The organism is Calderihabitans maritimus, from assembly GCF_002207765.1.
Taxonomy (GTDB): Bacteria; Bacillota; KKC1; order Calderihabitantales; family Calderihabitantaceae; genus Calderihabitans; species Calderihabitans maritimus.
On the sequence record NZ_BDGJ01000142.1, the window covers coordinates 1 to 50,822 of the forward strand.

Annotated in this window: 49 protein-coding genes and 1 other annotated feature; of the genes, 1 reads left to right on the plus strand and 48 read right to left on the minus strand. The window is 46.4% G+C overall.

From position 1 onward, the window contains the following. Positions 1-432: 432 nt before the first annotated feature. From KKC1_RS11330 to KKC1_RS11535, 40 genes are all read right to left on the minus strand, one after another. Positions 433-1,239 carry a hypothetical protein gene (locus tag KKC1_RS11330; protein WP_088554561.1) on the minus strand — a complete coding sequence of 269 codons (807 nt, stop codon included), beginning with the start codon at positions 1,237-1,239 and terminating at the stop codon, positions 433-435. Between the two features lie 547 nt (positions 1,240-1,786). Further along, positions 1,787-2,353, minus strand: a complete 567-nt coding sequence (locus KKC1_RS11335) for a hypothetical protein (protein WP_088554562.1) — start codon at positions 2,351-2,353, stop codon at positions 1,787-1,789. A 512-nt stretch (positions 2,354-2,865) separates the two neighbouring features. After that, entirely contained in the window at positions 2,866-3,522 is a 657-nt protein-coding gene (locus tag KKC1_RS11350; protein WP_192868215.1) for a DUF4367 domain-containing protein, read from the minus strand. Between the two features lie 285 nt (positions 3,523-3,807). Beyond that, on the minus strand, positions 3,808-6,456 hold the full coding sequence (ppdK, locus tag KKC1_RS11355; protein ID WP_088554566.1) for a pyruvate, phosphate dikinase: 2,649 nt from the start codon (positions 6,454-6,456) through the stop codon (positions 3,808-3,810). Next, complete coding sequence (locus KKC1_RS11360; protein ID WP_088554567.1) at positions 6,446-7,279, minus strand: pyruvate, water dikinase regulatory protein; 834 nt, start codon at positions 7,277-7,279, stop codon at positions 6,446-6,448. The genes ppdK and KKC1_RS11360 overlap by 11 nt, the downstream gene beginning before the upstream one ends. A gap of 15 nt (positions 7,280-7,294) precedes the next feature. After that, a complete protein-coding gene (gene ccpN / locus KKC1_RS11365) occupies positions 7,295-7,942 on the minus strand; it encodes a transcriptional regulator CcpN (protein ID WP_153802859.1) in 648 nt (215 codons plus the stop codon). Between the two features lie 242 nt (positions 7,943-8,184). Beyond that, a complete protein-coding gene (gene glyS, locus KKC1_RS11370) occupies positions 8,185-10,263 on the minus strand; it encodes a glycine--tRNA ligase subunit beta (RefSeq protein ID WP_088554568.1) in 2,079 nt (692 codons plus the stop codon). Between the two features lie 3 nt (positions 10,264-10,266). Then, entirely contained in the window at positions 10,267-11,265 is a 999-nt protein-coding gene (gene glyQ / locus KKC1_RS11375) for a glycine--tRNA ligase subunit alpha (protein WP_088554569.1), read from the minus strand. A 56-nt stretch (positions 11,266-11,321) separates the two neighbouring features. Next, positions 11,322-11,546, minus strand: a binding site (T-box leader). Between the two features lie 53 nt (positions 11,547-11,599). After that, positions 11,600-12,013 (minus strand): DUF4342 domain-containing protein, encoded by a 414-nt coding sequence (locus KKC1_RS11380; protein WP_088554570.1) that lies wholly within the window; start codon positions 12,011-12,013, stop codon positions 11,600-11,602. Positions 12,014-12,048: 35 nt separating this feature from the next. After that, a complete protein-coding gene (recO, locus tag KKC1_RS11385; protein WP_088554571.1) occupies positions 12,049-12,828 on the minus strand; it encodes a DNA repair protein RecO in 780 nt (259 codons plus the stop codon). A 3-nt stretch (positions 12,829-12,831) separates the two neighbouring features. Further along, positions 12,832-12,987: a YqzL family protein gene (locus KKC1_RS15805; protein WP_202820053.1), complete on the minus strand. Its 156-nt coding sequence runs from the start codon at positions 12,985-12,987 to the stop codon at positions 12,832-12,834. 116 nt (positions 12,988-13,103) lie between these two features. After that, a complete protein-coding gene (gene mgtE, locus KKC1_RS11395; protein WP_088554573.1) occupies positions 13,104-14,465 on the minus strand; it encodes a magnesium transporter in 1,362 nt (453 codons plus the stop codon). A gap of 226 nt (positions 14,466-14,691) precedes the next feature. After that, on the minus strand, positions 14,692-15,603 hold the full coding sequence (gene era / locus KKC1_RS11400) for a GTPase Era (RefSeq protein WP_088554574.1): 912 nt from the start codon (positions 15,601-15,603) through the stop codon (positions 14,692-14,694). Continuing rightward, positions 15,593-16,012, minus strand: a complete 420-nt coding sequence (gene cdd / locus KKC1_RS11405) for a cytidine deaminase (protein WP_088554575.1) — start codon at positions 16,010-16,012, stop codon at positions 15,593-15,595. Before cdd ends, era begins: the two co-directional genes overlap by 11 nt. A 13-nt stretch (positions 16,013-16,025) precedes the next feature. Continuing rightward, positions 16,026-17,135, minus strand: coding sequence for a DUF3048 domain-containing protein (locus tag KKC1_RS11410; RefSeq protein WP_088554576.1), 1,110 nt, complete (start codon positions 17,133-17,135; stop codon positions 16,026-16,028). 118 nt (positions 17,136-17,253) lie between these two features. Next, positions 17,254-18,303, minus strand: coding sequence for a DUF881 domain-containing protein (locus KKC1_RS11415; RefSeq protein WP_088554577.1), 1,050 nt, complete (start codon positions 18,301-18,303; stop codon positions 17,254-17,256). A gap of 110 nt (positions 18,304-18,413) precedes the next feature. Next, on the minus strand, positions 18,414-18,980 hold the full coding sequence (locus KKC1_RS11420) for a DUF502 domain-containing protein (RefSeq protein WP_202820054.1): 567 nt from the start codon (positions 18,978-18,980) through the stop codon (positions 18,414-18,416). 51 nt (positions 18,981-19,031) lie between these two features. Continuing rightward, entirely contained in the window at positions 19,032-19,397 is a 366-nt protein-coding gene (locus KKC1_RS11425; protein ID WP_088554579.1) for a diacylglycerol kinase family protein, read from the minus strand. A 10-nt stretch (positions 19,398-19,407) separates the two neighbouring features. Continuing rightward, positions 19,408-19,878, minus strand: coding sequence for an rRNA maturation RNase YbeY (gene ybeY / locus KKC1_RS11430; RefSeq protein ID WP_088554580.1), 471 nt, complete (start codon positions 19,876-19,878; stop codon positions 19,408-19,410). Beyond that, a complete protein-coding gene (locus KKC1_RS11435) occupies positions 19,844-21,904 on the minus strand; it encodes an HD family phosphohydrolase (RefSeq protein WP_238134296.1) in 2,061 nt (686 codons plus the stop codon). The genes ybeY and KKC1_RS11435 overlap by 35 nt, the downstream gene beginning before the upstream one ends. 141 nt (positions 21,905-22,045) lie before the next feature. Beyond that, positions 22,046-23,011, minus strand: a complete 966-nt coding sequence (locus KKC1_RS11440) for a PhoH family protein (RefSeq protein WP_088554581.1) — start codon at positions 23,009-23,011, stop codon at positions 22,046-22,048. A gap of 118 nt (positions 23,012-23,129) precedes the next feature. After that, positions 23,130-24,344 carry a sporulation protein YqfD gene (gene yqfD / locus KKC1_RS11445; RefSeq protein WP_088554582.1) on the minus strand — a complete coding sequence of 405 codons (1,215 nt, stop codon included), beginning with the start codon at positions 24,342-24,344 and terminating at the stop codon, positions 23,130-23,132. A gap of 14 nt (positions 24,345-24,358) precedes the next feature. Continuing rightward, positions 24,359-24,664, minus strand: coding sequence for a sporulation protein YqfC (yqfC, locus tag KKC1_RS11450; protein WP_192868216.1), 306 nt, complete (start codon positions 24,662-24,664; stop codon positions 24,359-24,361). Positions 24,665-24,833: 169 nt separating this feature from the next. Continuing rightward, entirely contained in the window at positions 24,834-25,283 is a 450-nt protein-coding gene (locus KKC1_RS11455; RefSeq protein ID WP_088554584.1) for a GatB/YqeY domain-containing protein, read from the minus strand. 13 nt (positions 25,284-25,296) lie between these two features. Beyond that, complete coding sequence (gene rpsU / locus KKC1_RS11460; RefSeq protein ID WP_088554585.1) at positions 25,297-25,473, minus strand: 30S ribosomal protein S21; 177 nt, start codon at positions 25,471-25,473, stop codon at positions 25,297-25,299. A 275-nt stretch (positions 25,474-25,748) separates the two neighbouring features. Beyond that, positions 25,749-26,087: a histidine triad nucleotide-binding protein gene (locus KKC1_RS11465; protein ID WP_088554611.1), complete on the minus strand. Its 339-nt coding sequence runs from the start codon at positions 26,085-26,087 to the stop codon at positions 25,749-25,751. A 4-nt stretch (positions 26,088-26,091) separates the two neighbouring features. After that, a complete protein-coding gene (gene mtaB / locus KKC1_RS11470) occupies positions 26,092-27,405 on the minus strand; it encodes a tRNA (N(6)-L-threonylcarbamoyladenosine(37)-C(2))-methylthiotransferase MtaB (protein WP_088554586.1) in 1,314 nt (437 codons plus the stop codon). Continuing rightward, on the minus strand, positions 27,398-28,168 hold the full coding sequence (locus tag KKC1_RS11475; protein ID WP_088554587.1) for a 16S rRNA (uracil(1498)-N(3))-methyltransferase: 771 nt from the start codon (positions 28,166-28,168) through the stop codon (positions 27,398-27,400). The genes mtaB and KKC1_RS11475 overlap by 8 nt, the downstream gene beginning before the upstream one ends. A gap of 4 nt (positions 28,169-28,172) precedes the next feature. Then, entirely contained in the window at positions 28,173-29,105 is a 933-nt protein-coding gene (gene prmA / locus KKC1_RS11480) for a 50S ribosomal protein L11 methyltransferase (protein WP_088554588.1), read from the minus strand. Positions 29,106-29,135: 30 nt separating this feature from the next. Continuing rightward, positions 29,136-30,287 (minus strand): molecular chaperone DnaJ, encoded by a 1,152-nt coding sequence (gene dnaJ / locus KKC1_RS11485; protein ID WP_088554589.1) that lies wholly within the window; start codon positions 30,285-30,287, stop codon positions 29,136-29,138. Between the two features lie 138 nt (positions 30,288-30,425). Next, positions 30,426-32,252 (minus strand): molecular chaperone DnaK, encoded by a 1,827-nt coding sequence (gene dnaK / locus KKC1_RS11490; protein ID WP_088554590.1) that lies wholly within the window; start codon positions 32,250-32,252, stop codon positions 30,426-30,428. A gap of 28 nt (positions 32,253-32,280) precedes the next feature. Beyond that, positions 32,281-32,991 carry a nucleotide exchange factor GrpE gene (gene grpE / locus KKC1_RS11495; RefSeq protein WP_202820056.1) on the minus strand — a complete coding sequence of 237 codons (711 nt, stop codon included), beginning with the start codon at positions 32,989-32,991 and terminating at the stop codon, positions 32,281-32,283. A gap of 21 nt (positions 32,992-33,012) precedes the next feature. Continuing rightward, positions 33,013-34,575, minus strand: a complete 1,563-nt coding sequence (locus tag KKC1_RS11500) for a TCP-1/cpn60 chaperonin family protein (protein ID WP_088554591.1) — start codon at positions 34,573-34,575, stop codon at positions 33,013-33,015. Between the two features lie 27 nt (positions 34,576-34,602). Next, the gene (hrcA, locus tag KKC1_RS11505) at positions 34,603-35,637 is read right to left on the minus strand and encodes a heat-inducible transcriptional repressor HrcA (RefSeq protein WP_088554592.1); all 1,035 of its coding nucleotides are present in this window, start codon (positions 35,635-35,637) and stop codon (positions 34,603-34,605) included. A 142-nt stretch (positions 35,638-35,779) separates the two neighbouring features. Continuing rightward, positions 35,780-36,919: a radical SAM family heme chaperone HemW gene (gene hemW, locus KKC1_RS11510; RefSeq protein ID WP_088554593.1), complete on the minus strand. Its 1,140-nt coding sequence runs from the start codon at positions 36,917-36,919 to the stop codon at positions 35,780-35,782. A gap of 22 nt (positions 36,920-36,941) precedes the next feature. Beyond that, complete coding sequence (gene lepA / locus KKC1_RS11515) at positions 36,942-38,750, minus strand: translation elongation factor 4 (RefSeq protein WP_088554594.1); 1,809 nt, start codon at positions 38,748-38,750, stop codon at positions 36,942-36,944. A 101-nt stretch (positions 38,751-38,851) separates the two neighbouring features. Continuing rightward, positions 38,852-40,411, minus strand: a complete 1,560-nt coding sequence (gene murJ, locus KKC1_RS11520; RefSeq protein WP_238134295.1) for a murein biosynthesis integral membrane protein MurJ — start codon at positions 40,409-40,411, stop codon at positions 38,852-38,854. 87 nt (positions 40,412-40,498) lie between these two features. After that, positions 40,499-40,708 (minus strand): hypothetical protein, encoded by a 210-nt coding sequence (locus tag KKC1_RS11525; RefSeq protein WP_088554595.1) that lies wholly within the window; start codon positions 40,706-40,708, stop codon positions 40,499-40,501. 49 nt (positions 40,709-40,757) lie between these two features. Beyond that, on the minus strand, positions 40,758-41,822 hold the full coding sequence (spoIIP, locus tag KKC1_RS11530; protein ID WP_192868217.1) for a stage II sporulation protein P: 1,065 nt from the start codon (positions 41,820-41,822) through the stop codon (positions 40,758-40,760). 134 nt (positions 41,823-41,956) lie between these two features. Further along, positions 41,957-42,286 carry a phage holin family protein gene (locus KKC1_RS11535; RefSeq protein WP_088554597.1) on the minus strand — a complete coding sequence of 110 codons (330 nt, stop codon included), beginning with the start codon at positions 42,284-42,286 and terminating at the stop codon, positions 41,957-41,959. A 189-nt stretch (positions 42,287-42,475) separates the two neighbouring features. Between KKC1_RS11535 and rpsT the strand changes: the two genes are divergently transcribed. Further along, positions 42,476-42,742: a 30S ribosomal protein S20 gene (gene rpsT / locus KKC1_RS11540; RefSeq protein ID WP_088554598.1), complete on the plus strand. Its 267-nt coding sequence runs from the start codon at positions 42,476-42,478 to the stop codon at positions 42,740-42,742. A gap of 62 nt (positions 42,743-42,804) precedes the next feature. Here the strand turns inward: rpsT and KKC1_RS11545 are convergent, their stop codons facing one another. The 8 genes from KKC1_RS11545 to KKC1_RS16350 form a co-directional block, all read right to left on the minus strand. Next, entirely contained in the window at positions 42,805-43,710 is a 906-nt protein-coding gene (locus tag KKC1_RS11545; protein ID WP_088554599.1) for a DNA-methyltransferase, read from the minus strand. Between the two features lie 18 nt (positions 43,711-43,728). After that, the gene (gene holA, locus KKC1_RS11550) at positions 43,729-44,775 is read right to left on the minus strand and encodes a DNA polymerase III subunit delta (RefSeq protein WP_088554600.1); all 1,047 of its coding nucleotides are present in this window, start codon (positions 44,773-44,775) and stop codon (positions 43,729-43,731) included. A gap of 14 nt (positions 44,776-44,789) precedes the next feature. Continuing rightward, positions 44,790-47,195, minus strand: coding sequence for a DNA internalization-related competence protein ComEC/Rec2 (locus KKC1_RS11555; protein ID WP_088554601.1), 2,406 nt, complete (start codon positions 47,193-47,195; stop codon positions 44,790-44,792). A gap of 193 nt (positions 47,196-47,388) precedes the next feature. After that, positions 47,389-48,093, minus strand: a complete 705-nt coding sequence (locus KKC1_RS11560) for a 4Fe-4S dicluster domain-containing protein (protein WP_088554602.1) — start codon at positions 48,091-48,093, stop codon at positions 47,389-47,391. A gap of 92 nt (positions 48,094-48,185) precedes the next feature. Further along, positions 48,186-48,809, minus strand: coding sequence for a DUF1638 domain-containing protein (locus tag KKC1_RS11565; protein ID WP_088554603.1), 624 nt, complete (start codon positions 48,807-48,809; stop codon positions 48,186-48,188). 144 nt (positions 48,810-48,953) lie between these two features. After that, complete coding sequence (locus KKC1_RS11570; protein ID WP_088554604.1) at positions 48,954-49,787, minus strand: energy-coupling factor ABC transporter ATP-binding protein; 834 nt, start codon at positions 49,785-49,787, stop codon at positions 48,954-48,956. Next, the gene (gene cbiQ / locus KKC1_RS11575; protein ID WP_088554605.1) at positions 49,784-50,563 is read right to left on the minus strand and encodes a cobalt ECF transporter T component CbiQ; all 780 of its coding nucleotides are present in this window, start codon (positions 50,561-50,563) and stop codon (positions 49,784-49,786) included. The genes KKC1_RS11570 and cbiQ overlap by 4 nt, the downstream gene beginning before the upstream one ends. Further along, on the minus strand, positions 50,550-50,822 hold a 273-nt coding region (locus KKC1_RS16350), incomplete at its 5' end, for an energy-coupling factor ABC transporter substrate-binding protein (protein ID WP_088554606.1). The genes KKC1_RS16350 and cbiQ, both read right to left, overlap by 14 nt.

Genomic DNA, 50,822 nt, shown 5'->3' on the forward strand with positions numbered 1-50,822 from the left:
TTTTGGGTATATTTACTCTTATGGAGCAGGGCCTCATTTTCCTTCTTGGCCCCCGATATTTATTGACTCATACTCTGGAGTTCAGGGTTAGAAGATTAGACTTATTAGAAACACAACTATCCCAACGGTCAAAATTGAAATAAATCGTAGCAAATTTCCTTTCAACTTATGCTTTCTATTAAATATCTGTACAGTCCAAAAAGCGTCAGGTACGGCCAAATTAACGTAAGAATTGCTCGTGAGGGTTAAAGACCCAAATGCCAACACAATTATTAATGCACCTACCATCCTTGCCAAATTATGGAAACCCAAAAGTAATCCTATAATTTTGGCTATAACCCCAATTAAGACCCCTATTAAACTATTTCTAACCAGTAGAATTATTAATTTGAACATTATAAGACCCTCCCAGGACGTTTAGACTTTGAATTCTCATCCTATCCTGCTACTTGTTCTTATTAAACTGTATATGTCCTTGACGATACCGTATAAAAACATCAGTAGGGCGGCTACCAAAAGCGGAATTTGAACCAGTCCATTAAACGGAGCCGGAAGAAGACCCCGGGTGAGCGTATCCCAGGCAAACCAAGCTGCCAAAATTCTTAACATTATACCCAGCCCGAACCCAAACGTTCCAGATATGCGAGCAGCTAAAAACCTCTTGTAAAATACAGGCAGGAAAATGACTATTACCAGTAAAAGCCAGATAGTAAATTTTGTGGTATAAGGCCCCAACCACATTCCTGAAGTGGATATGACCGACAGGTGAAGGTCTTTTTCTGGAAGTTTAGAAAAATTCGCCGTCCAGGTTCTGGCTCCTGTCCTTTTCAGGGGTAAGGAACCAGCCAGTCGGTAGTTGCTATGAGGGAGGGTAATGGAAATCTGTAAATTCTTGAAATAGGCCCAGTATTTCGCAGGTTGAAGAAGATAGGTAAGGTGAAATACCGGGTTAAGGTAACGGTCCTGATCAAGTCCAAGTGTATTTTCAAAAACAACCTTTAATTCGTGGTGACCGGGTGACAGTTTTAAAGTAAAAGGAACAGCATCAAACTTATCTCTTCGCATGTTTTCCGGGAGAGGATAAGTTTTGCCTGTCCAAGGATCGTACCAGATAAACTTGGAACTTTTTTCTAAGGCGGGATAAAGAGATGATACTGAAACTTTCTCCGAGGAGACGGGAATCGCCTCGCCATCCAGGGTAACTTGCCCACCTTTAACGAAATCACTGATAAAAAGCACCGATACGACCACCGTATCCTGGCTGGATTGTTGATCAGGTAAGTTGCAGAAACGTTAGCCCGCATAAACAATGGTAACAAAAAGGAATCACTCTCCGTAAAATTGATGGCCAGGCTTTCCGTTTCAATCCCTACTGGTGTATCTGCAACAGGAATGACCGGCCCCAAAAATTCTCCCGATGAGGAGACAGGCAGACCGTTGTCAAACGCAACGAAAGGTAAAAGTACTTCTGAAATAATAAGTATAGTCAGTATTGTTAAGGGTCTAATAAAAATCTTAAGGATCAAAACATTTCCTTCCTTTTCCAAAACATTTAAACTCTAATTGTTATATATCACCGACTGGCCAGTAACAAAATACGAAGCACCGGCATGAAAACGTGCTTCGCAAAGCACAGGTTCGCAACAGTAAACGTCTCCCTGCCTCTCCAAATTTGTTTAGGACGAAACAACTTGTACTGAAATTAGATCCCCTAGTCAATAAATAATCTTGGCTCTCGAATGTCCGTCCGCCTCTATTAATGTTAGCTTGTCGCTTGTTGCCCGGCTTATTTTAAGTGGGCTTGTATTTGTTTTACAAAAACTTGTAATTCAGTAGGTGGAAGATCAACACCTACTAGCTGTACTTTTGGAGACACATAATTCATAGAAGAGACTTTCCCATTGATAATTGGAAATCTACCTTGCGCACCGTTTAATACAAAATATTTGGTTCCGTAACCTAGAAATAACAATGCTTTTTCTCCAATTTTGAATAAAGGATCATCTCTATCTTGTACCACCTGTCCATTGATATTCCCGGCCAACTGATGTATAACAATGTTACTGTTGTCTTCTATTGAACCTTTAATAACTTTTTCGACTTTAAAGGAAAAATCTGTATAGGGAATGTTAGTTCTATCTATTATACCTTCAGTGATAACATCCTTAAACGTTCCTATTACGATGGCATCTGCACGATCGGTAAGTTTGGCTAATGAATCATATGACTCAAGGTAACTGCTACCTGTAATTATTTGTATCTCAGTTACCGGCGATAATTCTTGGATTGAGACGAAGGCCGCACTAAAAATTACTAAAACACTTGCAATTATAATTAACAACCGAACTTTCATCTTTTGACCCCCGTGGCCAAATTTTCATCTCTTTCCCAGAAAGTTTGATTAATGAACAACTGATAAATCATTAATTCGCCATATGATTGCACATTCCAGAACTTGCATTTTAGAGTGTTCTGATATTTAATTATTGTACAGGTACTCAACCAGATCAATATCTGTTTGCGTTGGTTCATATATTCCATACTCGTCGTAACGTATGTCGGTATGCGGGTTCATTAACACTTTCTCCCAAAATTCGAACAGGGTAATAATAACCCCCTCTACATAATCGGTATTATTGTCCTCAAAGGGGTAGGAGGTAACATTTACCCAATTTGAACCATTCCAACTTCTGTAAATAAATTCTCACGGCAACATAGTCCACGGCGGACTGGGTACTGGTGTAACCGTCGAGATACACTTTGGCTTCGCTTCCTACTTGGGCAATGGTGGTTTCAATCCCCCTTGAATTTTTTTGGTATATATACCTATTCTTTAGATGGTAAGCAGGCCTTTTAGGTTCCCAATTAGGGGGAAAGATTTTTGGCAATCTTGATAATTTCTTCTGCCAAGTTAAAACCTTCTATCCGATATCTGACTCCTTGGTCATACCACACTAATGAAGTCCTTCCGCTCTTGTTGTAAAACAGGGTTGCTGATACTCCGTTTATGTCAGGCCTCTCCACTACGGTGTCATCTTTGTCATAGCCCATACCAATCCCCGCATTTTGGAGAATCCCACTCTCTTTGATGATCAAAGGCCCAAGCTTTGTACTGTAACGAAGGGTAACTGTCATCAGCGGTTTCTCTCCCGAAATCTTGACCGCCACCAATTTGCTACCTTCCGGCTCTACCATTTCTTCCATCGGCCCGGAGTTCCTGTCTCTTATTTTCGATAGTTGCTCGGGGTCGATGGGAATTAACTTTTTTTGTTCATGGTAGAAAGTTCTGGCCGTATTTAAGGCTATAGCCGTCAGCCAGGCCCGGATTTTGGCTGGTTCCTTTAAAGTGTGGTATTTTTCAAAGGCTGTCTTAAACGTTTCCTGGGCCACTTCTTCGGCGACTGCCGGGTCGCGGGTTACTGCGAGGGCGATTTTGTATATGCGTTCAAAATAAATTTCATAAATGAGTTGTCTGGTTTCAAGGGAACATTGAGGTCTGTCCTTATTCTTGTGAAACGGCATTTTTTCGCCCTCCTTCCCCCTGCTATATTTTGACATTAGAAGCAGAAATCCCTTTAAATAGAAAATGTTCGTCGATTCTTAGCAGCAAAAAAGACGTCACCCGCCTCCCGGTAACCGTCCCGAATAATTCTGGTCGGCAGCAAAATGCGAAGCAGCGACGTTAAGCCCATAAAATAATGGGAAGGCCGGGCTTTGCGTATAACCGTTAAAAGTTAAAAAAAAGGAGCAACAGGTTGAACCCGTGCTCCATTAGTATCACCGAGCTAGTCTCCTACTAAACTCCTATTACCGGGGATGTTTCAAAGCCGCCTGGGCCGCCGCCAGGCGGGCAATGGGAACCCTATAAGGCGAGCAGCTGACGAAATCGAGACCAATCTGGTGGCAGAACTCTATCGAGCTGGGTTCTCCCCCGTGTTCACCGCATATTCCAATCAGCAGATTCTCCCTCGTCTGCCGACCCTGTTTGACTGCCATCTCCATCAGTCTGCCTACGCCATCCCGGTCCAGGACGATGAACGGGTTATCCTGAATTATCTTCTGCTGCACATAATGGTGCAGAAACTTTCCTTCAGCGTCATCCCGGCTGAAACCAAAGGTGGTCTGCGTCAGGTCGTTCGTTCCGAAGGAGAAGAACTCAGCCTCCCGGGCAATCTCGCCTGCCGTAGCACAGGCCCGCGGTACTTCAATCATGGTTCCTATGGTGTAGTGGAAATCCACATTTTGTTCCCGCTTAACTTCTTCGGCAATTTTAACTATTTGCTCCCGGAGGAAGGCCAGTTCGTTAACGTGCATGACCAGAGGAATCTCTACCTCCGGAAATACTTCATAACCCTCCTTGACCAATTGGGCTACTGCCTGGAAAATAGCCCGGGCCTGCATGGCATAAATTTCCGGAAAGGTAATACCCAGCCGGCAGCCCCGGTGTCCCAGCATGGGGTTGAATTCAGACAGAGCCCGTACCTGGCGGAGAAGCTCTTCTTTCGCGGCAATTTCCTGCGGGTCTCCCCCGGTAGCTTTTAACCGCGTTACCTCCACCACCAGCTCCTCCAGGTTGGGGAGAAATTCATGGAGTGGGGGATCCAACAAACGAATGGTAACCGGGTAACCGGCCATAGCTTTTAGAATCTCGTAGAAATCTCCCTGCTGCATGGGAAGCAGTTTGGCCAGAGCAGCTTCCCGTTTTTCTTTCGTATCGGCCAGTATCATCTCCTGTACAATCGGCAACCGGTCCTGGGCCATAAACATATGTTCCGTCCGGCATAATCCAATACCGGCAGCCCCAAACTCGCGAGCCTTCCGGGCATCTTCCGGGGTATCTGCATTGGCCCGTACTCCAAGGGTTCGGATTTCATCGGCCCAACTGAGCAAGGTCTGGAATTCTTCGCTAAGCTGGGGCTCAATCATGGGAACTTCTCCCAACATCACCTGCCCGGTGGAACCGTCGATGGAAATGATGTCGCCCTTCTTAACTACCGTTCCATCCACCTGGAATAACTCGGCTTCGTAGTTAATTTTAATACTTTCGCAGCCGCTTACACAGGGCTTACCCATACCCCGAGCGACTACCGCCGCATGGCTGGTCATCCCGCCCCGGCTGGTAAGAACCCCCTGGGCCGCTACAATTCCGTGAATGTCATCAGGAGTGGTTTCGGTACGCACCAGTATGATTTTGTGCCCTTCTTGTCCCAGCTTCTCGGCTTCATCCGCATCAAAAACAACCGCTCCGCAGGCCGCTCCGGGAGAAGCGGGAAGTCCCTTGGCAATAACGTTAAGTTCGGCCTCAGGGTCAATACGCCGGTGCAACAACTGATCCAATTGGCCCGGCTCAACCCGGGAAATTGCTTCCTCTTTGCTGATAAGTCCCTCTCGAACCATATCCACCGCAATCCGTATTGCCGCCGCAGCCGTTCGTTTACCCGTACGGGTTTGCAACAAATAAAGTTTTCCACGTTCAATGGTAAACTCGATGTCCTGCATATCACGGTAGTGTTTCTCTAAGAGTTCACATATTTCAACAAACTGACGGTAAACTTGTGGAAGTTCTTCTTCAAGTTTATTGATGGGCTGCGGAGTACGAATTCCAGCAACCACATCCTCTCCCTGGGCGTTAATTAGGTATTCACCATATATAGTCTTTTCGCCGGTAGAGGGATTTCGGGTGAAGGCCACACCCGTTCCGGAATCGTTGCCCATGTTGCCGAAAACCATGGATTGTACATTAACGGCCGTGCCCAGATCATCAGGAATTTTATTTATTTTCCGGTAAACGATGGCTCTTTGATTATTCCAGGAATCAAATACGGCTCTAACGGCCATATACAGTTGCTCAAAGGGCTCCTGGGGAAATTCTTCTCCCGTCTTATGTAAAACTAAGTCTTTATACTCCTTAATTATATCTCTCAAAGCTTCCGGTGTTAGTTGATAGTCAAATTTGACTCCTTCCCGTTCTTTGACCTTCTCCAGAATGCTTTCAAATTCATAATGCTCTATTCCCTGTACTACATCACCAAACATCTGAATGAAACGACGGTAACAGTCCAAAGCAAAACGCTCATCATTTGTAGCTTTAATCAGTCCCTGCAGCGTCTGGTCATTAAGCCCCAAGTTGAGTATGGTATCCATCATTCCCGGCATGGAAATAACGGCCCCGGAACGCACAGATACCAGCAACGGGTTTTCGGGATCGCCGAATTTTTTTCCGGTAGCCTCTTCCACCTTGGAAAGCTTCTCCCGAAGTTCTTCCACTAGACCTTCCGGAAAATTCCTGTCCAAACGATAATACTCGTTACAGGCTTCGGTGGTAATAGTAAGCCCCGGGGGTACCGGCAATCCAATGTTGGTCATTTCAGCCAGGTTGGCTCCTTTTCCCCCCAGCAAAGACTTCATATCCGCTCTTCCTTCTTGAAACAGATAGACGTATTTCTTACTTACCATCTCGCTCCCCCTTAAAATAGATTTCTAAGACTTTACTAGCGGTCTCCTCAACCGCCCGATTGGTTACGTCAATAATGGGACATCCAATACGTTTCATGATCTTTTCCGCATACTCCAATTCCTGCAGGATTCGTTCCATGTTGGCGTAATCGGCCCGGGAAGTCAACCCCAGAGTTTTGAGCCGCTCTTGGCGAATTTCGTTTAAGAGTTGAGGACTTATGGTAAGCCCTATAATCTTGCGGGGCGGCAGTTTGAAGAGTTCCTCCGGAGGGGCTACCTCCGGTACTAAAGGTACATTAGCCGCCTTTATTCGTTTATGAGCCAGGTACATGCACACAGGGGTCTTGGAAGTACGCGAAACTCCGATAAGAACTACATCAGCATAAATAAGCCCTCGCGGATCTTTCCCGTCGTCGTATTTTACGGCAAATTCAATGGCTTCCACTTTGCGAAAATATGCTTCATCCAGACGACGAAGCAACCCGGGCTCAAGACGGGGCTGACTGTTGCTCACCTTGGCAATAGCTTCAATCATTGGTCCCAAAATATCTACTGCCACCACACCATGCTTTTCTGTTAACTCAATTAAATACTCCTTTAACTCAGGAATAACTATGGTGTAGGCAATAACAGCGTTGAATTCTTTCGCTTCTTCCACTATTTCTTCCAGAAGTTCCTTATCGCTCACATAAGGAACCCTTCGGAATTCAACTTGTCCTGAATCAAACTGGCTGGCGGCAGCCCGGCCGACAAACTCAGCCGTTTCCCCCAAAGAGTCAGAAACCACATAAATTACGGGCCTTTCATCGGCTGTTCCTTTAATCTTCTCTCCCCCCTTTTATTCAGCTTCCCCTAATTCGACAAACAGTCGGGTAATATGAGTTTTGGTGATACGTCCTACTACCTCCAGCTTTTCTTTTCCCTCGCTGTCAACAAGTGTCCTAACTACCGGAAGAGCGTCAACTTCATGTTCTATCAGTTTTTTTGCCGCCATGTAAACCGTTTCTTCCGGAAAAGTAGTGATGATGTTGGGCATCCGGGTCATCATAACACTTACCGGTACCTTGTGAATATCCGTCTGTCCTAAAGTCACTTTGAGCAGATCCTTCCGTGAAATAACCCCTTCCAAGAACCCCTCTTCGTTAACCACTATTAGCGTTCCCACATCTTCCAGGAACATGGTGACTACTGCATCATATACGGAAGTTCCTTCTCTCACCACTACCGGGACTGCTTTTACATCTTTTACTCTCAGCTTGCGAAGTTCTTCCGCTATCAGGGCACGGGGAGACTTTCCACTATAAAAATACCCCACGCGGGGCCTCGCTTCCAGGATACCGGCCATAGTAAGAATAGTTAAATCAGGGCGCAACGTGGCTCGAGTAAGATTCAACTTCTTGGCGATTTGCTCGCTGGTAATAGGTCCAGAATTCTTAACAATCTCTACGATTTTTTCCTGCCGTTTCGTAAGCTGGATACTGCTCACCACCTTCCCTGCCGTTCCGCTGTTATTATGACATACTAATTCCTAAAAACGCATTATTTATATATACTATATAACACATAAATATCCTTCTGTTTGGGGCAAAATGATATTAATATAACAAAATGCCGTTAATATCTCCCCATCCGTAAGTTTATGGCCTTAAAATAAATTTTATGGCCCAAATTTTCTCGCCTGATTCAAGTAAAAACTAAGCAGTCCGAAGGAGGGACTGCTGTTTCCATTCAGGCTACAATTTGAGACAGGTCGGCAATTCGCAGTATATAGTCGGTAATCTGCTTTAACAGAGCCAGCCGGTTATTACGCAACCGGGCATCTTCGACCATCACCATGACGCCGTTGAAGAAATTATCTATAGGTTCCCGTAAAGAAGCAATTTCTTTAAGCGCTGCCGCATACGATCTCCCATTTAGAAGAGGCTCGCCCCGCTCCTTGACCCGGGCAAAAGCATCATATAACTCCATCTCCACTTTTTCTTCGAAAAGTTCCGGATTTACGGAACCGACCTCCGCTTTTCCAGCCAGGTTACCGGCTCGGTTGAAGGCCGTGAGGAGTTCCTCAAATCCGGGATCCTGCCTGAATTCTTGAACGGCAACTGCCCGCAGGTAGGCGTCGTACAAATCATCCCATTGAGCAGAAACCACTGCTTTAACTACGTCATAGCGTATTCCTTTTTCTTCTAAAATGTTTTCCAGTCGCTGGCGGAAGAAACTGCCGACCTGCTCAACCACTTCTGCTTCTGAAAATTCCAGCTCAGTTTTATCCCGGTACAGACCGTAAGCTTGTCTGATAAGCTGGTGCAGGGAAAACTCCAGTCCCCGTTCGAGAATTATATTGCAGATCCCCAAGGCCTGGCGTCGCAAGGCATAAGGATCCTGCGAACCGGTGGGCTGGATGCCTACGGCAAAGCACCCGACTATGGAATCTATCCGGTCGGCTATACTGAGCACCATACCCAGAGGACTTTGGGGCAAAACGTCTCCGGCAAAGCGAGGCAGGTAATGTTCCCGGATGGCCATGCTCACTCTATCCTCTTCTCCATCGTGGCGGGCGTAATAATAGCCCATGATTCCCTGTAGCTCGGGAAATTCGTAAACCATGTTTGTCACCAGGTCGGCCTTGCATAAATAGGCGGCCCTTTCAGCCGCCGGGATTAAACCAGCATCCATACCCAAAACGGTAATCAGGTAGCGAGTCAGGGGCTTAAGCCTTTCCACTTTGTCCCAAACGGTTCCCAATCGTTCCTGAAACACTATTTCCTTGAGTTTTTCCACTTTGTCGGCGAGGCGGTACTTCAGGTCTTCCTGGTAGAAAAACTTGGCATCAGCCAGACGGGCCCGCAATACTTTTTCATTACCTTCTCTTACAATTTCCAGGTGGTCGGAAGTGCCGTTACGAACCGTTATGAAGCGATTCAAAAGGCGGCCCTCCCGGTCCCGCACCGGAAAGTAGCGTTGGTGCTCACGCATCGGAGTAATTAAAACTTCTTCCGGTAGCTGGAGATATTCCTCGGCAAAGCTCCCTACCAATGCCGTAGGATATTCTACCAGGTAGGTGACTTCTTCCAGCAATTCCTCATCTGGTTCAACCCTGCCCCCTATCTCTTCCGCCAGATTTTGTACCTGTTCCCATATCATTTGTCGCCTGCGGTTCTGATCGACTATCACAAAGCCTTTCTCCAGTTCGCTAAAGTAGTCCGCTGGTTGCTTTAGTACAATTGGTTCCGGACATAGAAAGCGGTGACCTCGGGTTAAGCGGTCTGCGACAAGACCCGCTAAGGAAAATCCCACCACTTCTTCCCCGTATAAAGCTACCAACCAGCGGATCGGACGGGCAAACCGCATTTCTCCGTTACCCCACCGCATAGGCTTGGGGAAAGACAGACCACGTATTAACTGAGGGAGAAGGGAAGGGAGCACCTGAATGGTTGGAATTCCCTCTTTTTTCTTAATTGCGTAGACATAGGCTCCTCCCCTAGTCTCTTTTACTACCAGTTCCTCTACGGCCACGCCCTGTGAACGGGCAAATCCTTTTGCCGCCTTGGTGGGACGTCCTTCTTCATCGAAAGCTACCCGCTGCGAGGGACCTTTGACCTCCTCTACCAGATCTTCCTGTTTCTCTTCGAGGCCGGTAACATACAGGGCCAATCTCCGCGGTGTACCGTAGGTACTGACCTCTTTGAAGACCAAACGCTCTTCGGCCAGTTTTTCCTCAGTTATTTTTTTTAGCTGCGACAGAGTTGCTTCCATAAACCGTGCCGGGATCTCTTCCGTACCGACTTCCAGCAAAAGATCTCTAGCCAACTTTCAGCCCTCCTTCACATCGAAAGAATCCTTGTCCTGCTCCCCTGTTCCGTAATGCAGCCGTCCTGCTTCTCCCACCTTTGTCCCGCTCTGTTCAACGTCAGGTGGCAAACCCAGCCTTTTTCTTTCCTGAGGATCTTTCAACAGGGGATAACCTAATTTCTTTCTCTGTTCCAGGTAGGCCTGTGCACAAAGCCGCGCCAAATTTCGGACGCGGGAAATATACCCGGTTCGTTCCGTGACGCTGATGGCCCCGCGGGCATCCAGCAGATTGAAAGTATGCGAGCACTTTAAAACGTAATCGTAAGCCGGTTGGACCAAACCCAATTCTACAATTCTCTCAGCTTCTTTCTCGTACAGGTTAAAAAGAGTGAAGAGCATTTCCGTATCGGCAGCCTCGAAATTGTAACAGGAATAGTCCACTTCTGCCTGGTGATGGACATCACCGTAAGTAATACCTTCCACCCATTCTATGTCAAAAACACTATCTTTCTTCTGAATATACATGGCTAAGCGCTCCAAGCCGTAAGTTATCTCCGCGGAAACAGGACGACAGTCAATCCCACCGCACTGCTGGAAATAAGTAAATTGGGTTATTTCCATACCGTCCAGCCATACTTCCCAGCCGAGCCCCCATGCGCCTAAAGTTGGTGATTCCCAGTTATCCTCGACAAAACGAATGTCGTGTTTGTCCGGATCTATGCCTATATGTCTTAAACTGTCCAGGTAGATCTCCTGGACATTTTCAGGAGACGGCTTGAGAATTACTTGATACTGATAATAGTGCTGCAGGCGATTTGGGTTTTCCCCGTAGCGCCCATCGGTAGGCCGGCGAGAAGGTTCTACATAAGCTACATTCCATGGTTCAGGCCCCAGAACGCGCAAAAAGGTGGCCGGGTGCATAGTGCCAGCACCCTTTTCCATATCATAAGGTTGCTGAATAATGCATTTTTGTGTACCCCAAAATTGGTTCAAAGCTTGAATAAGGTCCTGAAAATTCATAACAAACCCCCTTTACTTCCGGTATAACAAAAACCTCCCATTCCTATAGCAAAAGCTACAGGGACGGGAGGTTCTCCCGCGGTTCCACCCTGTTTGGCTGCACAACAGCCCCCTCTTTTCGGTCGCAAGCTTTACTCACGCTTCCCTAAACAGCAGCAGGGCAGCGCTTTCCTCTTGCGGCTCCGGAGCGCCTTCACCTCCACCGTTTGACCGGAATTCCACCTTCCTCCGGCTCTCTGAGCAAACGCTTGGAGGTTACTCCTCTCCTTCTTAGCCTGACTTTTTTGCTTTATAATTTAGCAAATTCATCCTTTGTTGTCAACGAAAGACCTGTTTATAATTCCACGTCTTTTTCTTCTTTCTGACCGTCCGGCCGTTCAATTTCCAGCGTATATTTATTGGCCCAGGCAGCTACCGTGCCGAGGCCGGCTATAACCGCCAGCTCTGTGCTGGCCAGGGCAGCTAGAACTCCTAACGCACCCAAAGTAGCAGGTATTTCCAAAACCGTTTCGTCACCTTTCTTTAACTTAATCCGGGTAATATTCCCTTTCTGAATCAACTGCTTGATTTGGGCTAACAGCTGGTTACCGCGCTCTTGCAGTTTCTCCGTCAAATTATTTTCTTTTTCTTCCAGGATAACTAAAGCTTGAACTAAATCCCCTTTGGCCATGTCCAGTGCCTCTTTAGCTTCTTTGTAGGTGACGTTCAAGCGCTGTCTAATAATATCTATTTTTTCCAGTTCATTCAATTTCATCACACTCCTTTTAAGCATATTTGTAACCACTAGTTTATCTCTTTATGCGTTTCTTTCTCAGTAACAAGGCGGCGTAAATTGAAAATGAAATCTAATGATTTTAACTGTCTTTCCGCCCGGTACAGGATATATTCGCAAAGCATTCGCTCCAGCTCTTGACGCATCGGTACCGAGATTTTCAAACGGCCAATCCTCCGGGGATCTATTTTAGTCAATTGGTCCAGTACCGTTAACGCACCTTTGGATATAGAGAAAGCAGATTTGTCCTCCGGGGAACAGTCCCGGCATAGAACTCCTCCCAGGCGAACGCTAAACTTGATGCTTTTGTCCGGTACAAATTTCCCGCATTGAACACAGTTTTGCAATTGGGGACGGTAACCGAGAAGGCTTAACAAGCGGATTTCAAAAAAACGCACAGATACTTCCGGATCTTCCCGGGTTAGGAGATGCAGAGAGGCAAGCAGCAAAAAAAACAGTTTCTCATTGGCATCTCGTTCAGGAACTAGAGAGTTAACCAGTTCGACTAAATAACTGGCATAGGCAAACCTGGTCAGGTCTTCCCGCAAAAGGGTAAAGGGTTCTATTATCTCACATTGGGTTACCGTATCTAAAGTCCTTCCCGGGTAGAGGAGAAAGCTGGAAAAAGTAAAAAGCTGAACCCCACCGCGCATTCTACTTTTGGGCTTTCTTACTCCCTTGGCTATAGCATCGACTTTACCATGCTGACGGGAATACAAAGTTATTATCCTATCTGCTTCACCATAATCCCGACCTCTAATTACTACGCCCTCCGCCTTATATAAACGCAAGTTTTACTCTTCCCCTTCCTCCGGTACAATTTCTCTTCCAGGACAGATTTCCGCCGCTTCCTCTTCCCTTGTCAATTCTTTGTAAATTAAATAAGCACCGATATAACCGGTGGCTTGAAATAGTTTCCACATAGTTTCGCTAGCTTTCACATTGCCCACCCTTTCTCCTCTTGTTTCACCAAGACTTAGGCTATCCATAACCTCGCCGGTTATACAAGCCTTCTTCTTCCAAGGAAAAAAGCAGGAACTCCGGAAAGTGAAGGTTCCTGCTGTAATCATACCAGGTATGAAAGCAACAAACTTGCCAAGGTAGAATATATGAGCAGTCCGGTAATGTCAATAGCCGTAGAGATGAAGGGAGCAGAAGCAACTGCCGGGTCTACTCCCAGCTTTCTGAAAATTAATGGCACCAGAGTTCCCATAGTTGCTGCCGTAAGCATGTTACCTACCAAGGCCAAACCTACCACTACGCCGAACATTACTTTTCCCTGCCACCAAGCAGCTACTAAACCCACTATAGTGCCGATAAGAACCCCCATTACCAGCCCAGCGGCAGCCTGCCGGATAATAGTTTGAAAAAAGGCGCCTTCATCGACATGCCCGGTGGCAAGACCCCGAACCGTAAGACTGGAGGATTGAGTACCGATGTTTCCACCCATTCCGGTAAGGATAGGAATGAAAAAAGCCAGAGCGACCACTGTACTGAGCTGGCTCTCAATTCCTTTCAAAATCCTGCCTGCCAGCAGTCCACCGAGCATGGTAATTATGAGCCACGGAAGGCGGGACCTGACGTTGACCAGCACACTGTGATATATATCTCCATCATCAGCCGGTAATTCAGAAGTACCGCTCAGGCGGAAAATATCTTCCGTTGCTTCATCATGGATAACATCAATAATATCATCTACCGTTACAATACCTACTAAAGATCCTTCATCATCTACGACCGGCACAGCCAGAAAGTCATAGCGGGCAACTACCCTGGCCACTTCTTCCTGGTCATCATTGACGTTAACCCGGATGACATTCCGGTGCATAATATCGGCAATTAGAGTATTGGGGTCGGCTACAATCAATTCCCGCAGCGAAATAACTCCTACCAATTGATTTTTGGTATTAACTACGTAGACATAATATACTGTTTCCGCATCAGGAGCCGTTTCCCGCAAAACTTGAATTGCTCTTTCGGCGGTGATATCCTCCCGTATGGCTACATACTCGGTGGTCATGATACCACCGGCTGTATCTTTCTTATACTCCATCAATTCCTGGACGTCCTGAGCGTCTTCCAGCTCCATCAGGCCCAGCAGGCGCTGCTTAAGCAAGTCCGACATTTCTCCTAAAAGGTCGGCAGCGTCATCAGTAGGCATTACGTCCAGGATTTCCGCTATACGCTCGGCTCCCAAAGTATCCAACAGGGAGGATATGGTGGAGGCATCCAACTCGTTTAGTACCAGAGCAGCTTTTTCTCTATCCAGTAAACTGAAGACAATTCCCTGTTTCTCCGAATCCAACTCCTGCAGGAATTCCGCTATATCAGCCGGATGCTGCTCCGTAAGGAGTTGGGTCAATTTTTCCAAATTGTTCTCGGCTAGAAATCTGTTAGCTTTGGTGCTGAAATCTTTTCGGTCCAACATGGGAGATACTCCTTTCTCCCAGGAGCATCCCACCATGTATCTTTAGGACTGCCCCTGGGGTATCTATTTATGCAATTTTTTCTGCCTGGGGACAGTTTCCAACTTGTACACCTCCGCCGAAAAAAATTCCTGAACCCCCTGACAAAATAAAAGCCTTTCACTCGGCTTGTGAAGGCTATTCATCTGTTTTAAATCTAACAATTTTCAGCTTACCTGTCAATAAGGTTCATATCCTCCTTTTGTCATAACCGAAATTCCTTAAAGCTATCTCATCTCTACGCCAGTCCTTCTTGACTTTTACCCATAAATCTAAAAAAACTTTGCTTCCCAGCAAATTTTCCACCTCTTCCCGGGCAGCCTGACCGATTTCCTTGAGCATCCTTCCTCCCTTGCCGATAAGGATTCCTTTCTGGGATTCTCTTTCTGTATAGATAACTGCCCCTATGTATACCAGTCCTTCCTTCCTTTCTTCCAACTGTTCAATCTCTACCGCCACGGAATGAGGCACTTCTTCCCGGGTTAAATGAAGAACTTTTTCTCGAATTATTTCCGCTACTACAAACCTTTCAGGCTGGTCGGTCACCATTTCCGGAGGATAATACTGCGGCCCCTCCGGTAAATATTCAGCAACTAATTCCAGCAACCGGGGTACGTTATCTCCATACAAAGCCGAGATAGGTACAACTTCAGCAAAATCATAATACCGGCAGTACTCTGCAGCAATCTGATCAATCCGACTTGCTTCCACCTGATCGCTTTTATTAATTACCAAAAAGACGGGTGTCTCTATTTCCTTCAACGTTCGCAATATATATTGCTCTCCGCCTCCTAATTCTTCTGTAGCGTCTACAACATGAAGCACCACTTCTACTTCTCGCAGAGCTCGTAACGCTACTTCTACCATGTATTCACCCAACCTGTGCTTCGGTTTATGTATGCCCGGCGTGTCGATAAATATTATCTGAAACCGGTCGGTAGTATATACTCCCCGAATTTTGTTCCGTGTAGTCTGCGGTTTATCCGACATTATGGCAACCTTTTGCCCAATTATCTGATTCAGTAATGTGGACTTACCTACGTTGGGACGTCCAATAATACTTACAAATCCAGATCGATAGCCGGAACCGTTATCTCTCACTTTCTTTACCACTCCCCAGCCGGAAATTCATTGGAAGTAATTCCGCAACAGTTTTTACTTCATATTCTCCTTTGGGGTTACCCATAACTACCTGAATATCCGTTCCAAACTCGGCTAAAAATTGAAGGCAGGCACCGCAGGGACGGCAATATACCCCAGCATCCGCAATCACAGCGATAGCGTGAAAGTAGCGCTCTCCTTCCGATATAGCTTTAACCACAGCCACCCTTTCAGCACAAATAGTGAGGCCGTAGGAGGCGTTTTCCACGTTGCACCCGGAAAAAATTTTTCCAGACCGGGTGAGGAGAGCCGCACCTACGGAAAACCGGGAATATGGTGCGTATGCTTTACTCTTCGCCTTATCTGCTTCCTCTAAAAGTCGCTTAAAAGTAATTTTCTCTTCGACCATTTTTCTTCACCTATCAGTAGTCAATTCTAATATCTCTCGGAACTACCTCAATCCATGTCTGTCCCGGTTCTAAAACCACCTCTCGGTCCTCGGAATCAAGGTACCGAGTAGCTTCTTTAAGCTTCTGCTTCTTCCACCGGACCTCTTTAACCATGCCCCGAGAAAACACCAGTGCCTTCCCTTCCCCTATCATATCCATTTCAAGGCGTCCTACTCCGTCAATAGTTTTAGTATTAACAAACTGGACAATTACATTACTGGCCGAAAGTTGCAAATTAGTTTCTGCATCTATGTGGGCCTTACCTCCCATAAACCGTCGGTAACGGCGGCTGTCCGGGTCATAGACATAACGGACTTGGCTAAATTGTTGGGGATAAAATATGACTATCTCTTCAGCCTCTCTGTCTCCGTTAAAAACGTTTTCCTCAGTGCCGAAAAGAAAGCCTTCCAAATCCACTTGCTGGTTCAAATTGTAATCTGAAGCTAACTGCCACAGGTTATCAGTACTAGTATAAAGGTTATGGGGCGGTTCTCGATCATCAGTTCTCCAGAAGCCTTTAGTGATCGAGTATTCATCCAGGTGAGCAGGTTTCTTCTCCTGAAAATAAGTTTGAGCCTGGGGGCTTTGCCCTACATGAACATATATGGCATTATGATCGAGGGCGCGATCGATAAAATAGGGTCGGGCACTCCGGATAGGACCTATTTTTTCCGCTGAATTATGATAATACACGGCCATTAATCGCGTAATGCCGCCTTCCACCAGCATTTCATACACTAAGTCTGCTTCCCGCAGGCCCGATTGAGGGTGGGCGCGGGAATGATTGTCTATCATTACCGCCAGCGGTCTCCGGGCGGGCAATTCCTTTAAAGACGCCCCGTCCAGCGGACATAAAACCTTGGTCTCAGGTTCCTGTTTTTGAGCTTCCTCTTTCTCAGCATCGGGACTCGGGGAAATATCTCCAGAAGACAAAGCAAGTTCTTCCTGTCCCGGAACCATCCCCACCGGTTCTACAGGAGTAGCCAGCCACTTGTTAATATAAATAAAAGCAATAAATGCCGAAAGTATACAGGCCAAAATTAACATGATATATAAAGTATATTTTTTAAACCAGTTAATCAATGATAGATCACCTCATCCTTACCTTCTAAGGGTATCTTAACAAAGTATCCCCATACCTTCAAGACTCTCCGCCACTCAGCTAAGAACATAAGAATAGCCAGGATTTACCCTCACCTGGCTACTTCTTTTCTTTATAGGGAGGTAAGGTTATTTCCTGACTGGGAGTAATAATAACTTGAATTCCAAAGTCCTCTAATTCAGCTCTGATCAAATCCAAGCTGCTGGCCAGCACTTCCGGATCTCCAATGGCTTTAATAACAATGGGATTAACGGCAATGGGGTGCTGGTTAACCAGAATGATAGGGCCTGCGCAGCGGATAGAAGAAGTGGCTATAAGCCTTTGCCCGCCTACCGAAATGCCCGCTGCACCTGCCGCAAACAGCTCATTGACTACGTCCCGGACGTCCCTGTCATGAACAATATCCACCGAGCTATAACCTTCCTGAGCATCATATAGCTCAACAATGATCCCTGAACCGGTCATTTCCGCGTAGCCGGCTTGGATACTTATTTGCTGAAGCTGGCTGCGTAAATTGCTAACCTCTTTTTCCAGCATATCTATCTGATCTTGAAGGGACCGGGCAGTTACCAAGGTTGCCTGGCCGTCCTGAACTGAAATCTCAATAATGGACCAGGTCCCCTCCATCAATTTGTGATTACGTATCTTCTCTTTGGTTTCTTCCGCCAGTACTCCCGTACCGTCGACAATCTTGACCGCCTTATCGGTATCTTTGGAGACGGTGATTAAACTCTTGCCTTTAAATTTTGGTAAATTTGGATCCTGATTAATAATATTGACGACGATCTGTCTCCGGAGGTTATCCTGTTCCCTTAAAATTACCTCCTGTACCTGCCGCCCGTATTCAATGACAAGCCGGGCAATCTCTGCCGGAGTAGCGGCTCTTTCAATTTCATATTTGAAATGAGCCAGTACATCGCGAACCGCCGAATTACCAATTACTCCTGCGTCACTGGCCAATTTTTCGCTGTATTCGATTACATGCATCGCTCCTTGACGCGCTACTTTAAGCGAACTCAACTCTCCAGGAAAGTGGAGGTACCCGGCCGCTCGGGCCAATAAAACTGAGTTGAACAGTATCACAACCATCATCAATGATAAAAGTGCTACAGGTAAAGCATTGTTCTGTCCAGTTCGCAATCTAACCACGAAAACATCACCTTTTCCAAAAGGCTATTTTGGTTGCCTCATAGACCCTTCGATAAAATTTTAGACGTAATAAGTCACTAAATTGTTCCACCAAAAATAGCTTTCTGGTACTAACGGGATCGGTAGGGAGGAGTTACTAAGCCTCCGGAAATTATCATTTTGATTGCCTCCTCTACCGACATCTCCAACGGAATAACATCTGCTTTTGGAACCATCAACAGGAAACCGGAAGTAGGATTGGGTGTGGTAGGAAGAAAAATATTTAGCATATCGTGCCCAACCTTATCCCGTACTTCCCCTTTCGTCTCTCCCGTAACAAAAGCTAGAGCATAAACACCGGGGCGCGGATATTCCACAAGCACCACTTCACGGAACATCCTGCGATCCTGCCGGATAAAAGCTTCCACTATCTGCTTAGCAGTTCTGTAAACAGTACTGGCAAAGGGGACTTTAAGTAATATATACTCCCCCATGGCGATTAACTTACGTCCCACAATATTAGTGGTCAGCAGTCCGGCTAAAACTACGAAGAGAAGTGTCAGGAGCAGGCCTAAACCGGGAATGATCCCGGTAAAGGGGTAAACCAAATCTCCCGCGAGGCGATCTAAAAACAGAAACAGTCGCCACAAAACATAGATGGTGGTAGCTCCCGGAAGCAGAACTACAATCCCGGTCACAAAATAAGTTTTTAATCTTCTCAGAATTGTTCACCTCGTTCCTGAAAGAAATTAAAACAGCAGAACTTTTAATTTAGGGTAAAAAATGGCTATTCCCATTATGACCGCAGCCATAGCTGCTACCAAAACGGCTCCGGCCGCTACGTTTTTGGCGATACGAGCCAAAGGATGAAATGTACTGGTGTACATATCAATGGCAATTTCTAAAGCCGTATTAAAAATTTCACATACCCAAACCATAGCAATGGTCAATAGCAACAATAAACCTTCTGTTTTGGACACTCCCAACTTTGCTGCCAGTACTATGACCAATAATGTAGCTATAAAATGTATTCGCATGTTCCGTTGCGTTCGAAGACAATGAATTATCCCCGCCAGCGCCGCCTGAAAACTTTCTTTTAGAGTTCTGTTGAACATAACCCTACCTCTACCTTGAAAGTCCAACTGTACTTAATATTTCTTCTTCTTTATGATTCATCAACTTCCTCTCTTCTTCGGTTTCATGATCATAGCCTAGCAGATGCAGCAATCCGTGCACGGTGAGAAAACATACTTCCCGCTCCAAAGAATGCCCGTATTCCCGCGCCTGTTCCCTAGCCTTTTCCAGGGAAATAATTATTTCACCGAGAACTTCCGGTTCCTCACCCAGGCAGGGAATGGTCTCCCGTTCCTCATCCAACAAGGCAAAAGAAAGCACATCGGTTGGCGCATCAATCCCCCGGTACTTACTGTTCAGTTCTTGGATGGTGGCATTATCCACCAAAACAAGGCTCAGCTGGAGAGGACGGGAGATCCCCTCATGTTCCATTGTTTGAGCTACCACTTTCTGTAAAAGCCGTAATATTTTCTGGGTCACGGGGACTTTATCCTGTAGATTGCTTACGTCCAACTGCGTCAACGGCTTTTCTCCTTTCTAATTCTTTCAAGACTGTCTCTGGATATTCTATTCGGGAGTGAAATATCCCGTTTAAGATGCGGACAAAAGCCTGCGCAATGAGGTTTAACTCTCTAAAAGTCAGGTCACTTTCCTCCAGCTGCCCGTCATCCAATTTCTCCTTAATTATCTTCCGCACCAGCCCTTCCATTCTACCGGGAGTAGGTTTTTGCATAGAGCGAACTCCGGCCTCCACACTGTCAGCCAGCATCACTATGGCAGCTTCTTTAGTTTGCGGTTTGGGATTGTCGTAGCGAAAATCATCTTCGGAAAAAGAGGTACCGTCTTTATCCTTTTCCAATGCTTTATGATAAAAGTAAGAGCAGAGGCTGGTTCCATGATGTTGCAGTATAATGTCCATAATAACTTTCGGAAGTTTTTCTTCTTTAGCCAGTTCCAAACCTTCCTTTACATGAGCGGTGATTATTAACGTACTCAAGGAAGGAGAAAGCTTATCATGGGGATTTTCCGGTGTCAATTGGTTTTCAATAAAGAAATACGGTCGCTTGATCTTACCGATATCATGATAGTAAGCCCCCACTCTGGCCAGTAAAGAATCTGCTCCCACCGCATCAGCGGCTGCTTCAGCTAAATTCCCCACCACAATGCTGTGGTGGTAAGTACCGGGAGCTTCCATCAATAAACGTTTTAACAAAGGCTGGTTGGGGTTGGAGAGTTCCAACAATTTGACAGCGGTGGTGATACCAAAAGCTGTCTCCAAAAACGGTAAAGAACCAATGGTAAGCACCGAGGATAAAATGCCGTTGGCCACGCCCATGAAGCTGCCAATAGCAATGGCCGGAAGAGAATCATGCCGCATAAAGCCAATCGCCAGAATGGCTGCCACATTGGCCAAGATAATGTATAAACTGGCTGTAGCCAAATCCCTGCGCTGGCTTAACTTGGAGACGCTGTATACCCCCACCAGGCCGCCTATTAAGCTTACGGCAGCAAACTGCCACTGATTTCCCGTAACTATGGCCACGTAGAAACTCATAATAATGGTGGAAAATATAGCCAATCCGGAATCCAACAATATACTTATAAGCATAGAACCGGTCGCTGTCGGGATTAAGTAGCCCACCAGACCAGAATATTCGGACGTATCCCAAATCTTGATAGCAGTCACTATTTTGGCGATAATGACCATAATCACCAATAATAATCCCAGTAACACATAATGAGACTCGTTGTTGTAAATATCCCGGTGAAATTTATAAAGGTAAATAATCACCAGGCCGGAGGTCAGCAAAATAAACGAGGCCAGTCCCAAAAATCCTTTATAGGGTGATTTGGGACGTAAAACTCCCAACATCTGTAACGCCTCAATTTGGGCTGGAGTTAGTTTCTCACCTTCCCCTACTATTTTCTCTCCCTGCTGGATAGTAACTTTCACCGGTTCAACAGCCTCTCGAGCCTGGAGCCGCTTTTCCGCCGTCAAAACCGGATCGTAAACCAAGTTGGGTCTGAAGTCCAGTTCGCCGACCATTTGACGAAGTAACTCTTTTAACTGAGCATTAATATTTAAATTTTCAACATCCTGGAACACCTTATACTGGGTAAATTCCAGTGCTTCCTGAGAAACGCCTCCCTCCATATGAGTTCGTAGTATCTGCTTGGCCTCCGATTCTAAAATGTTTAGCGTCTCCTGATCTAACTGCAAAAGAGAAGTATATACTTCCGGCGACAAGTCCAGCTTCATCGTTTCTTTTAGCCTTTTCACCCGTTCTTCTTCTTCGGAAATAGTTGAATCCGACTTAACTTCTTTTAATTTGGCAAAATAAGTACTGATCTGCTCTTCCATATTTTCTAGGACGGTTTCATCCACTTTGTAAACCGGCTGTACCTTTTTTTCGGCTTCCCGTCTGGCCTGCTCCGTCAACACTTCACTCACATATTCAATTCGTTGTCGCGCCCGAAAATCTTGGGGACTGGGCTCTCCCGGCTTTAGATCAATCTTGCGATTGGTAAAACTAGTACCTAAAATCATACTGGTCAATATAAAAAATACAACCCCCCAGAGGACGCGTCGGGCGGTTAAATTACGAAACATCCTTAGGATGGGAAATTGGATATGTTTTTTAAAAAACTTCCATTTGACCAAACCAACCAACTCCCCCAGGGAAATAAATCATGCTCCGTACTTTTCGTAGGCTTGAATTATCTTCTGAACCAACGGATGTCTCACTACATCGGCCTTGGTCAAATATTGAAAAGATATTCCCTTGATGCCATGGAGAATTTTCTGCACTTCAATCAGTCCCGAATAATTACCTTTCGGCAGATCTACCTGGGTAATATCTCCCGTAATCACCGCTTTTGATCCAAACCCAATCCGGGTCAGAAACATCTTCATTTGTTCGGGAGTGGTATTCTGGGCCTCATCCAGGATAATAAAGGCATCATCCAGGGTTCTCCCCCGCATATAGGCCAGAGGTGCTATCTCGATGATCGTTCGTTCCATATACTTTTGAGCTGTGTCTATCCCCAGCACGTCGTACAGTCCGTCGTACAAAGGACGCAGATAAGGATTTACCTTCTCCTGTAAATCCCCAGGTAAAAAGCCCAGCTTCTCTCCCGCTTCCACGGCAGGCCGGGCTAGAATAATACGGTTAACCTCTTTATTTCGCAGAGCAATTACTGCCATAACCACGGCCAAATAGGTCTTACCCGTACCGGCAGGTCCAATACAAAAAACAATATCGTTATTCCTGATCGCCTGAATATAACGATATTGCCCTAAAGTTTTGGCTTTAATTTGTTTTCCCCTAGGCGTCACATACAATACATCGGATAGCAAGTCAGCCAGTTTTTCCGCTTCCCCGTTTTCCTCCTTTATTAGCTCCAAGGCATAATTGATAGTAGGAATATTAATAACCGTTCCCGACCGAGCTAGGGCAATCAAATGGCGAAAGAGTCTCTCCGTTTTTTCCACTGCCTTCCGGTCACCGGAAATAAGAACCTCGTTGCCCCGGGCTACAATACGGGTTGTACAGTGCTGCTCAATAAACCGCAGGTTTTCATCCTGTTTACCCAGAATATTCGCGGCTTCGCCGTTACTACCTATAACTAACCTCACTTCCTCGGTTGCGGCCAAATTATCTTAGCCCCCTATCAATTCTAGCGTTAAAACTGGTAATTAATTAAATAATCCATTTATTGTTTATCATTATACCCTTTTCCCGCCAGCCCTTCAATAGTAACTTGTGGCATAGTTAGTTGTTTCCTATGATAGCCTGCGGTACTGCAATGTCCTCTATAGTCTCTACCATCACTTTGATTCCTACCATATTCGGAGCTACTATGCCCAGGGGATAAACCTCCTTCCGCAAAAGTTTAGCTCCGACCGGTATCTGCTTTTCCAAGCGAGCCAGGGCTTTATTCGTTGCCCAACGGGTAGCTCCTTCCGGCCCTAAATAACTCTGTTTCTTAACTAATTCGTGATAAGTGGTTATGACTAATTCCGCGGGAATAACAAAATTCTTTAGGCCATACCATTTCCAGGTTTTTATTTCTTTTTCTACCTCAAAATTTTTAAAGGGGATACGCCGCGGTCCCGACAGAAAAATCTCCCGTCCACCGGTGCGGATGCTCAAATGCCTCGCCGTCCTGCCCGACAGATATTCTTCCTCCTTTACCAACGGGGCAGTAGCTTCGGCCGTGTACCAAACCCGCGCCCTAACGATACCGCGGGCCCTTACATATTGGAGAGATGATTTTGGTCCTTCAGGATGGATCACCCCGGAAATCAACAGCTGCCCCTTCTTCACCGTATCACCCTGCGTCACCCGGGCCTCTCCCGCCAAAACCAATATTTCGGTAATCACTCCATCTTTAGCGGCCACCAAGTGGGAAGGTATCTTTTCCTCCTCTTCCTTAGGCAGCAAAACTTTTTCTACCACCTGAATCGAGGCCCTAGTGCCTCTTATCTCCACTCCAACCCAAGAAATCTGGGGAAAACTTTTTTCTATAGCTTTTGCCACTGCTTCTATGTTTATATTCCTTTTAAGAGTACCTGGTTTTAGTCCTTGCTTTTCCGCCACCCGGAGAATGTCATTTTTCTTTACATAACGCAACTCCTTCTGACTGCTCACCTCCACCGTCCAAACAAAAGAGCCCAGTAAATAAGTGAAGAGTAAAAAAAGAACAGGTCCCAACAGTAGCGTTTTTCTTTTCCGAAAATGCCAATACAGAAAAGGCAGCCCTACTTTTTTTCTAATTCTTATCCGACAACCGGACTTTCGAGCAACATGCCTCAAAGGTTTAAAATGAGCCACCGGCACTTTAGCCAACAAGGCATGGTCCTCTAACCAAGATAAATCCCAGATTCTAATCCCCCGGTTGAGCGTAAGGTTGATAAATTTTTCCGGTGAACCACCGTGTACTAAAATGACCAAATAACCCCATAAATAAGCCCCTAATCTTCTCATCTTCTACCTCCTTACTACCCGACAAAGGAAACCGAGCCAATTTTCCCTTCGAGGACAATCTCTTCTGAAAAAATACTCCGGATTACCAGGCCGTTTCCCCTAACCTCTACTTCCCCCGATGCTGCGGCAATGCGAACCTTATTGCCGGTAAACTCAATAATACCCCGGTGGTTTTCCATAATGAATTGTTGATCTCCGATAAGGGTAATCTTAGGCAAATCCATCAGAATTTCTCTAGGAATTTCCAACATATTGCCAAACGATAATTTAAGCCGCTCTCCTTTTTCCTCCATCGTTTTCTTCAGCTTATTTCGCACCATTTTCATTTTCCTCCGAAACTTCTAAGGCTTGTTAACCCCGTACGGTACAATTTATGCGTTTTGGTAAAAGTTCATTACTAATGGCCCTCAGGGTTAAAAAGTATGCGGTAAAAAAACAACAGGCATAAAAAAATAAAACCCTAGCGTCAAAATCTGCTAGGGTTCCATATTAATCAAGCATTTCCCGGGCAATTTGGTTGACCATTCGTCCGTCCGCCTTACCCTTGAGCTTGGACATAGCAACCTTCATTACTTTGCCCAGGTCCTTTTGATTCTGTACACCCAGTTCCTCGATAATTTCTCGTAATATTTCTCGTACTTCGTCCTCGCTTAGCTGTCGGGGGAGGTACTGCTGCAGAATTTCCATTTCCTGGTTAAGTTTGTCCACCACGTCCTGGCGCCCAGCCCTTTCGTATTCCCCCAACGCATCCCGCCGTTGCTTAACCTCTTTAGCTAGAACTTCTTGAATACCAGTATCATCCAAAGTAGTTCCCAGCTCTATCTCCTTGTTCTTGATCGAAGCCAGCGCCATGCGTATTACAGACAATTTTAATTTCCCTTGTTCTCTAGCTTTTAATGCTTCTTTCATATCCGCCATAAGTTTTTCTTTTAGGGCCATTTCCTGCGTCCCCCTATTTCCATTTACGTCTGCGGGATGCTTCGGCCTTCTTTTTTCTGCGAACGCTGGGTTTTTCGTAGTGTTCTCTTTTTCTCATTTCCGATAGAAGACCAGCTTTTTGGCAGGAACGTTTAAAACGCCTGAGAGCGCTGTCCAGGGATTCGTTTTTTCCAACTCTAACCAGACTCAACCTGTTCTCCCTCCCTCCGCCACTAAGCATAAAAAAAAACTTTGCGGTATAAGTTCTTTATTTCCTGTTGTTTTTAAGAGTACATTAATTAAATTATACTATACTACCCATATTGCGTCAAGATAAGAAAATTTCCACCCTATTGCTCCTCGGTTAAAAAAGTAGGTGTTCCTGTGCTTGGAACACCCTTTAGAGACAATGTAGGCTTTCGCATTGGATATTTCCGGGAAAACATTGTTATTCCCAATGCGGTCCGGGTTGAATTCAATGTTTCACTATCGTTCCTTGAACTTACGACCGCCTATCAGATGGAAGTGCAGGTGATATATCACCTGTCCTCCTTCTTCCTTACAGTTATTGACCAGCCGGAAGCCTTTTTCCGCCACTCCCATCTTTTCCGCCACTTTTACCACCGCCTGGTGCAATCTACCCATCAATTCTACATCATCCTCGGTTATAGCGGTAAGGTCAGGTATATGTTTTCGGGGTATAACCAAAATATGTACCGGGGCTACAGGTTTAATATCCTTAAACGCCACTACATGCTCATCTTCGTAGACAATTTCCGCCGGAACCTCCTTGCGCACTATCTTACAAAAGATGCAGTCTTCCACCATATCACCTCCCTTCCATTACTCCCCTTACCCAATCTTCTTGCACCTCTTGCAGGCGCACGGGGACAAATTGGCCCCGCAGGTCTTCTTGCGGCGCGGAAAACACTACTTTAAGGTAGTTTTCCGTATGCCCGGTCCACTGCCGGGGGGCAGTACCGACTTCCTGCTCTACCAGTACTTCCATAGTCCGATTCAAAAACTGAGCTGCATATTCCCGGGCCAACCTTTTACCCAACTGAATTAGCTGGCGACTGCGCCGTTCCTTTTCCTCAGCTGATACCTGTTCGGGATATCTGGCCGCCGGAGTGCCTTTACGGGGTGAATATTTAAAGACATGTAGGCCGCTGAAGCCAATTTGCTCTACAAAAAGCAAGGTATTTTGAAACTGTTCCTCAGTTTCTCCCGGAAAACCTACAATTATATCGGTGGTTATCGCACAACCCGGACGGCGCTGGCGAAGTTCTTCCACCAGACGGCGGTATTCCTCCGTTGTATAACGCCTGTTCATCCGCCGTAGAACCTCGTCATCTCCACTCTGCAGGGAGAGATGGTAATGAGGGCATATCACCGGGTAGGCCGTAATCGTGTCCAACAGCCGCGGGGTAAAATCGTTAGGATCGAGAGAACTTACCCTAAGGCGTCTAAGCCCTTCTATTTGCACCAAACGCTCCAGCAGAACCGCCAAGTCAATGTTGCCCGGCAAGTCACGGCCGTACAACCCCACGTGAATCCCCGTCAAAACAATTTCTCCGAATCCTTCGGCTACCAGCCGCTCTACTTCCCTTACGGTGCTTTCCAGACTTCGACTGCGAATCGGTCCCCGGGCGTAAGGGATAATACAATAGGTACAAAAACGATTGCACCCCTCTTGAATTTTAAAAAAAGCGCGGGCCCGGTCGGGAGCATCCACAGGAAGTTCTTCAAATTCTTTTATTTCCTCCAGTTTGTGGACCATATTTAACGGTTTTTCCTGTCTAGAGGCAGCCTCAACCAGCTCCACAATACGTCTTCGGTCCCGGGTACCAACAACCAAATCTACTCCAGGTATTTCCAGGACTTCTCCAGGAGAAGTCTGGGCATAACACCCGGTAACGGCCACTACCGCCTCTGGATTAGTTCTGACCGCTTTGCGGATCATCTGCCGGGACTTGCGATCGCTTAGATGAGTAACCGTGCAGGTATGAATAATATAGACATCGGCCTTCTCACCAAAAGGGACTACTTCATAACCCTTCCTTTTGAAAAGGCTGCCGATTGCCTCCGCCTCGTGATAATTCACTTTACATCCTAAAACATAAATACCAACTCGTTTAGCCACGGGGTGCCCCCCCTAAGTCTCCCCATTCATATAATACTACGGTAGCTGCTACCAGTCCTGCCGTTTCCGTCCGTAAAATTCTCGGTCCCAGCGAAACAGGAATGACACCCGATTCTTTCATCTGCTGAACTTCATCGAGTGAGAATCCTCCTTCCGGTCCTACAAACAGGAAGACTTCCCCGGGAACTCGTCCGTAGTTAACTTTGAAATCCCTCATGGCTTCTTTCAATCCCCGGGAAGTTTCTTCCTCCCATAGAACCAGTTTTAGACAAGCTTCAGGGATTTGCCGCAGGATTTCCGGTAGTGGCAAAACAGGTTCTACTTCTGGGACTATAGCCCTCCGGCTCTGTTTGGCTGCTTCCAGAGCTATCCGCTGCCACCTCTTTCTCCGGTCTTCCGCCTTTTCGGCAGCGAGTTTTACAACGGTTCGCTCCGATTGCAATGGGTAAAAGCGCGCAACACCTAATTCGGTACCTTTTTGAATAACCAGATCCAACTTGTTTCCCTTGCCAATACCCTGTACCAGCACTACTCGAACCGGCGGTTCGGTGGAACAAGGCTCCTTGCCCAACAGTTTAACTACCACTTTCTCCAATTCTGCCTTCACAATTTCACCCGCATACTGGTAGCCGGAACCATCAAGCAACCATAGCCGATCACCAGGTCCCATGCGCAACACTTTTACAATATGTCTGACATCCGGTCCCTTAATCAAAGCCCGCTCCCCGTTAATGTTTTCCGGCCAAACAAAAAAACGGGGCATAAATTCACTCCTTTCGGGCCACTAGCGCCCCCCATTCGCCCTCTGTATTCTCCTCGATTATTTTAAACTTTGCATTCTGCAAAGTTTTTCTGACTTCCTCTAAACGTTCTTTGATAATACCGGAGGAAATAAAGCATCCCCCGGTAACCAGCCTTTCGTAAGCCTGTCCCGCCAGGGTAATAATAGCATTGGCTACGATATTAGCTACTATACAATCAGCCTGCTCAAAGACGTCGGTTAAGAGGTCTCCGTTAACCACTTTGACCACATCATTAACTCCGTTTCTAGCTACATTTGCCTGAGCAACTTTCACGGCCAAAGGATCTAAATCTATGGCCAGTACCCGGGAGGCTCCCAGTTTAGCCGCCACAATAGCCAATATCCCCGAACCGGTACCCACGTCGAAAACTGTTTTGCCGGGCCTCAGGTGCTTGTCTAGGGCCCGTATACAAAGAGCCGTAGTAGGGTGTGTTCCCGTACCAAAAGCCATACCGGGGTCCATCCGGATAACCATTTCATCACCTGAGGGCTGGTAACTCTCCCAGGAAGGACAAATCACCAGGCGCTGTCCAATCTTTTGGGGCTTATAATACCTTTTCCAGCAATTTTCCCAGTCACTTTCCCTGACTTCAGCTAGTGAGATTTCTGCCAGGTAGTTGGTAAAATAACTGTGCATTTCCTCCAGCTTCCGGCGCAACTGCTGCAGGCGCTGTTGCAAGTTTTCATCTATCGGCAGATAGCCCTTAATAACAACGTTTTCTGCCTCCAACAATTCTCTGGGTAATTCGTAGTAATCCCACTTTTCTTCAGCAATATACCTGGTAATCGCTTTCGGATCCTCAATTACTACCCCCGCAGCCCCTACCTGGTGAAACAAATCGGCTACTGCTTCTACAGCTTCTTCGGTGGTAGTAACCGTTATTTCCTGCCATTTCAATGTTTCCCAGCCCCTTGAAATTTTTTCCTTTTATCCCATGAAAGCATCTCTAACCTTTTCAAAAAATCCTCTTTCTCTACCCTGCAAATTTTTGCCACTCAGACTTGCCTCCAGTTGTCTGAGGAGTTCCTTCTGCTTTTCTGTCAAATTCACGGGAGTAACTACCTGCACTTTAACATGTTGGTCACCCCGGCCGCCTCCTCGTACATAGGGAATACCTCTGCCCTTAAGCCGGAACGTGGTACCTGATTGGGTTCCCTCGGGAATTTTCAGTTTGGCCTTTCCGTTTAAGGTAGGCACTTCAATCTCGTCCCCCAAAGCCGCTTGGGCAAAACTGATTGGAACCTCACAATAAATATCGTACCCGTCGCGAGTAAAAATTTCATGAGGTTTAACCTTGATATATACATATAAGTCCCCCGGCGGTCCGCCATAAACTCCTGCTTCTCCTTCTCCGGCGACCCTCAGGCGGTTTCCTGTATCCACTCCCGGGGGAATCTTGACCTGGATTTTCCGGGTCCGGCGTATTTGCCCCTCCCCGCCACACCTGCGGCAGGGAGTCGTAATCACCGTGCCCTGGCCGTGACACTGATGACAGGTTCTAATGGACTCAAAATGTCCAAAAGGCGTTTGCTGGCTGACTCGGATCTGGCCGGTTCCATTACATGCTTTACACCTGAGGGGAGTGGTCCCCGGCTCGGCCCCGCTTCCATGGCAGGCGGGACAGGTTTCCCGGCGCGGCACCTCCACATCCTTTTCCGTTCCGAAAGCAGCTTCTTCAAAAGAAATCTCCATTTCTACCTCCAGGTCGGCACCTTTTTGAGGAGCCTTGCGGCGGGAACGAGTGCCAAATCCCCTGCCGAAAAACATATCGAAAATATCGTCAAAGCCACCGAAATCGGCACCGCCGCCGAAACCTTCGAAGCCGCCGAAGCCACCAAAACCGTTGGCCCCACCTTCCGTTCCGGCATGACCGAACTGGTCGTAGCGCGCCCGCTTCTCAGGATCGCTGAGAACCTCATAAGCTTCTTTAACTTCTTTGAACTTAGCTTCTGCTTCTTTATCCCCGGGATTCACATCCGGGTGATACTTGCGGGCCAAGCGGCGATATGCCTTTTTGATCTCTTCCTGCGATGCATTTCTGGAAACACCCAGGACTTCATAATAGTCACGTTTACTCACAAAGATCACCTTCTTTGCCTACCTGAAAACTAATCGGCAATCTAATTTATGCGTTCATTCCATCGGCTGCCAACGGGCACCCTATAAAAGGTTATAAAGGGGGAAAATCCCCCCTGTACTCATGGCCGATAAAAGATTTTATTTCTCGTCGTCCCGGACTTCGTAATCCGCATCCACTACTTTATCGTCTTTGGGATTTTGCCCGGTATTTGCTTCCGGCCCTCCTTGAGCCCCCGCCTGTTGGTACATCTTAGTGGTTATCCGGTAAAGCGCCTGCGATAGAGCCTCAGATTTTTCTTTTATCTTATTGATATCGTCTCCCTTAATCGCTTCCCTCAACTCCTCTTTGGCTTTTTCGATATTTTCTTTGTCGGCCTGCTCAGCCTTGTCGCCAAACTCCTTGAGGGTCTTTTCTACCTGGTAAATAAGGGAGTCGGCTTGATTCTTGGCTTCTACCAGTTCTTTGCGCTTCTTGTCCTGCTCTGCATACTGCTCTGCTTCTTTAATCATTCTCTGTATTTCTTCTTCCGACAGGCCGCTCGAGGATTTAATAGTAATATCCTGCTGTTTGCCGGTTCCCAGATCTTTCGCCGATACATGAACAATTCCGTTGGCGTCTATATCGAATTTTACTTCTATCTGTGGCACTCCCCTGGGAGCAGGAGGAATTCCCGTCAGGGTAAACCTGCCCAACGTTTTATTATCCTTGGCCATGGGGCGTTCACCCTGTAGCACATGGATATCGACCGCTGTTTGATTGTCAGCAGCCGTGGAGAATATCTGGCTCTTGGAAGTAGGAATAGTCGTGTTGCGGGGAATCAGAACTGTAAATACTCCTCCCAGGGTTTCAATACCTAGAGAAAGAGGAGTTACGTCAAGAAGAAGCACGTCTTTTACTTCCCCGGCCAGAACTCCTGCTTGAATAGCCGCCCCCAGAGCTACGCACTCATCGGGATTAATACCCTTATGAGGCTCCTTACCGATAAGCTTCTTAATAGCCTCTTGGACGGCAGGAATCCTGGTCGAGCCTCCTACCAGGATTACCTTGTCAATGTCCTCCGGCTTTAAACCTGCGTCCTCTAAAGCCTGGCGAGTTGGACCCAGCGTCTTCTCTACCAGGTCGGCCGTCAGTTCTTCAAATTTGGCACGGGTAAGATTCATTTCCAGGTGCAACGGCCCATCCGGAGATACCGAAATAAAGGGCAGGTTGATACTTGTACTCATTACGCTGGATAACTCATGCTTGGCTTTTTCGGCAGCTTCCTTCAAACGCTGTAGCGCCATACGATCCTTGCTCAGGTCAACTCCATGCTCTTTTTTAAATTCACTAATGAGATAATCCATGATCCTCTGGTCAAAATCATCTCCACCCAAGCGGTTATTCCCGCTGGTGGCCTTGACTTCGAAAACACCGTCACCCAGCTCTAAAATAGAAACATCAAAAGTTCCTCCCCCCAGGTCGTAAACCAGGATGGTCTGGTCTTCTCCCTTATCGAGGCCGTAAGCAAGAGAAGCAGCCGTAGGCTCGTTGATAATCCTCAAAACCTCCAGGCCGGCAATTCGACCTGCATCCTTGGTTGCCTGCCGTTGACTGTCGGTAAAGTAGGCCGGTACCGTAATTACAGCCTGGGTCACTTTTTCCCCTAAATAGGCCTCGGCATCAGCCTTGAGTTTCTGCAGAATCATAGCTGAAATTTCTTGGGGGGTATATTCCTTATCATCAATTTTTACCTTATAATCGGTTCCCATGTGACGCTTGATGGAAAGAATGGTACGGTCAGGATTGGTAATGGCCTGGCGCTTGGCCACCTGACCTACCAGTCGCTCTCCGTCCTTGGTAAAAGCAACTACTGAAGGAGTGGTACGACCGCCTTCCGCATTCGGAATAACAACAGCCTCCCCACCTTCCATAACTGCCATACAAGAGTTAGTAGTTCCCAGATCGATTCCAATAACTTTACCCATAGTTATTTCTCCCTCCTATCCCTGTAATTTATGAATTTAGGGGCTTTTTAGCTACTTTAACCATTGCGGGACGTAATATTTTACCCTTAAGGGTGTATCCTTTGCGGAGTTCCTCTACTACAGTATTGTCTTCGTATTCACTGGTTTCTATCTGCATGACTGCTTCATGTTTCTCCGGGTCAAATGGTTGGCCTACCGCCTCTATGCTTGCGACTCCTTCCTGTTGCAATACCTCTACCAACTGACGATAGATCATGTTAACCCCATCGACATAAGAGGCAGCCAACTGGTCCTCCGGCGCCGAGGCAATGGCCCGTTCAAAGTTATCCAGCACCGGTAATAGCCGTAAAATCAGCTTTTCGGACGCGTACTCAGCCATATCCTGAAGCTCTTTCCGCGACCGCCGCCGGTAGTTATCGAAATCGGCTTGCAACCGCTGTAAACGCCTGAACCATTCTTGGGCTTCCTGGGTTTTCTGCTCCAAGGCCGCTTTTACCGACCGCAGCTCTTCCTCCAGTGCCTGAAACTGGTTCTCTTCCTCCTGCGCCTCTTTATCGACTAACTCTTCCCCTTCTTCTTGGGCTTCTGTTTTCTCTTGTTCCGCTTCCAGGGCCGGTGCTTCCTCTTCCTTGTCCGTCAAAACCTGGTCGGTTTCCGGGTTTTCTGGGTTATCCTCCAGGTTGGGTTTCTCCTCTGGGTTCTCATCCATTTTCCCCCGGCTTGCTTCCTCCTCTAGCATTCTAATCACCTTCCTTTAACCTTACAGTTCTTTTTTTCCCCTGCCGTCGGGAGTATCGGTTTCCTTTTTCTTGATGATGGTATCTATGCGCAATATAGCTTCCGCTACCTCGCCGGCTGTTCTTAGCGCATGAATCTTTACTGGAGCCGGATCGACAATCCCCCGCTCCAGCATGTCTACAATATCTCCCGTATCACAATCTACTCCCAAAGAGTTTTTTTCCTCCCGGGCTTGAGCGGCCCAGACTTCTTCCACTTTTTCCAGGGGGTTAAAGCCGGCATTGGATACTATTTGCGAAAAGGGGCGTTTCAATGCTTCTATCACACAATCCACTCCAAAAGCAGCCATACCTCTAACCTTCTGCCGTTCCTTTTCCACCTCGCGGGCGGCAGCCAGTTCTATGGCACCCCCACCGGCAACAATTCCCCCCTGAATTGCCGCCTGTACTGCAGCTGCTGCATCTTTGGCTATACGTTCTCGCTCTCCAACTACTTCCTCCGTTCCTGCGCCGACCAGAATGGTAGCAGCCGATTCTCCTGCTCCTCCCAAAATACGAACGTGTTCCAATTTCTCATCTTCATACACCCTCTCTGCCCAGCCTAACAGCTTTTCGATCTCGGATATATCTTTCTTCAACCCGGTGCGCTTAATAAGACGGGCACCGGTATGTTCCGCCGCCTTCCGTAATTCTTTGTTAGAAACCCGCTGGAGCACCATAACGCCGGCATCGCTCAAGATTTCCTCCGCTGCATCTGATACGCTGCGGTCTACTATTACCAGTTTGACTCCAAGTTCCACGATTTTCTGAATGTTGTTCCGAAACTCTTCCTGCAGTTGGAGGAAACGATTGAAGCCGGCTTCGGTAGCCAGAGCTTCTTCTTCTATTTCTTCCGGTTCCAAAGCATCATCAATAGCCAAGACTTTCGCTCCCATAATTTCGGCAGGCATCTGCCGGTTCATCCTGGTTCTGTTAATAACAACTCCTTGAAATACCTCGTTTTTAGCACCTACTTCGGCCACAACCGTCTCCAATAATTTAAAATTGGGGTCAAGCAACTTATTTTTTCCTACCAGCCGGGCAGCCTCCAGGGTGAGTTCGGCAATGTCTTCATGTTCTCTGCCTGCTATCAAGGCCACTCTTTTCAGCAAGGGGTCATTGATATCTAAAGGCTGTGCCTCCTTCTGTAAAAAAGCCAGTGCAGTCTTCACACCAGCCCTAATTCCTTCAATAATCCTGACCACTGGTACTCCTTTTACTACCTGTTCTACACCGTTGTTAACCAGGCTGCCTGCTATCAGTGTCGCGGTAGTAGTACCATCCCCCACCTGTTCCTGCTGCGACTTAGCTGTTTTTACAAGCATTTTAGCCGCAGGATGATTGACTTCCATCAAATCGAGAATAGTAACCCCGTCGTTGGTAATAACCACTTCTCCGAATTTATCCACCAACATGGTGTCCAGCCCTTTAGGACCGATGGTCCCTTCCACCGCTGAAGCGACAGCCCTCACAGCATTAGCGTTGGTCATTAAAGCGGCCAGGCGCTCGTCTACTTCCGTATCTCTATTAACCTGTTTTAGACTCATTAATTTTCCCCCTCATAAGGGTTGGAGCTAACGGTAAAAACGCGTCAGGGCTTCAGACAAATGTTCAGCAATGATTTCTACTATAGCCACTGCTTTCGAATACTCCATACGGGTGGGTCCTAAAATACCTATGGTTCCCACTACTTCATTGTTCACTTCATAAGTAGCCGTAATGACGCTGCAGTCCCGGAAACCTTCATACCTATTTTCTCCACCTATGGTGATGGTTAACCCTGATTTGGATGTCTCCAGTAACAAACTCCGGAGAATATTCTCCTCTTCCAAGTTCTTCAACAGATTCTTTAGGCGTTCTACATTTTTAAATTCCGGCTGCTCGAATATATTTAGCGTCCCACCCAAGTAAACTTTTTCCTCTTTCTCCATCAGTAATATTTCTTCCAGCAGCTCCAACACCAGGTTTAGAACATGCTTTTGTTTGGCCAGATCTGAATACAGTTCCCGCAAAGAAAGCTTCTTTATTTCATTTAAAGCTTTACCCCTTAATTTCTCGTTGAATACCGCCGAAATCCGTTCCAGGTCACGTGGCGTAATAGATTCCGGAACGTCCAATATCTGGTTTTCCACCACTCCTGCCGTAGTGACTATAACTACCAGAGCCTTTCCCGGCAATATGGATATTAGTTGTATTTGATGGATAGAACTCTTACCTAAATGCGGTGCCAATATAAGCGAAGTATAATTGGTTAAATCCGAAAGCAACTGGCTGGTACGCTGAATAACTTCCTCAATTTCCTTCACCTTTTGCGTATATTTCTGTCGGATATAATCCCGCTCTTCATCCGCTAGTTGGTGTTTTTCCATTAAGCAATCAACGTAATACCGGTACCCTTGATCGGAAGGTATCCGGCCGGCAGAAGTATGGGGCTGCTCCAATAATCCCATTTCTTCTAAATCGGCCATTTCGTTTCGTACCGTGGCCGGACTAACACCTAAATTGTACTTTCTGGCAATAGTCCGTGAACCAACCGGTTCGGCGGTAGCAATATAATCTTGAACAATAGCCTGCAAAATTTTCCGCTTGCGACTATCAAGCTCGGTCATGAGAGACCACCTTCTTGTTAGCACTCTTTTCTTGTGAGTGCTAAGATTATCTGCTTAAAAAATACCACTACCGAACTCGTTTGTCAAGCAGAAGACAGGCCAGGTTGCTTTAGCCAACAGGCCTTGCCATTTATGTTTATGTTTATATGAATTCTATAAAAACCGTATTGGCCACCGGTAGAGCCTTTTCAGTCAACTTCAGGCAATTCTCCCTTAACTCTACCAGCTTCCATGCTTGTAATTTTTCAATCGCTTCCCTGTAAACTTCTTCTAATTTTAATTTAAAACGTTGTTCAAAAGTTTCTGATGAAACGCCGTCCAAAAGCCGCAGTCCCAGGATCATAGTTTCCGCCATTTCAGTGTCCTGGTCTATCTTTTCTTCAAATTCAACGGGAATCTTACCCTCCCTAACGGTTTCCAAATATTTTTCTAGAGAAAAGGTATTGGTGATACGCCGCCTGTTAAAATAAGAAGAAGCACTTAATCCGGCGCCGATGTATTCCCCGTTGGTCCAATAGTTTAAGTTATGGCGGGAACGTTTTCCGGGTTGAGCAAAATTGGAAATTTCATAGTGTTCGTAACCGGCACCGGTGAGAATCCGCCGGGCGAGTTTATACATTTCGGCGTTAGTCTCTTCCGCCGGCAGGTCTAGCTTCCCCTGACGGTAGAGTTTTTCCCATAAGGTACCCGCTTCCAACTTCAAACCGTAAGTAGAAATATGCTCCGGTCCTAAACTAATGCTTTTCTCCAAAGTTTGTTCCCAATCCGCCAAGGTCTGCCCGGGAAGCCCGTAAATCAGGTCTATATTAATATTAGTGTAGTCGTTCTGCCGAGCTGAAAAATAACTCTTCTCAATATCCTTTACCGTGTGAGCCCGTCCCATTTTCAGCAAGTGTTCCGCATTAAACGATTGAACCCCCAGGGATAAGCGGTTGACCCCTTCGCACCGCCACAGGCGAAGTTTTTCCCGGTTAAGAGTCCCGGGGTTGGCTTCCAGCGTACATTCTATTCCTTCCGGCCAGTCAAAAAAAGCACGTATGCCCTCCAAGATCTGAACCAGCTGAGCAGCACTCAGACAGGAAGGGGTTCCCCCTCCAAGATATACTGATTTTAACCTGCGCTGCCCGGCACTCAAATTCCGGGCATGCAACTCTATTTCTTTTACTAAAAGCCGGACATACTGTTCAACTTTTTCTTCCTCCGGCAAGGGATAGGACAAGAAATCGCAATAAAAACATTTGCGGATACAGAAAGGTATGTGGACATAGAGCCCGATGGCCATATAACTTCCCCTTCCCAAAACCTTAGTCCAAACTCAGGACGGCCATGAAGGCCTCTTGGGGAATTTCTACCTTTCCTACCTGTTTCATCCGCCTCTTGCCCTCTTTCTGTTTCTCCAGCAACTTTCGCTTCCGGGTTACGTCCCCGCCGTAGCATTTGTCAAGCACGTTTTTCCGCAAGGCCCGAATGGTTTCTCTAGCAATTACCTTATTTCCAATGGCCGCCTGAATAGGAACCTCAAACAGCTGCCTGGGTATCAATTCTTTCAATTTTCCGGTCAAGTCTCTTCCCCTCTGGTATGCTTTTTCCCGGTGGACGATGCAGGAAAGGGCATCAACTACTTCACCGTTAATCAAAATATCCAGCTTTACCAGGTCGGACGCCCGGTAGCCCACCAGTTCATAATCAAAAGAAGCATAACCCCGTGTACGGGACTTAAGCCGGTCAAAGAAGTCATAAATTATTTCGTTGAGAGGAAATTCATAGACTAATACCACCCGTTTTTCCGAGAGATAGTTCATATTTACATACTGCCCCCGTTTTTCCTGGGCAAGCTCCATGACCGCACCGACGTAATCGTCGGGAGTCATAATCGTTGCCTTTACAAAGGGCTCTTCAATGCAGTCAATTTCAACCACCGGAGGCATCCGGGTGGGGTTATCCACCATTACTACCTCTCCGTTGGTCTTCGTGACCCGATAAACAACGCTGGGAGCAGTGGTGATGAGATTAAGTTTATATTCCCGCTCCAATCTCTCTTGAATAATTTCCATGTGCAGAAGCCCCAAAAAGCCACAGCGAAACCCAAACCCCAAAGCTGCCGAGGTTTCCGGCTCGAAAATCAATGCGGCATCATTCAATTTCAGTTTTTCCAAAGCGTCCCTAAGCTGCTCATAATCGGTACTCTCTACGGGATAAAGACCGCAGTAGACCATCGGAGTTGCCTTCCGGTATCCCGGCAGCGGGGAAGCAGCCGGGTTCCGGGCGTCGGTAATGGTATCTCCCACTTGGGTATCTTTCACGTTCTTTATACTGGCCGTGAGAAAACCTACTTCTCCCGCCGATAACTTGTCCACTATTTTCATATAGGGGGTAAATACTCCTACTTCATCCACCTCAAAGACTTTACCGGAAGACATCATCTTGATCTGCATCCCTTTGGCCACACTACCCTCTACAATCCGAATATAGGGGACCGCTCCCTTATAGGAATTAAACTGGGAGTCAAAAATAAGGGCCCTCAAGGGAGCATCTACGTCACCAACGGGGGGCGGTATCTTGTTAACAATCGCCTCCAGAATTTCTTCCACTCCCTGCCCGGTTTTGGCTGAAGCTAAAATAGCTTCCGACGCATCCAGCCCGATTATTTCTTCGATTTCTTTTTTGACTCTGTCTGGATCAGCATTGGGAAGGTCAATTTTATTGATAACCGGGATAATTTCCAGGTCATTTTCCAGGGCCAGGTACACGTTGGCTAACGTTTGGGCTTCAATTCCCTGGGCCGCATCAATAACTAAAAGGGCGCCTTCACAGGCCGCCAAGCTGCGGGAAACTTCGTAGGAAAAATCTACGTGTCCTGGTGTATCTATGAGGTTCAACTGGTAGGTCTTCCCGTCCTTGGCCTTATATGATAACCGTACGGCCTGCAGCTTTATGGTAATGCCCCGCTCTCTTTCCAAATCCATCATATCCAGAACCTGTTCTGTAATCTCCCGTTTGTCCAGGGCACCGGTATATTCCAGCAGGCGGTCGGCCAGAGTGGATTTGCCATGGTCAATATGTGCTATTATGCAGAAATTCCTAATGTTACTCTGCCACTTAGGCTGAGTCATATCCCGCTTTTCCTCCCGACAATCCATTCTTAACCTTGATATTATAACACCATTTGTTTGACGGTTCAACAGGATTAAAAATTGAGGCTGGGGAGCCCATACTACACTGGCCGGGAGAAGCGCCTTTTGAGTATGCCCATAACCATTGTCGCTTCCTCCATGCGGAAAATTAAAGCCAGAAGAATATATACTATCATTCCCGCGCCTGCTGCCGCGAACACCTGCAGAGCTTGATTTATTTTCAACGAAATATCTGTAACCTGCTCAATGTAGGAAGCGACTACATAACTGCACAGACCCATTACCGAGGCTGCAAAAAGACTTTTGACAAAAGAAAATAACATCTGGTAACCGTTTATTCCTCCCAATTTCCGCTTGAGAATAAACAGCAAAAGCATCATATTAAATATACCGGCCACCGAATAAGCCAGCGCCAGGCCACCATGTCCCAGCTTTTTAATCAAAACGAAGTTGAGGTAAATATTGAGGAGAATGGTCAAGACACCCCCGGTTACTGGAGTACGGGTGTCATGCAGGGCGTAAAATACCCGGTTGAGAACCTGTATGGCCGAATAAGCAAACAGTCCCAAGGAATAAAACAGCAGGGCGTAAGCTGTTGCCTGGGTCGCCTGAGGGGTAAACTTTCCCTGCTCAAACAAGAGGCGAACTATGGGAACGCGCAGGGAAATCAGGCCGGCTGCAGCAGGGACGGTAAGAAAGATAACCGACCGGATTCCCAATGACATAGTATGTTTAAACTGTTCCCGCTCCTTCCGCGCGGCCTGAGAGGTGAGAGTGGGAAAAACAGCTACGGCAACCGCGATCGCAAATACGCCTATAGGAAGTTGCATTAAGCGTTGAGCGGTGCGCAGAGCCGCCACTATCCCCGGCGCAAGGGTAGAGGCTAAATTTTGATTGACAAATAGATTAAACTGGGTTACCGACAAACCTATAAGTACCGGCAGCATTAAACTTCCCAACTTCCGCACGCCCGGATGAGTAAGGTTAAAGGAAAACCGGTAGCGCAGCCCCATTCTAATTAAAACGGGTAACTGCACCCCAAAATTGAGCATTGCTCCCACTACTACTCCTACCGAAAAACCTGCTATACCCAACAAAGGGGATAGCAGTAACCCAACTGCAATAATGGCCAGATTGTAAAGTACGGAACCCAGAGCAGGAGCAAAGAAATGCTTGTAGGAATTAAGAATACCCATAGACATTCCGCTCAAAGCCATAAAGAAGGCCTGGGCAAACATAATTCTGGTCAGCATAACGGTTAGTTCCAAACTAGCGGGATTAAAGCCGGGAACCAGCAAATAGATCAACTTCGGTGTATAAATCAAACCTAAAGATATACCTACCACCATGAGAACCATAATAACATTAAAAACTATACTGGCCATTTCCCAGGCTTCTTTTTCCCGTTCAGTCGCTATATAACTGGAAAATACGGGAATAAAAGAAGAGCTTAAAGCTCCTCCTACCAACAACATATAGAGAAAATCAGGAACCGAAAAAGCAGCATTGTAGGCGTCGGTTATGCGGTTCTGTCCAAACTGAGCGTAGATAACCACGTCGCGCAAGTATCCGAGAATTCTGGACACTACCATGGAAATCATAATTAGTCCAGCGGCTTTCGCAACTCGTTGACCTTCCACTGCAGATCCCTTCCTGCAAGAATTCCAACTTATTATACCATTTTTTGCTGATCCTAAAAAGTGCTGCTCCCATAATCAATCCTCGGTTCATTTATGGTTGATTAAAAAATCATCCAACCGGTACTGTTTTCCCATAAATTCCACGTTCAGCTCGTGATTCTCCCAATTCAGTTTCAAGAACCACGCCGGGGAACCATCTCCCATTAAACTGGCGAAACCGCTTGATGCAACGTTCAAGCCAGCTACCAAAAGCCAAAGAACCAGAACTACCACTCCGAAGAACCTCAAAGCTGACATGGTGAGCACCTCCCTGGATCGTTTATTTTTCTTGCCAACCTTTTCTGGTTCATTCCAGTTCCTCCAGCACGGCCTTAAGAACCCTGGCTAAAAATGTAACTGCTTGTTTTGCTTCTTCCAAAGAGTTTTTGACACTTCCTACCTCAACTAAAATTGCACGGGGATGTAGGTGTTGGTTATAACGCCCCGACTGCACCCTTACTCCCCTCGAGAGACCGGGAAACATTTCCTCCATTTTCCGATGAACTTTAAGGGCAAACTGCCAGTTCTTTTTCCACGTGGGATGATCCCACCGGGCATCGCTGCCGACAATCAACAATATCCTGGCTGCCGGTTTTCCTTCGATGTAAACCAATTCTTTTTCTTTCAATCCGGCGTCCCGATGAATATCTATTAATACCTTTATGGATGGATGTTCCCGCAACATCTTCTTAGCCGTCTCTTCCGAATTTCCGTAAGACTGGTTCCAGTCAGGATAATCATGAATCTTCTCGGAACGTGCCGTTCTCACCCCTATCTCCTCCAAAGAATTCTGCAGAGTTTCTGCTACTTTGACTACCCCTCCGTTTTTCCCTTCCAAGCGGTCGGTTCCATCGGTAGGAAGATACGTTTCGGCATTATGAGTGTTATAAATACCAACCAGAATTTCATTTGAGGGCAGTTGCACGGGAACGTTTGTCTCTACCACAGCTATTTCCTTATCTTCCTCTTTTTCAACGGTTATTTCTTCCGCCACGGAAGCTTCAGCGGTAAGGGTAGCACCCTGGATAGTATTGAAGAGAACTAATTGAGCCTGCAGGAAACTCTTGGGGTCGTTCACCTTCACTTGGGCAACCGCGCGGACCGCGTCCTCCACAAAATCCTCCGGTGTCCGCCCGGACTCAATTTCCTCCTGCATGGTTAAAACCGGGAGCTGAGAAGTCAGTATTTTTAAGTAATTTTCCTGGTTAAAAACAGCTGTATGCAGTACCGGCCTCCAGCCGCCGGCCAGGGTACTACTCTTAATTCCAATTAATAGAGAAAAAACAATAATAACAGTTAAAATTATTGCCTTTAAGCCAAATAACCATCTAACCGGTATACGGCATCTGCCCCTCCACCTGAACTCTTTCACCTTTGTCCCTCCCTTTGGGTACATTGAATTTTATGCTTATCTCCAGGAAAATATTACAAATAAGAGCAGCAGTATTTCTGTTAAATCGACATAAAAAAACGGCCTCCGAAAGAAGGCCGCTTTGCTGCCTGTAATTAACGCAGCTCAGTAGGAACAAAAGCATCAATGACGCCGATGACTAAAGCCGCCAATAAAGCTCCCACCACGTTGACAGAAATGTAGGCAGGTACGATAAATTTGGCCAAGTAAATTACTACAGCAGAGGTGATAAAGCCTACAATACCCCGATTTTGAGGAGAAACCTTATCACCCAAAATGCTCTCAACAATATAGCCTAAAACAGCAATTACTACCGCAGCAATTAAGGCTCCTGTAAATCCGGCTACATTAATACCCGGAAGCAACCAGCTGACCAGCATCAACACCAGCGCCGAAACAACAAAACGGACAATCATGCCAATCATCCAAACTCACCTCCTAGCCATTTTATCCATATAATTTCCAAAAACAGCAAATTATATACAATCCAGCCACTTTAAAAACTTTCCTATAGTCCCTTGCGTATTGTCCAGCCAAATGGTAAAATATACGTTGTTAGTTGAGCAAATACCACCAGAGGCGTTTTTTTGGGCAAGGAGGTGACTTCAAAGCAAATGCCTAATATTAAATCCGCCAAAAAAAGAGTAAAACTCATCCGCATACGTACGCAAAGAAACAAAGCAGTCAAATCGATGGTTAAAACTGCTATCAGGCGTTTTCACGAAGCCTTAGCGGAGGGCAACGAGGAAAAAATTCAAGAGACTTTCCGCAGAGCCATAAAATTAGTAGACAAGGCAGCCGCTAAAGGAGTCATACACAAAAATAATGCCGCCAGGAAAAAATCCAAATTGTACCGCAAGTTGAACGAACGTGCCAGTTAATTTGAAGACGCCCTTGAGCAGAAAAAAGAACCCGTAAGTGGGTTCTTTTTCGTCCTTCAATTTTATTCCTCCACTGTCACATATTCTGCGACCTTTTTCTTGTCTTTAGAAGATATTGCCTTCAGTTTTAATGGTTCTTCAAACCTTTTCTCAATACCTTTCACATATTTAGGATTTATTTCTATCATAATGAAATTTCTATTCAGTGCCTGAGCTACATAACCGGTAGTACCCACGCCGGCAACCGGATCCAAGATGGTGTCTCCTTCTTGAGTGGAGGTCAGAATCACCCTGCGCAGTAACTCAACCGGCTTTTGCGTAGAATGCAGTTTTTTTCCGTCCTCTCCTTTTAACCGCTCCCGACCACTGCATATGGGCAAAACCCAAACATTGGCCCCAATTTTACCTATTCCAAACTCTTTAGCAAATTCTTTGTTGAATGTATATTTCTTGGCCTTCTTATCTTTTACCGCCCAAATCAAAGTCTCAGTAGCGTTGGTAAATCTGACCCCCAGCCAGTTGGGCATGGGGTTGGTTTTAACCCAGTGAACATCATTGAGTATCCAGTAGCCCAAATCCTGCATGATTTTACCAATTCGGAAAATGCTATGGTAAGTAGCTATAACCCAAAGGGTGGCATTGGGTTTCATGACCCTGCGGATCGCCAGCAAAATGTTTTTTATAAATTCATCATATTCTTCAAAAGACCCGAACTGGTCCCAATCATCGTTAACCCCTTCAACCACTGTCCTGACTGTCCACCTTCTTAATTCTTTCGGAGGTAACTGGAGAAAATAGGGAGGGTCCATAAAAACCATGTCCACCGATTCTTCCGGTAACTTTCTTAATACTGTTAGGGCGTCACCCAGCAGGACTTTATTGAGCACCTCTCGGCAGGTATAACTCTCTTTTTCCGGCCTGTCAATCAACACGAGACTATTTTCATTGTGCCCTGCAACCCCATCCAACAGTTATCGCCTCTCTTTCTAAACGTTACGCGCATGACTTCCCGGCGGAAAATTTAAGGACAACAAAGCTATTTCCATAAGATAAACAGGATCGCCCTGGCCGGTTTTAACGGCAATATCCAATTCCAGCATGCGCCGCAGAGCCTCTTCCAAATTTGCTCTGGAAAAATTTCGTGATTGCTGCAGGCATTTTTGAGCCACATAAGGATGAAGTTGTAACTCCCGCGCAATCTGCTTTTCGGAAAAACCCTTTTCCAATAATCCTTTAACTTGCAGCATTAAACGAAACTGCCGGGCTATCATAAATAGGATTTTGAGCGGCGGTTCACCCCAGTTAAGCATTTCTCTCATTAAGAGCACTGCCTTTTCCGTCTTCCTTTCACCAATAGCATCAACCAGCCTGAAAATATTGCCTTCTTCCGTTTTGCTTATGAGATCCGTTATGTCCGATAGGGTAATAATATCTTTATCCCCCAGAAAAGTACATATCTTTTCTATTTCGTTCTCCAATAAAAAGAGATTTTCTCCCACCGCCGCAACAAGGTATTGCAACGCCGGAAATTCTATCCTTTTGCCCCGCTGTTCTACCCGCTTTTTTACCCATGCACTCAACGCCTTCCCCTTCAAAAGCGGGAAGTTGACTACTTCCCCTTTCTCCTGCACTGCCCGGTATAGGCGTTTCCGTGCGTCCACCTTCCCTTCTACCGTAAAAACCAGGCAAGTAGACGGTAGAGGCCGGGACAGGTAGTCCAGCAACATTTTTTCTTCATCTTTGGACCCCGATTTTTCCGCAGAGCGTGATCGAAACATTTCCGCCTCCTTTACTACTACCAGCCGCCGTTCCGCCAAAACCGGGAGGGTATTGGCCGCCTCTACAATGCGCGCCACCGGGACTTCCGACCCGTCTAAAACATCATAATTGAAATCACTGCACCCAGAGGTTACAATCTTGTTTTTTAGCGCCTCTAATACTTCTTGAAATAAAAACTTTTCTTCACCGTAAAAAAGGTATACAGGGGCAATCTCATTCTTTTCGATTTTCGTTAAAAGCTGTTGGTAATTCATTTAAGTTCCACCTCTCATCTGCTAGAAAACCAGGCTACGGTTTCCGAATGAGGTAACATAGTACGGACCTTCCAGTTCCGCCGGTCTACATCTATTATAACAGCGCCGTGAAGATCAGTACGAAAAACGGGAACCTGCCGTTCTCTCCAGTAGTCCAAAATTTCAGGTGAAGGATGTCCGAAAACATTCCTGCCCACTGATATTACCGCCACCTCAGGACTTACCCGCTCCAAAAATTCCTTATGCAAAGAAAACCTGCTGCCGTGATGAGATACCTTAAATATATCTGCTTCTACGTCCACCTGCCTCTGAAGCATTTCGACCATGGCCTCCTGCTCAATATCTCCGGTCAAGAGCACGCTCTTGTCACCGTAACTTATCTTTAAAACAAGAGAGTAGTTATTCAGATTCTCCCGGAACTCCTCCGGCCGATGGCTGGGGTGAAGCACTTCTATGGTTAACAAGGGATCTATTTCAATCCGGTCGCCGCGTCTGACAAAATTATACCGTATCTCCCGAGAATTTAAGAGGGTCAAAAATTCCTCCAACTCCTCATTGGGTTCTACCGGCGGCATGACCACCAGAGATATCGGAAATTCCCTTGCTACGGCCAGCAAGCCTTCCAGGTGATCCCGGTGAGGATGAGTGTTAACCACCAAGTCCAACTTTTTAATCCCCTGGCGAACCAGAAAAGGTACCACTATTTGCTCTCCTACCTCAAAACCCATGCTTGAAGACGAGCCACCACCGTCAACCAAAATGTGCTTTCCGGAAGGAGTTTTTATATATATGGCATCTCCTTGCCCTACATCCAGGAATACCAACTGCAGGGAACCGGGGCGTGTCTCCCAAAGGACCAGGAGCATAACTGAAAGCAGCAAGAGGGTCGCTATACTTGTTACTACTTTTTGCCTGTTCTCTTCCCACCAGCGCTTAAATTGTTCATAATGACGGTGCTGCCAGATTTCCCGCCCGGCCACCAAAAGTATAAAATAAGCGGCTACCGACCAAGGCTCCGGTGTGGCCACTTTCAATGCGGCCCCGGGGATTTCAGACAGAAAATTCACTGTTGTCTCCAGCAATTCAGCCAGAGCGCCGGCGCTGTAAGCCAGGACTTCAGCCAAAAAAGGAAACAGGAAAACCAGGATGAATACAACCAAACCCAAATTAACAATTATTCCTACCAGCGAAGCCGCCACCAAATTAGCCGCCAACCCAACTAAGGAAACCGTATTGAAGTAATAGCCGCTCAAAGGGAGCACCGCCAGTTGGGCAGCTATGGGGACTACTAGCCAACGGCGCCAGGACGGGAACCAAACCAGCATCCCGTCCACCAGGGGATAAAAATATACTATTCCCCAGGTGGCGATAAAAGACAACTGAAACCCAGGATCATAGAGCAATAATGGATTGTAAATTAGCAGGATAAACGCCGCCAGCGCCAGGCTGGAGTAAAAATCCCTCTCTCTGCCAAAATAATAAGCCGCCACTCCAACCACAGCCATGATACTGGCCCTTACCACTGAAGGGGCAAAGCCGGTCAACGCCCCGTAAAACAGGCAGGCTAGGAAAACTAGCCCCAGGGTTGTACCCCGGTTTAAGCGCAAAGCTCCTGATACACCCAACACCAAAGCTACCAAAAAGCCTACATGCAGTCCGGACACGGCAAATATATGCATAACCCCTGCCCTTAAAAATCGTTCCTGCTCCCCGTCTTCCAAAACTTCTTTGTCTCCGAAAAGGACCGCCCGCAGGATTCGGGCCTGCTGCGGAGGCAGGTGTTCCGTTAAAAACGTTACCACCCGCCCTTTAGCCTTCAAAGCTTCCCAGATTAACGGATTTCCTACCCGGTTACCCTTCCACCTGACACCGTTACTCCCGTAGACCTTCAATTGGGTATAAATCCCGTGACGCCTGAGGTAACTCCGGTAACTAAACTCTCCCGGGTTACGAGCTTCCGGCGGCAGGGAAAGATTCCCTCGTACCTCCAGCACATCCCCATAATGGTAAATTTCCGCCGGACCTTCCCCGAGGTAAATTATGAGCTGGACTTTTTCTTTTAACGGAAAAGTAATATTTTCGGCCCGAAGCTGCCTGACCCGAAAATCGTAAACAACCCTTTTTTCATACACGCGGGCTTCTGATACCACTTGTCCCTCAACCTGAACCTGTTTCCCTACGTAAGGAACCAGTAAAGAATTTTCAGCTACCGCCAGCCGTCCCCATAGCACTCCGGCAAGGGTCATAGCCACAAGTACCAAGGCCATAACTCCCCGCCACCCGTTGCGGTAGCCAAGGTAAGCAAAGGTCACGAAAGCGATCCCTAAAAAAAGTAAAACCTCAACCGGCCAGGGAAGTATATTACCAAGCCATATACCTGTCGCGAAACTTCCTACCAAGAATACCAAAGGCCGTTCCACTAAACCTCATCCCCTGCAAGCCCTTGCAATCTCCTGCTACATGCTTCTAACCTTGAGAGAAAATTAAAACCGGATAGCTATTGCTTCCGGCTACGCTTTATCAAAGACAATCAATTTTTCGACATATACCAGCAATTTCCTGCTAGTTTCTTTTAAGAAAATAAAAACCCGTCCTTAACGCTGGTAGTTCACTTTAATTGCCAGCTGGCCGGTTCAGGCCCCGACTGAGGGGACAGGCGGCAATGCACATACCACACCGACGCCCACCCAGCTTGACAAAAATATAGTGATAGCACTTTTCCTTATCCATACGCCATCCAGCTTCGGGTGTATATAATTCTTCCCACCCGGTAAGGGCTCCTGCCGGGCAGTTTCTCACACATTTTCCGCACCGGTTGCACAGGCTATCCTTGAACGGTTGATCGGGTGTAAGTTCTACCTCTGTAATAACCGTAGCCAACCGGACACGGCTGCCGTAATCCGGGGTAAGTATCAGGTTGTTGACTCCGAAGCAGCCCAACCCGGCTGCCACGGCAGCATGTTTGTGAGATATGTCTCCCCGTAGGCGGGCACCGTCACCGATACTGGCCGTGGCCGGAAAAGCCATACTGTCAAAGCCCTTTTTCTCTATAAATTTGGCTATCTTGTGCCCAAGATGGTTCAGGGTACTGTTGGCACATTCAAATTCCAGTAAATATTCGTTACGGCTTTGAGGCAAATTCAGTACCGGCCCCCGGTTAAGCGCATACCCAATGGAAATAACACTTTTTGTCGTTGGAAGATAGTCGGTGGGGCGGCATCCCTCCGGGGCCTCCTTCAGACTCTCCGCGCCAGCTATTCCGACCAGGTCTGCCCCCTGCGAGTAAAGATACTCTTTGACTTCCTCAGTCAAGCCCATCTGTATTTCTCCTTTCCCATTAATATACCGCAAAACCCCCTGTTTACCTTTGGATCATTTAAACTCCTGGTTTCAAATTTCTGTAGGAAACTTCAGCCCAAAGCCAGTGCTTTTTGGATAGCTTCAATTATAGTTTCTTTAAAAATTTTCAGGTCAACATTCTTAACTTCAATGGGCACCTGAGTATATTCGAAAAATTCTAAAATTTGTTCATCCTTGAATTCGCAGACGCCGGTGTCCAACAAAATAATTTTATCGTAAGAGCCGAAATTTTGCCTGGCATCACATTCGTCCCACTGCAATCTTTCCTTAAAGATTTCCTTCCAGTTTTTCAACCACCCGGGACTCAGGTAAAATTTTTTTGTTTCTTTATCGAGTTCTTCCATTTTCTTTCCTAAAATCAGCTCAATACAATTGGCCTGGGCAAATCTAACTGCAGAGCAATTCTTTAATACCTCGTCCAATTCCGGATGGCATTTGGAACCGTAAAGTAGAACTACACGGCTATCCTTCAAGGAACTTACAGTCTTCAATACTGACTTAATCAAGTCATCCAGATTCACGTGTAATCCCGCCGCCAAATAAACAACTTCTACCTTACAGTTCAGTATTCCTTCATCGATTATTTGCGTCAGTACTTCCTGCAACTCAGGCTGAAAAATGCCACAAGAAACAATATATACCTTATATACCTTCGAGACAGCATTATCTACCATCTCTTCCCCCACCTTCTACGAGCTATCCTAATTTTATCCCGACTAAAACCTCCCCTGCTGTAAAATAATTTACAAATCGATAATATTTATATGAAACCAAATCGAGAAGGTTACCGACCTCTAGCAACTTACCCTACTGTTGAACTAGGCAAATTCAATTAAATCCAGTAGTTCCTGCTTGGTTCGCGGGAAATGCGTCCCGTTTATCCAGCCCTTCTCCCGCAGTTTACCGTAGATTTCTAAAATCCAGGGACGAACCATGCCCGCCTTTTGGAGTAGATTTTCGTCCGCAAAGACGGTTTCTGGTGTTCCTTCCCCGACGACTTCACCTTCTTTCATCAAGATAATGTGATCCGCCCAGGAGTAGGCCAGGTCCACATCATGAGTGGAAAGAAGAAGAGTTTTCCCCTGGGCGTTAATCTTGTCCAAAAGTTTTAGCGTCTGCCGGGTACTAATAGGATCCAGCCAGGCGGTAGGTTCATCCAGAATGATGACCTCGGGATCCATAGCCAGAACATCGGCAATGGCAACTCTCTTCTTTTCTCCATAACTTAAAAGATGGGTAGGCCGGTCTTTCAGATGGGTAATCCCCGTCTCTTCCATGGCTTGGAAAACTTTTTCATAAGTTTCCTTCTTGGAAAGCCCCAGGTTTAAAGGACCAAAAGAAATTTCCTGAAATACATTGGCCGAAAACAATTGGGTATCAGGATCCTGAAAGACAATGCCTACGTTCTTGCGGAGCTTTTTAAGAAATGATTTGCCGTAGAGCACCTTCTCCCCAGCAAACCTTATTTCCCCTCTTTCCGGCCTATAAATGCCGTTAAAATGCAGAAATAAAGTAGATTTGCCGGCACCGTTATGGCCTAATACCACCGTCTTTTTGCCTTTTTCAATACCAAGTGAAATCCCTCGTAAAGCCTCAGTTCCGTCTTCGTACTGAAAATAAACATTATGGGCTTCTAAAATATACTCTTTCAAATTATTCCCCTCCCGTGAAGCCCCAGAACAATAAGTAAAGCTTCTACTGCGGCTATGGCTAAGATATTTTTGTAAGACACGCTGTATCTGGGTTCCAGCACATTGATACTTCCGGTATAGCCCCGGGAAAGGAGGGCTGTGAAACTTATTCTGGAACGCCAATAAGTCCTGATGAATAGATTGGACAACAGCGCACCTAAAGACCTATAAGTCGAAGCAAAAGAAAAATATCCGCAGCGGGAGGCCTGAGATAGATGTATCCTCCCTGCCGTCTCTAATAAGACAAAAATAAACCGGTAGATCAAACTCATAAGCTCGACAAACAGTGGAGGCGCCTTGAGCTTTCTTAAAATGATAATTATATCTGTCATAGGAGTGGTTAAAGCCAAAAAGTAAAGACAGGACACCGCCCCCAGAGCTTTGAAAAACAGCCGGAGAGCCAAGTATAAATCTCCCGGCTGCACCCCAACCAAAAATCTCCCTACGGTGAAACCGGAAACAACATCAACATCATGGTAGGAAAAGGACACGGCAATTGCCGCTACTCCCGCTATCAGAAAACCCAAAGGTAAACTCAACAATTTAACGTACAATCTCCATCTTACACCAGCCAAGATTATCGTTGCGCCCGACATCATAATAATGATGATCATTGAAGTATTTATGGTATCAAATATTAAGCCTACCGCCATGGTAATCAGAGCAAAAGCAAATTTTTCGCCGGGATGTACAGAAAGAAGTTTATTGGCATAAGCATACTGGTCAATTTTGAACATTACCTTCTCCGGCTCCCATTCCCTTCTTTTTTCCTACTAAATACCCCAGATAAAAACATACGAACCCGGCTCCGATGGCCGCCTGAAGGGCAAAAAGAAGACTTTCAATTTCACCGCTGGGAGGCTCCCATAACGGTTCAAACCAGGGATTTAATCCTGGGCTCAGCTCCATGATAATCCCTTCTGCTTGACTATCCGCGCCCCCATACTCGGCGTGAGGATTAATCATTAACGGCAGGGCAGCAATTATAACCGCCAG

Excerpts from the sequence above, each read along its gene's own strand:
- KKC1_RS11335 (WP_088554562.1), bottom strand. The coding sequence starts at position 2,353 with ATGAAAGTTCGGTTGTTAATTATAATTGCAAGTGTTTTAGTAATTTTT.
- KKC1_RS11350 (WP_192868215.1), bottom strand. The coding sequence starts at position 3,522 with ATGCCGTTTCACAAGAATAAGGACAGACCTCAATGTTCCCTTGAAACC.
- ppdK (WP_088554566.1), bottom strand. The coding sequence starts at position 6,456 with ATGGTAAGTAAGAAATACGTCTATCTGTTTCAAGAAGGAAGAGCGGAT.
- glyQ (WP_088554569.1), bottom strand. The coding sequence starts at position 11,265 with ATGAATTTTCAGGACCTTATTCAAGCTTTGAACCAATTTTGGGGTACA.
- mgtE (WP_088554573.1), bottom strand. The coding sequence starts at position 14,465 with ATGTTGGACCGAAAAGATTTCAGCACCAAAGCTAACAGATTTCTAGCC.
- cdd (WP_088554575.1), bottom strand. The coding sequence starts at position 16,012 with ATGGTCGAAGAGAAAATTACTTTTAAGCGACTTTTAGAGGAAGCAGAT.
- KKC1_RS11425 (WP_088554579.1), bottom strand. The coding sequence starts at position 19,397 with ATGTTCAACAGAACTCTAAAAGAAAGTTTTCAGGCGGCGCTGGCGGGG.
- KKC1_RS11435 (WP_238134296.1), bottom strand. The coding sequence starts at position 21,904 with ATGATTTTAGGTACTAGTTTTACCAATCGCAAGATTGATCTAAAGCCG.
- yqfD (WP_088554582.1), bottom strand. The coding sequence starts at position 24,344 with ATGAGAAGATTAGGGGCTTATTTATGGGGTTATTTGGTCATTTTAGTA.
- yqfC (WP_192868216.1), bottom strand. The coding sequence starts at position 24,664 with ATGGTGCGAAATAAGCTGAAGAAAACGATGGAGGAAAAAGGAGAGCGG.
- KKC1_RS11455 (WP_088554584.1), bottom strand. The coding sequence starts at position 25,283 with ATGGCCCTAAAAGAAAAACTTATGGCGGATATGAAAGAAGCATTAAAA.
- KKC1_RS11475 (WP_088554587.1), bottom strand. The coding sequence starts at position 28,168 with ATGCCCCGTTTTTTTGTTTGGCCGGAAAACATTAACGGGGAGCGGGCT.
- dnaK (WP_088554590.1), bottom strand. The coding sequence starts at position 32,252 with ATGGGTAAAGTTATTGGAATCGATCTGGGAACTACTAACTCTTGTATG.
- grpE (WP_202820056.1), bottom strand. The coding sequence starts at position 32,991 with ATGCTAGAGGAGGAAGCAAGCCGGGGGAAAATGGATGAGAACCCAGAG.
- KKC1_RS11500 (WP_088554591.1), bottom strand. The coding sequence starts at position 34,575 with ATGAGTCTAAAACAGGTTAATAGAGATACGGAAGTAGACGAGCGCCTG.
- hrcA (WP_088554592.1), bottom strand. The coding sequence starts at position 35,637 with ATGACCGAGCTTGATAGTCGCAAGCGGAAAATTTTGCAGGCTATTGTT.
- hemW (WP_088554593.1), bottom strand. The coding sequence starts at position 36,919 with ATGGCCATCGGGCTCTATGTCCACATACCTTTCTGTATCCGCAAATGT.
- lepA (WP_088554594.1), bottom strand. The coding sequence starts at position 38,750 with ATGACTCAGCCTAAGTGGCAGAGTAACATTAGGAATTTCTGCATAATA.
- KKC1_RS11525 (WP_088554595.1), bottom strand. The coding sequence starts at position 40,708 with ATGTCAGCTTTGAGGTTCTTCGGAGTGGTAGTTCTGGTTCTTTGGCTT.
- KKC1_RS11535 (WP_088554597.1), bottom strand. The coding sequence starts at position 42,286 with ATGATTGGCATGATTGTCCGTTTTGTTGTTTCGGCGCTGGTGTTGATG.
- rpsT (WP_088554598.1), top strand. The coding sequence starts at position 42,476 with ATGCCTAATATTAAATCCGCCAAAAAAAGAGTAAAACTCATCCGCATA.
- holA (WP_088554600.1), bottom strand. The coding sequence starts at position 44,775 with ATGAATTACCAACAGCTTTTAACGAAAATCGAAAAGAATGAGATTGCC.
- KKC1_RS11560 (WP_088554602.1), bottom strand. The coding sequence starts at position 48,093 with ATGGGCTTGACTGAGGAAGTCAAAGAGTATCTTTACTCGCAGGGGGCA.
- KKC1_RS11565 (WP_088554603.1), bottom strand. The coding sequence starts at position 48,809 with ATGGTAGATAATGCTGTCTCGAAGGTATATAAGGTATATATTGTTTCT.
- cbiQ (WP_088554605.1), bottom strand. The coding sequence starts at position 50,563 with ATGTTCAAAATTGACCAGTATGCTTATGCCAATAAACTTCTTTCTGTA.